The 57,671-nt window shown below is 44.4% G+C and carries 46 protein-coding genes (2 of these 46 cut by a window edge); 9 read left to right on the plus strand and 37 right to left on the minus strand.

Features of this window, described 5'->3' with window-relative positions:
- The 3 genes from J2T19_RS16425 to J2T19_RS16435 all read right to left on the minus strand — a co-directional run.
- Nucleotides 1-482, minus strand: partial view of a toxic anion resistance protein gene (locus tag J2T19_RS16425; RefSeq protein WP_145049256.1) — the start only. The gene continues 658 nt to the left of window position 1, outside the view; 482 of the gene's 1,140 nt are visible here — the first part of the coding sequence; its start codon is at nt 480-482; its stop codon lies beyond the left edge, outside the window.
- Nucleotides 483-563: 81 nt separating this feature from the next.
- Nucleotides 564-2,252 carry a vWA domain-containing protein gene (locus J2T19_RS16430; protein WP_307217568.1) on the minus strand — a complete coding sequence of 563 codons (1,689 nt, stop codon included), beginning with the start codon at nt 2,250-2,252 and terminating at the stop codon, nt 564-566.
- Nucleotides 2,253-2,264: 12 nt separating this feature from the next.
- Nucleotides 2,265-2,996, minus strand: a complete 732-nt coding sequence (locus J2T19_RS16435) for a hypothetical protein (RefSeq protein WP_307217570.1) — start codon at nt 2,994-2,996, stop codon at nt 2,265-2,267.
- Nucleotides 2,997-3,605: 609 nt separating this feature from the next.
- Between J2T19_RS16435 and J2T19_RS16440 the strand changes: the two genes are divergently transcribed.
- A complete protein-coding gene (locus tag J2T19_RS16440) occupies nt 3,606-3,815 on the plus strand; it encodes a hypothetical protein (protein WP_307217572.1) in 210 nt (69 codons plus the stop codon).
- A 208-nt stretch (nt 3,816-4,023) separates the two neighbouring features.
- Here J2T19_RS16440 and J2T19_RS16445 read toward each other — a convergent pair whose 3' ends face one another.
- On the minus strand, nt 4,024-6,348 hold the full coding sequence (locus J2T19_RS16445; protein ID WP_307217574.1) for a beta-L-arabinofuranosidase domain-containing protein: 2,325 nt from the start codon (nt 6,346-6,348) through the stop codon (nt 4,024-4,026).
- A 388-nt stretch (nt 6,349-6,736) separates the two neighbouring features.
- On the opposite strand from J2T19_RS16445, the gene J2T19_RS16450 reads away from it, so the two are divergent.
- A complete protein-coding gene (locus J2T19_RS16450; RefSeq protein WP_307217576.1) occupies nt 6,737-7,504 on the plus strand; it encodes a helix-turn-helix transcriptional regulator in 768 nt (255 codons plus the stop codon).
- A 149-nt stretch (nt 7,505-7,653) separates the two neighbouring features.
- On the opposite strand, the gene J2T19_RS16455 is transcribed toward J2T19_RS16450, so the two are convergent.
- Nucleotides 7,654-8,697 carry a 2,3-butanediol dehydrogenase gene (locus J2T19_RS16455; RefSeq protein WP_307217578.1) on the minus strand — a complete coding sequence of 348 codons (1,044 nt, stop codon included), beginning with the start codon at nt 8,695-8,697 and terminating at the stop codon, nt 7,654-7,656.
- A gap of 134 nt (nt 8,698-8,831) precedes the next feature.
- Here J2T19_RS16455 and J2T19_RS16460 point away from each other — a divergent pair, with 134 nt between their 5' ends.
- Nucleotides 8,832-9,737 (plus strand): LysR family transcriptional regulator, encoded by a 906-nt coding sequence (locus J2T19_RS16460; protein ID WP_307217580.1) that lies wholly within the window; start codon nt 8,832-8,834, stop codon nt 9,735-9,737.
- A 100-nt stretch (nt 9,738-9,837) separates the two neighbouring features.
- On the opposite strand, the gene J2T19_RS16465 is transcribed toward J2T19_RS16460, so the two are convergent.
- From J2T19_RS16465 to J2T19_RS16520, 12 genes are all read right to left on the minus strand, one after another.
- On the minus strand, nt 9,838-11,592 hold the full coding sequence (locus tag J2T19_RS16465) for a methyl-accepting chemotaxis protein (RefSeq protein ID WP_307217582.1): 1,755 nt from the start codon (nt 11,590-11,592) through the stop codon (nt 9,838-9,840).
- Nucleotides 11,593-11,876: 284 nt separating this feature from the next.
- Nucleotides 11,877-12,407, minus strand: a complete 531-nt coding sequence (locus J2T19_RS16470) for a hypothetical protein (protein ID WP_307217583.1) — start codon at nt 12,405-12,407, stop codon at nt 11,877-11,879.
- Between the two features lie 96 nt (nt 12,408-12,503).
- Nucleotides 12,504-12,980 (minus strand): hypothetical protein, encoded by a 477-nt coding sequence (locus J2T19_RS16475; protein ID WP_307217585.1) that lies wholly within the window; start codon nt 12,978-12,980, stop codon nt 12,504-12,506.
- Nucleotides 12,981-13,324: 344 nt separating this feature from the next.
- Nucleotides 13,325-13,693, minus strand: a complete 369-nt coding sequence (locus J2T19_RS16480; protein WP_145409702.1) for a VOC family protein — start codon at nt 13,691-13,693, stop codon at nt 13,325-13,327.
- Between the two features lie 270 nt (nt 13,694-13,963).
- Complete coding sequence (cdiI, locus tag J2T19_RS16485) at nt 13,964-14,332, minus strand: ribonuclease toxin immunity protein CdiI (protein ID WP_307217588.1); 369 nt, start codon at nt 14,330-14,332, stop codon at nt 13,964-13,966.
- A 111-nt stretch (nt 14,333-14,443) separates the two neighbouring features.
- Nucleotides 14,444-14,842 (minus strand): hypothetical protein, encoded by a 399-nt coding sequence (locus J2T19_RS16490; protein WP_307217591.1) that lies wholly within the window; start codon nt 14,840-14,842, stop codon nt 14,444-14,446.
- 70 nt (nt 14,843-14,912) lie between these two features.
- Nucleotides 14,913-15,395: a hypothetical protein gene (locus J2T19_RS16495; protein ID WP_307217593.1), complete on the minus strand. Its 483-nt coding sequence runs from the start codon at nt 15,393-15,395 to the stop codon at nt 14,913-14,915.
- A 209-nt stretch (nt 15,396-15,604) separates the two neighbouring features.
- Nucleotides 15,605-15,961 carry a hypothetical protein gene (locus J2T19_RS16500; protein ID WP_307217595.1) on the minus strand — a complete coding sequence of 119 codons (357 nt, stop codon included), beginning with the start codon at nt 15,959-15,961 and terminating at the stop codon, nt 15,605-15,607.
- A gap of 144 nt (nt 15,962-16,105) precedes the next feature.
- Nucleotides 16,106-16,495, minus strand: a complete 390-nt coding sequence (locus tag J2T19_RS16505) for a UCP019853 family protein (protein WP_307217597.1) — start codon at nt 16,493-16,495, stop codon at nt 16,106-16,108.
- A gap of 183 nt (nt 16,496-16,678) precedes the next feature.
- Nucleotides 16,679-18,034 carry an amino acid permease gene (locus tag J2T19_RS16510; protein WP_307217598.1) on the minus strand — a complete coding sequence of 452 codons (1,356 nt, stop codon included), beginning with the start codon at nt 18,032-18,034 and terminating at the stop codon, nt 16,679-16,681.
- A gap of 120 nt (nt 18,035-18,154) precedes the next feature.
- Nucleotides 18,155-18,427, minus strand: a complete 273-nt coding sequence (locus J2T19_RS16515) for a hypothetical protein (protein ID WP_307217600.1) — start codon at nt 18,425-18,427, stop codon at nt 18,155-18,157.
- A 283-nt stretch (nt 18,428-18,710) separates the two neighbouring features.
- Nucleotides 18,711-19,166, minus strand: coding sequence for a GNAT family N-acetyltransferase (locus J2T19_RS16520; protein WP_239290600.1), 456 nt, complete (start codon nt 19,164-19,166; stop codon nt 18,711-18,713).
- 255 nt (nt 19,167-19,421) lie between these two features.
- Between J2T19_RS16520 and J2T19_RS16525 the strand changes: the two genes are divergently transcribed.
- A complete protein-coding gene (locus tag J2T19_RS16525; RefSeq protein WP_307217603.1) occupies nt 19,422-19,985 on the plus strand; it encodes a GNAT family N-acetyltransferase in 564 nt (187 codons plus the stop codon).
- Between the two features lie 198 nt (nt 19,986-20,183).
- On the opposite strand, the gene J2T19_RS16530 is transcribed toward J2T19_RS16525, so the two are convergent.
- From J2T19_RS16530 to J2T19_RS16565, 8 genes are all read right to left on the minus strand, one after another.
- Nucleotides 20,184-21,488 carry a DUF1963 domain-containing protein gene (locus J2T19_RS16530; protein WP_307217605.1) on the minus strand — a complete coding sequence of 435 codons (1,305 nt, stop codon included), beginning with the start codon at nt 21,486-21,488 and terminating at the stop codon, nt 20,184-20,186.
- 27 nt (nt 21,489-21,515) lie between these two features.
- Nucleotides 21,516-22,694, minus strand: a complete 1,179-nt coding sequence (locus J2T19_RS16535) for an alanyl-tRNA editing protein (RefSeq protein WP_307217607.1) — start codon at nt 22,692-22,694, stop codon at nt 21,516-21,518.
- Nucleotides 22,695-22,865: 171 nt separating this feature from the next.
- Nucleotides 22,866-23,618 (minus strand): iron ABC transporter ATP-binding protein, encoded by a 753-nt coding sequence (locus J2T19_RS16540; RefSeq protein ID WP_145049220.1) that lies wholly within the window; start codon nt 23,616-23,618, stop codon nt 22,866-22,868.
- A complete protein-coding gene (locus tag J2T19_RS16545; protein WP_307217610.1) occupies nt 23,615-24,679 on the minus strand; it encodes an iron chelate uptake ABC transporter family permease subunit in 1,065 nt (354 codons plus the stop codon). The genes J2T19_RS16540 and J2T19_RS16545 overlap by 4 nt, the downstream gene beginning before the upstream one ends.
- Nucleotides 24,676-25,686, minus strand: coding sequence for an ABC transporter permease (locus J2T19_RS16550; protein WP_307217675.1), 1,011 nt, complete (start codon nt 25,684-25,686; stop codon nt 24,676-24,678). The genes J2T19_RS16545 and J2T19_RS16550 overlap by 4 nt, the downstream gene beginning before the upstream one ends.
- A 33-nt stretch (nt 25,687-25,719) precedes the next feature.
- On the minus strand, nt 25,720-26,769 hold the full coding sequence (locus J2T19_RS16555; protein WP_442418848.1) for a siderophore ABC transporter substrate-binding protein: 1,050 nt from the start codon (nt 26,767-26,769) through the stop codon (nt 25,720-25,722).
- A gap of 408 nt (nt 26,770-27,177) precedes the next feature.
- On the minus strand, nt 27,178-28,947 hold the full coding sequence (dhaK, locus tag J2T19_RS16560) for a dihydroxyacetone kinase subunit DhaK (RefSeq protein WP_307217612.1): 1,770 nt from the start codon (nt 28,945-28,947) through the stop codon (nt 27,178-27,180).
- Nucleotides 28,947-30,086 (minus strand): glycerol dehydrogenase, encoded by a 1,140-nt coding sequence (locus tag J2T19_RS16565; protein WP_307217613.1) that lies wholly within the window; start codon nt 30,084-30,086, stop codon nt 28,947-28,949. Before J2T19_RS16565 ends, dhaK begins: the two co-directional genes overlap by 1 nt.
- Nucleotides 30,087-30,637: 551 nt before the next feature.
- Here J2T19_RS16565 and J2T19_RS16570 point away from each other — a divergent pair.
- The gene (locus J2T19_RS16570; protein ID WP_307217615.1) at nt 30,638-31,669 is read left to right on the plus strand and encodes a PocR ligand-binding domain-containing protein; all 1,032 of its coding nucleotides are present in this window, start codon (nt 30,638-30,640) and stop codon (nt 31,667-31,669) included.
- Nucleotides 31,670-31,715: 46 nt separating this feature from the next.
- Here J2T19_RS16570 and J2T19_RS16575 read toward each other — a convergent pair whose 3' ends face one another.
- The 3 genes from J2T19_RS16575 to J2T19_RS16585 form a co-directional block, all read right to left on the minus strand.
- Nucleotides 31,716-31,958: an SMI1/KNR4 family protein gene (locus J2T19_RS16575; protein WP_307217617.1), complete on the minus strand. Its 243-nt coding sequence runs from the start codon at nt 31,956-31,958 to the stop codon at nt 31,716-31,718.
- Nucleotides 31,959-32,240: 282 nt separating this feature from the next.
- Nucleotides 32,241-33,338, minus strand: a complete 1,098-nt coding sequence (locus J2T19_RS16580) for a threonine aldolase family protein (RefSeq protein ID WP_307217619.1) — start codon at nt 33,336-33,338, stop codon at nt 32,241-32,243.
- A gap of 23 nt (nt 33,339-33,361) precedes the next feature.
- Entirely contained in the window at nt 33,362-34,237 is an 876-nt protein-coding gene (locus tag J2T19_RS16585) for a LysR family transcriptional regulator (RefSeq protein ID WP_307217621.1), read from the minus strand.
- Nucleotides 34,238-34,375: 138 nt separating this feature from the next.
- On the opposite strand from J2T19_RS16585, the gene J2T19_RS16590 reads away from it, so the two are divergent.
- From J2T19_RS16590 to J2T19_RS16600, 3 genes are all read left to right on the plus strand, one after another.
- Entirely contained in the window at nt 34,376-35,365 is a 990-nt protein-coding gene (locus tag J2T19_RS16590) for a quinone oxidoreductase family protein (protein WP_307217623.1), read from the plus strand.
- Between the two features lie 65 nt (nt 35,366-35,430).
- Nucleotides 35,431-35,661, plus strand: coding sequence for a bacteriocin immunity protein (locus J2T19_RS16595; RefSeq protein WP_307217625.1), 231 nt, complete (start codon nt 35,431-35,433; stop codon nt 35,659-35,661).
- A gap of 22 nt (nt 35,662-35,683) precedes the next feature.
- Complete coding sequence (locus J2T19_RS16600; RefSeq protein WP_307217627.1) at nt 35,684-36,073, plus strand: hypothetical protein; 390 nt, start codon at nt 35,684-35,686, stop codon at nt 36,071-36,073.
- Between the two features lie 118 nt (nt 36,074-36,191).
- On the opposite strand, the gene J2T19_RS16605 is transcribed toward J2T19_RS16600, so the two are convergent.
- A complete protein-coding gene (locus tag J2T19_RS16605; RefSeq protein ID WP_307217629.1) occupies nt 36,192-40,274 on the minus strand; it encodes an S-layer homology domain-containing protein in 4,083 nt (1,360 codons plus the stop codon).
- A 33-nt stretch (nt 40,275-40,307) separates the two neighbouring features.
- A complete protein-coding gene (locus J2T19_RS16610; protein WP_307217631.1) occupies nt 40,308-42,779 on the minus strand; it encodes an S-layer homology domain-containing protein in 2,472 nt (823 codons plus the stop codon).
- Nucleotides 42,780-43,099: 320 nt separating this feature from the next.
- Between J2T19_RS16610 and J2T19_RS16615 the strand changes: the two genes are divergently transcribed.
- Nucleotides 43,100-43,888 (plus strand): formate/nitrite transporter family protein, encoded by a 789-nt coding sequence (locus J2T19_RS16615; protein ID WP_056695170.1) that lies wholly within the window; start codon nt 43,100-43,102, stop codon nt 43,886-43,888.
- Between the two features lie 256 nt (nt 43,889-44,144).
- Here J2T19_RS16615 and J2T19_RS16620 read toward each other — a convergent pair whose 3' ends face one another.
- The 7 genes from J2T19_RS16620 to J2T19_RS16650 form a co-directional block, all read right to left on the minus strand.
- Complete coding sequence (locus J2T19_RS16620) at nt 44,145-44,585, minus strand: acetyltransferase (protein WP_307217635.1); 441 nt, start codon at nt 44,583-44,585, stop codon at nt 44,145-44,147.
- Nucleotides 44,586-44,696: 111 nt separating this feature from the next.
- A complete protein-coding gene (locus J2T19_RS16625) occupies nt 44,697-46,220 on the minus strand; it encodes a glycoside hydrolase family 30 protein (protein WP_307217637.1) in 1,524 nt (507 codons plus the stop codon).
- A gap of 121 nt (nt 46,221-46,341) precedes the next feature.
- Nucleotides 46,342-49,047 (minus strand): beta-glucosidase, encoded by a 2,706-nt coding sequence (locus tag J2T19_RS16630; RefSeq protein ID WP_307217639.1) that lies wholly within the window; start codon nt 49,045-49,047, stop codon nt 46,342-46,344.
- 541 nt (nt 49,048-49,588) lie between these two features.
- The gene (locus tag J2T19_RS16635) at nt 49,589-54,562 is read right to left on the minus strand and encodes a DUF4132 domain-containing protein (protein ID WP_307217641.1); all 4,974 of its coding nucleotides are present in this window, start codon (nt 54,560-54,562) and stop codon (nt 49,589-49,591) included.
- A gap of 25 nt (nt 54,563-54,587) precedes the next feature.
- Nucleotides 54,588-55,007, minus strand: coding sequence for a hypothetical protein (locus tag J2T19_RS16640; protein ID WP_307217643.1), 420 nt, complete (start codon nt 55,005-55,007; stop codon nt 54,588-54,590).
- A 279-nt stretch (nt 55,008-55,286) separates the two neighbouring features.
- A complete protein-coding gene (gene nasC / locus J2T19_RS16645) occupies nt 55,287-57,416 on the minus strand; it encodes an assimilatory nitrate reductase catalytic subunit NasC (protein ID WP_370874891.1) in 2,130 nt (709 codons plus the stop codon).
- A gap of 36 nt (nt 57,417-57,452) precedes the next feature.
- Nucleotides 57,453-57,671: the 3' end of an FAD-dependent oxidoreductase gene (locus J2T19_RS16650; protein ID WP_307217646.1), read on the minus strand. The gene runs 2,040 nt beyond the window's last position; the window shows 219 of its 2,259 coding nt (coding positions 2,041-2,259); the start codon falls outside the window, past its right edge — the gene reads right to left on this strand; it ends in the stop codon at nt 57,453-57,455.

The raw sequence follows: 57,671 nt of genomic DNA on the forward strand, positions 1-57,671 counted from the left end.
TTGTCATTGCGTAGCGTTGCTCGCCCCTTGTCCAGGGAGGTCACGATGTCTGCAATGACCGCATCTGCTTTCTGGTACTTCAAAAAATACGCGCGTAGCGGATTGAACAACTTGCCCAGAAAGCCAGTCTTAGCAAAGTCGACCACGCTCGGGTCGAGATCCTTCAGTTGCATATGCAGCTCGGTTAAGCCTTTGGCTACCTGACCGCCCTCGTCTCCCGTCTTGGACAGATGTCCAACGGAGACTTGAAGCAACGCGTTTTTCTCCGAAGAGGATCTCATCGTGTTCATGCCAAAGCCCTCAATGGATTGCAGAATCTCCTTGCGTTTCTCCAACGATTCAAGGTCAAGTGTCATGATCATCTCTACGTTGGCATTCGCCACTTGTTGCAGCTCGGCGACCTCCGCGGGCACTGGTTTCACTTCTTCCTCAATCACTTTCTGAATTTCCTTCTGACTAGGTATCTCCATGGAAAATGACATTGACGTTCCCCCTTTAAAATAACAGCTTCATCGACCTATATGCTCAATTCCAAACGGTGTACACGAACTAGGTTAAACAGATTACATCTGTACGTTGAACAGGTTCCCAATCTTGTACACAACATCGTCGGTATCCGCATTAATACTTGCGGCTTCGTTAATGCTGGAGATGCTCTCCAATGCTTTGATGTCTGCGTTGTAGCCAATGGTGTAAATCGGCACCTGATACGTCTCGACTAACTCACGAATATCCTGCAACGTATGCCCCTCATTGGTCTCACCATCACTTAAAACAAAGATCAACGGCTTCACATCGGGATTAGCGGCCTTGTAATCCTCCAACATCTTCATCGCCACAACGATTCCGTCAAAGGTCGCTGTTCCTCCACCTGCTTGCAAGCTATCTACCGTGCCTACAAACATGGATTGCTGGTTCGTATCATACTTGGCAATAGGTAAGTTGACGGTAACTCCACTGGAGTAGGATACTAAGCCGATGCTGTTATCCGTACCCAGATACTTCTGTCCTTTGTGCAAGGACTCCTTAAGCCGGTTAAGCGGTTCTCCATCCATGCTTCCAGATACATCGGTAACGAACACAGCGGCAATAGGTTTGCTGCCATTTTTCTTCTCTTTCCATACTTTCTGCGCGGACAACAGCGTACCGCCATCTACCGCTGCTACCTCTGATTTATAATCCGGGAGGCCATTAAAACCGAACTCCTCGGCTGATTTCTGGTATTTATCTTGCGTCACGAATTCCGCAAACTTCTGGATGATCTCCTGCTTGTTCTGCGGCAATTGACCGAGAGCATAGAGCGGGCTGTCATGTCTTACTCCAAATGGAGTGAACACATATCCACTCTTCAGATCGGCTGTATTCACAAATGTCTGGTATTCGAGAACAAAAGCATCCAAACGGCCTGACTTGGCAGCTTCCCGCATCTGAATTGTCGTGGACGCGGTAAACGGTACGTTCGCCTGGAATTTCTCAAAGCCTTGAATCGCCTTCTCCCCAAGCGGATTCGAGCTGTCATACGTGTTCAGCGCTGTCACGAGGAAATTTAGTCCCGTGGAGCTCGCAAATGGATCGGTATACCCCATCGCAAGTTCGTTCTTCGCAATCGCTTCAGTGACTGTCTTTACATTGACAGAGCCATACGTATCAACCAGTGCATCATATTTCGCTTTGGAAATGACGATTCCAGGCACGTTACCAACGATTCGTTCGGACACCATCTCTGTCTTCACTCCGCTTGCCTCTACCATCTCGCCCCACAGTTCATTGGAAGGTGTGAAGGCATCGGGCACATACTTGCCTGACTTGATATAGTCGGTAGCTGTTCCAGAGGCAATATTCCGAACCTTCACCGACACTGGTTTACCATCAACGCTGATATTTGCTTGGTTGAATTCTTGCGCTACTTCGGTTAACCAGCCGTCCACTCCGCTGCCCGACTTCTCCGTGGAAGAGAAAATTTCGACGTAATCATTCGTTGTATTCTCTACCGCAATCGGGAACTTGGATATGTCCGGCAGCGATTCTGCGACATCAACCGGATCCAGATCAATCTGGCCCTTAACCGGTTCGGCTGTTGCCGGCGCGATGTCAGCATACAACTTTCCTAGCTCCTTACCTGCATTCTCCGTGCTGACCTGTGAAGATGACTTACCGAAGTTTGACGTCAGTGTAATTCCTGCATAGACTAGGCCAAACACAAGCACCAACATTACAATGGATATGAAAAAAAACTTCCCCTTCTTCGCCATACGAGCAACCCCTCACTGTCTATATAATTTGGTGTGCTTAATTAATTGATCAATCTCCTGCATACAAGGCATCTGTTCGATATCTCCGGCCTCATAGCTGTCTAGGCGTGAAATCTCTAGTAGCAACTGATCCAGCTTGAGCAGAATTTCCTCATTGGTGTGGAGTGAATCTTTTACGTAGGTTAGGTAGTCGTTGTACACTTTCGTTTTTTCCTGAAAAAGCTTTTGTGGCAAGCTCGCGGATTTGGATTTCATCATATTGGCATAATCCGCTTCATCAAATACATTCAATCGATTCAACACGCTTCGAATGTTCAGGTACAACAGCTTCTCTACTTCCAGCGTGACGGAGGCAAATTTCTTGTAGCTCAGTTCTCCGGGATCAAATCGTTGATGCAGTACATTCAGGAGCGTCTCTTTCTTTTTTTTCATCCGACTAAGTTGGGATAAACCCAGCGTAATATCTTCTTCGAGCACTTTGATGCGTCTATAAAAAGATAAAGCCTCCACATAATCCTCATGTGTTTCGATATGCCTCACAGGCAGAACAACCGGTTGCCTGAACAACAAGGTATAGCTGCCATAGAACAGAGCCAATGCGCTACCAAACAGCAGCGTCACCGAAAGTGCTGTCGTGAATGCACTCTCCCCAAATTCTAGTCCGATAAAGCCCGGTGAGAATGCTAGAACATTCACCGCCACGATGCCGAGGATCAGTCCGAGAAACTTTATGTATTTGGTCATGTTCAATCATTCGACCTCCTTTCATGTTAGATATTAGACTTCATGTCGTTTTTCCCCTGTTTATCTCATTCTCATTGTACATGATGTTAACGCTCTCAGGTGGATATGATTGGATATTCTGATACTATAACTATACGTAGCTTGGGCTTATCCCATTTCATCTTTAAGGGACAACGTTGCAACGAATTGGCTAACTTGTGGTCAAACTGTAGAAGTGTGTTACCTGGAAATAGCAGATTGTGGATGATGAGAAGTTAAACGGTAATACGCGGAAAATTGCTATGCGTGTCATTTTTTATATAAATGCGTGTTCACTCGTGTGCCCCTCGGGGTGAAAGACTACCCATTCGAAATGTCTTGATACGCAAACCAGGAATATTTTAAACACACCTCATCTGAAATGTAGACTTTCAAAAAACACACCTCTTATATTTACTCTGAAACTTAATTTACAGTAATATACCCATATCATGGTAGATTTGAGGAGGAGACGATATACAAAAAAATAAGTCTCAGATTATATTTGTTTTTGTATTTGTTGTCCTAATTTTGGGAGGCTGTAGCTTCAAGTCTGATTCTAGCGCAGATACTCAAGTCGTTAGCAAGGCTATGGAGGCAGGAAAAACATATTTTAAAGAAAAATATGATCTTAACGTAGAGTTTACCCGCCACAAGTTTAATCCTCCCAGCCTCGGAGCAGATGTTGGACTATATGGACATTTAATAGAAAATACGAATACCGAAGTGTTTCTCCTTATAAACTATGAAACACTTGAAATTGTCACTGCCGCTATCCCCGAAGGACTAGTTAACAAATAACATTTACGGAATGGATTACTTTTTGTGATCCTTTCCTGTATCTAAAAAATGAAAAATACCCCGGCAAGATGCCGGAGTATCGGAATGGTCAGATCTTTAATTTAACAAGCCTCGTGAACTTACTTCTGTTAAGGATTAGCTTAACTTGAATAGCTGCTGGAGTGAAATCTCCAGTTCAGGATATAACACCGATTGAATCGCCCTCTGCTCAAATAATTAGAAATTCCGGTTTGCTTCGTGTAGTGCGAACCTCTGTGACTTTACCAGCACAACCATTGTCACCCAGCGCCTGGAACGTCACTGTAACAGCTTCCTTGCCTGACGTGATTTCCTGCGGAATATCATAGGCAACATAGAACGTCTCGCCAATCTTGTTCATATGAATCCGCTGCTCTCCGATAACGACTCCATCGACGATAATATTGAAGTGCCGATCATACCGAATACCCTCACGTTCAAAAGGAGAATGATCTCCGCCCCAATAAGCTACGCACAGATAATTAGGTGCTGCCGGCTGCACGGCCAGTCGATAGCTGAAGTGAGCATCACGAGTACCGTACGCTTCTCGCCACATGTGCAGCTTGTTGCGGCCGTCTGTAGACGAGCCGTTATACTGCGCCTCACGGCAGTTACCGTCCAGCTGGTGTCCAATCTCATCTTGCTGACCGTCCGGCTGAACTCTGTCGATGGTGATATCATTCAATACTTTCTCCAGCGCATCGCCTTCGTCATTCAACGGCCAATACACCGTATAGAACTGATGATGCACATCATAGAACGGAATGAGCTTCACAGCTTCTCCTGTGGACGTCACCTCTCCGCTCAGCTCAAATGTTAATTTATTCTGATCGAGAACTCGAATCCATTTCCGTACATCCTCTTCCTCTGTCCAGATGACAGGTACAGGCGCGGTCTTGGGATTCAGTGCAGTCTCGTCTACGATCGTATCCTCAGGAAGACCTTCATTACCAAGTGCACCGGCAAGTACAATTGGTCCATACAGGAATGCTACCTTGTGTTCATCATCCCGAGAGGTATATTTACTGAGCGTCATTGGCAGGGTGAACGTCACAACATCGCCCTCGTTCCAGTGACGCGAAAGTGTGATGTATCCCGGCTCGCTCTGGGACACGATCTGCTGCGTGTCCCCATTCACGATGACCGTCATCGGCTCTTGGAGCCACGATGGTACGCGCAGCTTCAGATTCGCCGAGGCATTGCCTCCGGTAATCGTTAGGGTTCCTTTTTCCGAATAAGGGAAATTGGTGTTCAGCTTCAATGACAGTCCTTGTGATGTCCAGTCTAGCGTAGAGGCAATGTACAGGTTCACATACAAGTTATCGTCTTCCTCGAAATAGATCGCTTCGGCATACTTGCCCGGATTCTCCATGCCTGATCCAGTGCAGCACCACCAAGCGGTGTCATGTGTTCCATAAATTTTGTAATGCCCTTGGAGCGTGGAAGCAAAGTATGTTTTGTTCCCTGTATCCGGATCTTGTGTGCCTAAAATGTGATTGTAGACAGCGTTCTCGTAATAATCCATGTATGCGCTATCTGGATTCCAAGTGAAGAGCTGTTTAGTCAATTGCATCATGTTGTGGGTACAGCAACTCTCTCCTGTTTTGATCCCTAGGCTCTCCATGCCCTTTGCCTCGTAATGCTCCGAAATGCTCGTTGCACCAAAGACGTAAGAACGGTGATGTATGGTCGTATCCCAGAAAAATTCAGCCGCTGTGCGGTAGCTCTCGTGGGAGTGATCTTGGTTATAAATCTCTGCTGCTCCGATCACTTTCGGAATTTGAGTATTGGCATGCAATCCCTGAAGCTCATCTTTCTCCTGCTCCAGTGGTGCCAAAATGGTCTGGTGGGTAAAACGTTTCGCTGTGTCCAGGTAAATCGCTTTGCCCGTGATGCCAAATAACTGTGCAAATACTTCATTCATGCCCCCGTGCTCGCACTGAAGCATTTTCTGCACCTTCTCATCCGTCATATCTTGTAGTCCCGCCACTGCCCAATCTGCAAAACGAATCACAACTTGAAGAGCCTCTTCATTCGCTGTCAGCCTATATGCATCGATAAGTCCACGATAGATCTTATGTACACTGTACCAAGGAACCCAATACTCCCCGATGTTAAAACCGCCAATGTGTTCTGCCTGAAATCCAATGATGAATGCTTGCTCAGGCAAGCCACCAATAAAACCACTACCTGTCGCCTGCTGAATACCAGCCAATTCACCGACTGCATAATCTAATCTACGCTTCAACTCCTCATTGCTCGTCGCCTGATAGGTCACAGCGAGCGCAGACATATAATGTCCTAAGGAATGCCCACTAATAGAACGCGCCTCCCAGCCGGCGTAACGTTCCTTGCGCGCAGTTAATCCATGCGCCTCATAACATGGGGCAAGGAATCGATCCATATCTAGGGATAAGAGATACTGTTCTCCCACCTGTTGTGACGTAAGGAACACACCATCCGATAGATCAACCTGTGCAGGACTCAAAAATCCTCTGTTCGTTTGTGTAATCAATTGATTTCCTCCTCATGAACTGTCTATATAAATTGAACTAAAGAATAGTTACACTTGCCACTTCGATGACAGAATAACCTTCCGATCGCTGTTATCCCCAGATTTTTCTAATTTCCTTTTCCAAAGGTAAAATCCGGGGATAAAGGCGAACGCTCCGCTTCTCCATGTTATTTCTGTCCTCTCCGTTCTCATGTAAATGTTTAGTTCAATCTATATAGCGAACTGTGATCATATATTTTCCATCTGGATAAAAAGGGTAAAATCCGTCGTCTATCTCTCACGTCGATTAGCCATAAATCTTTGGTAATCCTTGTACTTCCTCATGTTATCAAATAAAATACAAATGAATCAGACTCAGAATCCAAGAAAAGGTGGAGAAATCCGTCCTATGCCAAAGCTATTGGAACATTACCTCTGCGGGAAATTTATTTCGGAGGGTAACTGGACACATATGAAGCGCAGTATGCCCTTTCAAGAGATCATTTTGATGTTAGAGGGAGAGATGTACATTGCCGAGGAAGATCAGAAGTATATCGTGCGCCCAAATGACATGTTATTCCTTCAATCCGGGCGCCAGCATTATGGATATCAGACCAGTGACGCACCGGTAAGCTTCTACTGGGTTCATTATGACACGCAACAGCTGGAGTTTCTGTCTTATCCTACTTATTCCACAATTCAGGTACCGTCAACGGCGAATCAGTTATTCAAGCAGCTTCTGCATGTCTCTTCGTTCTCAACAGAGGAATCGGATGCGGCGTTATTCCTATTATTGAAGGAGCTAGAGCGTAATACCAAGACCGACTATCGTGCGCACAATGCCATTGTGGATCACATCTGCAAATGGATCGATCTTCATATCCATATGGATGTTACGGTAGCGAAGATAGCTGAGACGTTTAACTTCAACAAAGATTATATCTCCAAAATGGTAAAGCGAGAGAAAGGCGTAGGTCTCAAAACGTATATTCTGACTCAGCGCATCAACCGAGCCAAACAGATGCTGCTGAATACCAATGCAAGTGTGAAGGAAATCGCTGGGGTGTGTGGATTCTCAGACTACAAACTATTTCTACGAATGTTTAAGCAATACGAAGGAATTACCCCTTCGGAGTATCGCAATCATCTCTACCTCACACAATTAAATCGAAAGTAGGGCAAGTGTGCAGAGAGAATGCGGTCTTCGAGCGCATGACAAAAAAAAACCACCTCCTACTTCACTGCTGCCTATAGTTAGAACGGAGTCTAGCATATAGGAAAGCAGTTCATAGGTGGTGGCTTGTGTGCTATTTCTTCAACCTACTCTTACTCGTTAATTTCGATGAGGATTTTGGCGTGGCTCTTATCGGACATGAGCAGCTCAAGGCCTTCTTCCACGATATTATCGAGTTTGATTTTCTTCGTAATAACTTGCTTCACATCCAGTGCTCCTTCTGCGATCAAAGAAACCACTTCTGGAAAAATGTGACGATATGCCAGCGTAGAAGTTAGGTTCGCTTCCTTCACCAACAGCTCGAAGAAGTTCACTTGAAGTGGCGTTGGAATAGCCGCAATGACGACAACCTCTCCGCCTTTCTTAATCACGCTAATTGCACTGTCCATTGTTGGCTGCACACCTGCAGCTTCATAAGCGACGTCAATCCCACCGGATTTCTGGAGAATGGTATCCGTTGCATTCACTTGCGCGCTATTCACTGGAATAGCTCCCAGCTTCGCTGCAAGGTTCAGCCGCTCATCAAATACATCGACCGCATAAATCTCGGATGCCCCAGCCGCTTTCGCGGACAAGATCGTTAATAATCCAATTGGACCTGCGCCATATACGGCAACCTTCTGTCCAACTTTCAATTTACTGTGGCGGACAGCATGAAGGGCAACGGCTGTAGGCTCAACAAGCGCTCCTTCTTCAAAGGATACGTTATCTGGCAGAGCATGTACCATATAGGATTCGACCACAACATATTCTGCAAAGCCGCCGTCTCCATTCAAGCCTACAAAGCCGAATTGTGTACATTGATTGTAACGTCCTTGGATACAGTACTCGCATTTACCGCAATGATACAGCGGCTCTACAACGACACGATCTCCCACTTTGATTCCGCTTACATGATCACCCAGTTCACTAACCACTCCGGCAAACTCGTGACCTAGTGTGAGCGGTGCATTCTGTCCGGATAGCGGATGTTTATCCCCTTCTTGTATGCCAACACCATGGTGATACGCGTGCAAGTCACTGCCACAGATTCCAGCATACTGCACTTTAATCTTGACTTGTCCCGCTTGTGCTGCCTTTACCTCCCGCTCTTCAACGCGGACATCTTTTTTTCCGTACCATACTGCTGCTTTCATTGGATGCATCCCCTTTTTATCATTTATAAGATGAACACAACTTCTATTCTTAGTATAGCCCTGTTCAAACATTATTCATATTTATAGATACTAATGTTAATATTAGTTATAGTAATACAACCGGAGATGAACTTATGAATCTTGAACAGCTTGAATATGTTGTTGAAATTGCGAAAACGAAATCTTTTTCCGCAGCTTCTGCGAATCTTCATATCACTCAGTCAGCCATTAGCCAATCCATTCATCGACTTGAACATGAGCTTGGTGTGGTGTTATTTGAGCGCTCACGCAGCGGCACATTCCCTACGGTTGAGGGCAAACAGTTTATCGCCAAAGCAATGGATATTCTCCAGCGTGTGGATGATCTGAAAACGATGAATATCGAAGCTTCCGCCCTGACAGGAGAGCTTCATGTCGCTACTTTTCCCAGTGTTATGCCCTACTTGGTTCAGGCTACAGCCGAGATGAAAATCGAGCATCCCCTATTAGATATTTCCATTGAAGAGAAGGGTTCGATGGAGATTATCAAGGATATTCGCAGCAACAAGATACATCTCGGATTCATCGCCATTTATACGAAACAGTTACGCGAATTCGATGGCTTACATTTTATTCCTATGTACTCAGGTAAACTAGTTGTATGCACCCACCATCACTCCGAACTAGCGAAGCTGAACCGGGTCACGCCTGAACAACTCAAGCTCCATAAGCTCGCATTGTACCGCGATGGATTCGTTGATGATTTTATCCAAGACTTCACCTATGATCACGGCCCACTCTCTATTTTGTTCCGTACCAATAATTCCGAAGCCATTACAACAGTTCTCGGAAGTAATATGGCAGCAACCATCGGACATGACTTCTCCTTCTACCAACATCCATTGTGGAAAGAGGGCGTACTCAAACTCATTGAGATTACAGGGATAGATCAACCCAAAATGCAGATCGGATTCGTGCAGGCAGAGTCGAAGGAAATTGCTCTGGCAGCAGAGCGATTTACGTTAAAGTTCAGACAGGCTATTGAGCTAGGACATTTATAACTAAAAAACACTCTACTCTTCAGTCGATGTCTGCATGAACATACTTCGATTAAGGAGTAGCGTGTTATAATAATGTTCCACATGTTGCGTTTATTTCATTCTATACTTTGACCTTCTTCACTGCTTCGCTCATCTCATGCGTCTGTTGCTGCAGTACATTGGATGCCTCCAACACCTTCTGGAACATCGCAGATTGTTCACGGGTTAAACGATAGATATCGTCCGAATGGTCCGAAACGCCGGATGAGATCTCGGAGATCGTGTTCACGGATGCGGCTGCTTCCTCGGATCCCGCGGATATTTCTTCTGCTGCAGCAGAGACTTCCTGGATTCGCTGGGTTACGAGTCGCAATGCATCGACCACCTGTGTAAAGGCAACCTCCGCATCTGCAGTCAGAGTTACACCCTGACCTATCTCCTGTGCTGTGACATTCATCTGTGTCCCAATCTGTTCGGACTCTTGCTGAATACCCGTTAGCAAATCCGATATGGTCTGTACAGATGAACTTGAAGCTTCTGCCAGCTTTCTCACCTCATCCGCTACAATCGAAAAGCCTCTTCCATGCTCTCCAGCATGAGCAGCCTCTATCGAAGCATTGAGTGCAAGCAGCTTCGTCTGGGAGGCAAAATCCCGCAGCGTGTGCAGAGCGCCACCAATCTCTTGTGAATAGTTGCTCAGCACTTGAACCAGCGCTACCACTTCTCCTGCAACGGCGGATATATTCTCCATCTGTTTCTTCATGTCTGTCATGCTCTGCTTACCCAATTGTGCTGTAGCAAGCGTCGTATTCGCCGCGTCCGACACAGCTGTGGAGGACTCGGATATGTCCGTGATGCCTTTCGCGATCTCTTCCATCGCGTGAGCACTATCACTTGCGCCCTGCTTCTGCGTATGTGCACCCTGTCTAATTTGCTGCACTGCATGATTCACCGTTTTATTCATGACCAACATCTCTTCTGCGTTCCGATTGAATTCCTCAGTCGATTCGGCGAGAATATCTGTAGTTACAGATACACCCGCGACCATGTCACTCACGATTTTATTCAAATTCCCAGACATCTGGGTCATTGCTGTAAACGTACTGCCAATCTCATCTTGGCTGCGAAGTGGGTATGCTGTCAAAATCCGATTTGCTTCTGCCAGCTCACCTTGGGCCATTCGTTCTACACTTGCTTTTAGTGGTTGCAACGGTCGTAGACCTCTTACGATAAACCATAATACAATGGCAATTCCTGCGAGTGTAATGAACAGCAGTACACTGTAGAACGGAAGACTAGACGTCAGGATATCCGACTCGATCGTTCCGATAACTGATACAGCCGTATCGATGCCGATTACACCTACCAGACCACCGTTGTTATCCATGATCGGAGCATAGGAGGATATGTATTCGCCATATTCTTCGTTATTAATAATGGATGAACTTGCTGTGTTCCCCTGCCGCAACTCGGCCACAGCATCTGGAGGAATGTCCGTTACTTCATTAATTGCGGATGCTTTGTCTGGATCCTTGATTCCATCCACCATCATGAGAGGTGTATTCTTGTCATCTATTTTGGCAAAGTACACGTACATGGCGCCGATCCTTACACGAAAATCATCTAGTTCATCTCGTATCTTCAGAAATGTACTATTTTCTTGTGGATCTTGCACAAATTCTACATAGGGCTCCTTATCTAACTGACTTACATAACTCTGAGCTATCTGAATGTTGTAACTTGAGATTGCCTTCTGTGCAGCCAATGTTGTATTAGCTAGCTGTAGCAACATACTTCCTGCAGATAGTACCAGCATAACAAATGTAACGATGGCAACTATGCGGACAACTAAACGTTTTCTGAACACTCCGATCATTCGCTCCTCTTCCTCCCACATCCGTGTAAGCCTTTTCGACTAGCCCATACCCAATTTCACCATGCTTGAAGCACTATGTAATGTGAAAATAGTATACGAATATGTCGATTTTCGCAAGAAAATATTGGGTTGAAATAAATAAGGGAATTTTCTTCATTAAATACACAGAAAAAAGGCTTATTCCTCTGCTTTACAGTGGGAATAGGCCTTTGATTGGGAAGCGAGCAACCCTCTCACAATGTGGTTCTAGAAATACTATGTATCATTGTAGGTGAATTTGAATGCTATTTATGTATAACTTTAGATAAAACTGTACCATCAAACCTGTTACCCCAACCTCTATTTTCATTTATGGAATATTTCAGGAAGGAAACCATATCTGGCAATGGGAATCCTTGTTGCAGCATGTAATCAGCTATTCTATGCACCAGTATTAAGCTACTCTCTCCATATCCTTCAATGACAGAATACGCATGACTGATGCCCAATTCATAAATATCTCGAAGTAAGATACCAATAGATTCCTCCGTCGATTGATACAGTTGATATAAAGAAACAAATTCTTCACAGCTCAGTCTTTCAAACTCCTGCTCTTCGTATGTATCGAACTCCATTAGATTTTCCGGGATCAGTTCAACGATAATCTCATTCCAATCATCTAAATGTTGAATATTAGTAAATTGCCATAGGTAGTTCAGAACGTTTTTCCAATCATTCAGATCATATTCTAAGGTAATCAGCACGTTCTCAAAACAACAGATCCCATATGCAACTCTACCTCTAAGAGAAATCTGTTTCATCTGTTCTAAATTCATTAATAGCTACCTCCTGTACATCTAAACTGAAATCCCCATTAAATCTTTACAATCTCATTATTTTTGATTGGGTTAATCATTAAGCTACTTAGTCAATTATCCATTATATCTTGGATCTTTGTAGCACCAATTGTAATTATCCACATCCGTAGTTTTCTCTAAGTCTTCGAAAGTGTAAAACCATTCGTCCTCAACCCATAACTTGGATTTAGGATAGATCCTAAGTATTTCGCGAAAAAATCGAAGTAATAGATCTTCATTATCGTAAAAGTCATCAGATACCACCGCTTTAAAATATTCATTATTGGTATCATCCCATTCAAAACTAACCACCTGATATTCGTATGGTTCATCATAAACGCTAAAACAAAGGGTTCTTGAATAGTTCTCTCTAAATGGGACGTCACTAACATATATTCTTGTGTATATTAGTTTCCCTTCATTATTAAAAACTTTTTCATCACTATCAAAGTAAAGCTTTTCCTTTTTACATATTTTATTAATACGCATCAATAAATCAATTGCTGGAATGCTCTCTTCACGTTTAAACAATAAAAAAGATGACGTTCCCATGACCTCAACACTCCTCCTAACTCTTCTAACAGTTTCATATCTATAAACCCTTTACATATTCTCAATATAAACATACAGACATTATTAGAAAATTTCCGTCTTCATTTTATGCTCAATTGGATGTAAAGAAATGTTTCCAATCAGCTCAGAATGAAAAGTTACACTTTACTGAACCATTTACTGATAAGAAAAATCCCCTCATAGTAACAGGATCTACTATTTCACCTGTATACCATATGGGGAGTATATCACTTTTATAAAACAGCTTTGATAAGGTAATCACATAATCTGCTCAGACAGAGCGAAGTTAACATTACCCTAACTAAGCTTATGCTAATTGCGTATTAGGCTTTACTGTGAAGGGTAACTAAGTAACCATCTGGATCAGCAAATGTAAAGGTTCGCCCAAATGGTCCATCGATTGGTGCAGATGTGATCGTTACGCCTGCCGCAACAAGCTTGTCGTGGATTTCTTGCGCATCAGGGGCTTGAAGCCACAGAGCAACACCAAGTCCAGGCTGACTAACCGAGCTGAGCTCTACTCCCGGGAGTAAGTCACGAAGAGCAAATGCAATAGGCTTCGTATCAAAGACTACAGCATGAGGTGGCCCCGCCTGTGAGCGAACCAGTCCGAGATAGTTTTGATAGAATTCCGCAGAGCTTTCCAGATTGCTTACTTGAAGTGAAATAAAGTCGGGTCCAATTACTGACATAATGTTTATGTCCTCCTTAGTGTATGGGTTGATATGTTATATGTCTTGATTATATAGAGCCCCTGTTGCCAACAGTATGTCAGTAGCGATTTCCGTTTTTTTATTTTTTTCATTCTCTGATGAAATTAAATCTTCGCAAGAAAATATAGATTATAGAAAAACAGGTTAATCACGGTGTTATGCGACCATAATCGACCTGTTTAAAATTTGTAAGTTCCTCTTATTTTAATTAGATGTAACAACTTACCAAGTACACTGCCTTTTAATTATTTATATACCTAATCTATTTTTTATTGTTTCCATTAAATTATTAATCTTATTTATATCTTCTGGATGTTCGTCAAGATATTTCCCACTATAAATAACTAAATAGTTATAAAATTGATTGTACTCCATTACCGCCATTACATCTTCGTCATAAGCTGGGGGCTCTCCTATAAAGCATACTTTCCTGTCTCCAATATAGTACTCCTCATTTGGTTCATGATAAGTTGAAAGTTGTACCTCTAGTGGACCTGATCCATACCCATGTCTTTCAATATCTCCAAAATATTCTAACGCCCTTGGGAGGTCAATAATATAAAAATAAGATTTAACAAGTTTATCAATTTCATTTTGTTCTGTAAGTATTCTGTACACTTCTCTCCCCCCATTAAGCTTTTTCTATAATATTATATTCTCTCCTCACTCACGCCGCATTCAAGTATTCATTATCTGCATCAATACGTTAGATGTTTGCAAACTATAAAATTAATCCGTATTAGTTAAGTCATTTAATATTACAATTGCCTTTTCTATCCTTTGTATATCTACTTCTTTTAGATTCTCTAGGATTTCATGATATGCTTTTAAAGAATCAGAGGTATTCAAGATTGATAGTGTTGCCATAGCAAAATGTCCAATTCCGATTCCTTCTGCAAAAGTATATCGTTCACCCATATATTGAGTTAAATTTTGAAGCTTTTCGATCACTAAAGTATTATTGATTTTTAGTTCTACGATCCTAATCATCGTATTGCTGATGATATATATTTGTTTTGAATCCAGACATTCAATTAATTCTTGTACGGATAATTCATTTTGCCTAATATGGCGAACCTTATCATCGAGTTCATTTTTCCTATTTATATAAATCACTCCATGAATCACACTTTTTAATCACGTAAATACGCTCGGGTTTATATAAGTAGCATATCATGACGGAAAACTATCTTTAGATTTATAAGTTTTCTATATCGTACGATGGCTTATTTAAAAATCTCTCATACCATCCTCCTAGAGGGAAATGACTAACCCCAATTATCTCTAGTTCATTCACTCTAAATACAAACGCCCCTTTCCGTTCTAGTATTCTTAACAACGGTTCATATACATAAATATACTCAGAGTATTCCGGATGATCATCTATATAACTAGCTAATTTCAGATAAAAATTACAAAACAATTCTATACCAGAAAACTTATTCATGTATTCTATGGTTTCTTGGCTATAAATCGTTGTAATATCTACTAGCTCTTTTTCACCACCTAATAAACGAGCAATATCAGCAAATTTAGGTGAAACAGGTACTAGATTTTCTTTTTGAAAAAATGAAGCCATTCTCCTAAAAAACTCATATGCCAATCTCTCATTCTCTGGTGAGACTACCGTCCCTACTAAACTCCAATCAATATTACTACTTCGAGATACCGCTTCTCTCAAGTACATTACCTTCACCTCAACCTGGAAGCTATTCGCCTTCATGCTCCGCTCTATTTCGTAAGCCACACCATAAAAAATGCCCCCTAGAATTTCATCAGATAAACCTAGGCTTTTTCCAATGTCAATGTTAAGAGTTGCACTTCATGTAAATAGTGTTCCTTCATTTTTTTATTACTGGAGAACCCTAGTTTATAAATCACAAATATTCCCTATATTTTATAAGATTCTGATTTGATAAAGTTATCTACTAAAAATTTATCATTATCACTCAGTCTCTCAAAAAGTTCGTTAAATTTAATCTTTGCATCCTCATTTTCTAGAAGGGATAGCGTAGCTATAGCAACATGTCCGAATTGCCATGGTCCAATAAATTTATTGTCTGTTAAAAGTTCTCCAAGTTCAGATAGTCTATCTACAATGCTAATATTACAGTAATTTCTTTCAATTAACTTGAACATTGCCATAGCAACAACCCTTAAATTTCTTGCTTCTAAACATACTATTAAATCTTCGTTTTTTATCTTATCAGTTTTAATCTCTTCTGCTAATTCAGCTATTGAAGCCATAGTAAATCTTCCCTCTCCAATTTTTATTCGATTATAGGACCGTATCTATCTAATGAGATACCCCAAGAATAGGTAGCGACTACCGAAGTATTTTTATAGTCCACATTAACCTAATTAGAACCAAAATATAACAGTACCTGGAACCTACTCTCCTTCCCGCTCCGTTAGAAATTCAACGCTAATGCGATCTACTTTCATCTCAACGTATGTACCCATTAAATAAGCATAGTCTCTGAACAACTCTTCATCGGTCAGGACGATCCCCGCATCCAAAGAGTCTGCTTGTATCACACCTCGAATGTTATAGGCAAATCCTGAATCAATCCGTTCTAACTCTTTCTTAGGCTCGTGCAGCTCCTGAACAATGACATCATCTAATATTGTAATCCCAATGGATACAGGGTAAGCACATCCCACTTCAATAGGATATGGACAGATATTAGCAAACCCTGTGAATTCAGCTCCGTTCATTTCAAGAGTTACCTCTTCTTCTATGTAGGGATCTATCCTCCTAACAACAGCCCAATTCTTCATTGCGCAATCCTCCCTTCTTTCTTCTCATCTGAATCTATATATGCAAGTATACCTCCAAGTACAAAAAAACACCCCAGCATGAGCACTGGGATGTCTTCTTCTTAATTAAGCAATATTTAATTCTGCTAATTCTCAAACCCTTTTTCTCTATCCAATCTACATATGATCTCTAGATGCAATCCGTTATTTCGCCTGTTTCCCATCTGCCTTACGGAATCGAACCAAAGACCAGATGATGAGGAATGCTAGCACGGAGAGACAGACGCTAATACTGAAACGATTGCCTGCATCGAAAATAAACATCACTGCAATTACAGCCAGACATAGGGTTGTGGCACCTGTTATATAAGGAAAGCCCCACACCTTGAAGGAAGGCTGCACGGGATACTGCTTACGCAACTTCAACTGCGATGAAGAGATACAGATCCACACCAGAATTACCACAAATCCAGGAACCGCTAGTAGCACACTAAATAGCTGATCTTGTGCAAACAGCCCCAGCAATGATCCAGCTAACAGAATGACGCTGCACACAAGCAAGGTGTTAATCGGGCTGCCGTTCGCATTGGTCTTCGCTAAAGCTTTGGGAGCCTCACCGCCGACTGCCATGGAATACATCATCCGGGATGCACCATAGATCCCAGAGTTCGCAGCTGATAAGACAGCCGTAACCAGAATGAAGTTCATAATATGAGCGGCACCTGGTAGGCCAGTCGAAGCGAGCACCTGTACAAATGGGCTACTTTCTGGTCCAAGCTCATTCCACGGAATTAAGCCACAGATGATGAGAATCGGTAAGGTGAAGAATAGAATGATCCTTAACATGAAATTGCCCACCACCTTGGGCAGTACACGATCTGCATTTTCCGTTTCCGTCAACGTTAGTCCAATCAGCTCGGAACCTCCATAGGAGAACATAACAACAAGCAGAGCCGAGAAGATTGAACCCCAACCATTAGGGAAAAAGCCAACCGATTGTGTATAATTTTGCAGATAAGGTGTGTTATCACTTGGGATAATTCCGAAGATTAGCGCAGTACCTAGGAAAATAAAAGCAATAATCATCGCAATTTTGATCCCTGCTAACCAGAATTCAAATTCTCCGAACACGCCTACACTGAGAAAGTTCACGGATATAATAAACGCAGCGCATGCCAGACTCATGAGCCATAATGGCACGTCTGGGAACCAGTATTGCAAGAAACTCCCCGCTGCGATCACTTCAATGACACATACAGACAACCACAGGAAGCAATACATCCATCCCATGACAAATGACACTCTGCTGCCAAACGCTTCTTGCACAAAGTCTTTCATATTCCGATTCTTATAGACGGTGGCCATCTCTGCCATAGCTGCCATGACAACGAGCAGCAACAATCCGGCGAAAATATAGGTCACAATGACCCCAGGCCCTGCTAATCCAATTGTTTCGGCACTGCCTTTGAAAATTCCAGTTCCAATGACACCACCCATCGCCATCAGGCTAATGTGTCTTGGTTTGAGTTTCTTCTGTAATGTTCCTTCTGTCTGAGCCAATTCCAGTCCTCCTGATGTAAAACGTCTGTGATTCTTTAGTTCAAGTCTACCTAAATACATAATTTTCAGTATACCCTATAGTCCATACCTCAGAACAGAACATCTACATGGGAATTTCATTCAATTCTTGATAAAGTTCAATCCTTTATACATCAGTAGTGTGATTAAGCTATATCCAACACCATCCACCATCCCTATGCCTACATTAGCCCACAGAGTTGCCCAATCACTCGCAATGAACAGCAAAGGCAGTACAAATGAAACGCCCATCCCCATCATAATTTTAAACCGCCTTCTATAAAAGCAAACCACACCAAGCATTAGTGCAATGATCGGACTCAGTATAAAAACTGCAAATAACGGATTCAGATCACCAAATATCCAATAGATCACGTTGGATCTCCTCTCTGTGGAACGTTAGTCACGTGTGTATGCAGTCATTTTAATCTAGTTTGCGATCGAACTATGTGTCTTTTGATACAATCTAACTATGACTGGCATTGCAGCACATTCTCATCCTTCCACTGTATAGAAGGTGCCATATATACATCAAAGAACAGCATCCCTTGTAACTCAGAATGCTGTTCTTCAAGTGTTTTTTATTTATTAATAGAGTGTACTAAATGCTCTTAATACTTTTAATACTATGAACGTTTGAACATTCTCAAAACGTGTACTACAGTTCCTTCGTCATAAATGTACTATTCGGATCCAGAATATAATCTGCAAAAGGCTCACAATACGTGAAGCCGAAATCTTCATACAGCTTGCGAGCTGGGATGAATGAATCCATGGAGCCAGTCTCTAGACTGATCCGTTTATATCCACGACTTATCGCAACTTCAATAATATGAGCAAGGATCTTTCTTGCCACACCTTTGCGTAAATGATTCTTAGCAGTTCGCATCGATTTGAGTTCTGCGTGCTCTTTGTCCAGTTCCTTGATTGCCCCACAGCCGAGAAGCTCCTGATCTTCCCATGCACACCAAAAAGTAATCTCCGGCTTCTTCAAGCCGTCTAGATTAAGGGCATGAATGCTTTCTGGTGGAGAGTCCTCCGCCATTCCTTGTAAATGTTCTGCAATTAGTCCAATCACTTGTGCCCCGCTCAAATCATCTACACGAATTTCCACTATAACCACTCCTACGTTAATGTTAAGTATGATCTACACTTGTTAACCTTCTGTATTTCATATTACTCCCGTGGCAGGTTTCCTGACAAGGATATTATGCATGTTCTCTAGATCGAGTGTTGTATCACCCTGAAATTTTCATTATGATGATCCTATCTGATGTCTAAAGGAGCGAGGCATATTGCGTACAATACATATGGCTAACGGTTGTTCTGAGGTGAAGCGAACTTAAATTTGGATCTGAAGGAGATTAACATGACACTATCAACAGAAAATCTATTTTACAGCCAGCGTTTAAAAATGACCCCTCCCCGCACAGAAGACGTGCAGACGATGCTATTGTGGAACGAAGATCCTGAATATCTGCGTAACGTGGATACGGATATTGCGATTCCCTACTCGGAGAAACAGCTTGAGGACGAAGGCGAAACGAAAGATAAGGAAGTATATTTTCGGCTACGCACCCAAGAGGATGAACAACTGATCGGCTTTGTCGTTATTCATAGTATTGAATGGAATAACCGCTGCGGGCAGCTTGCGATCGGTATTGGACTTGCTGAACATCGAAACAAAGGGTATGGTACAGAAGCGTTGAAGCTGATTCTTCGATATGCATTCCATGAATTAAATCTGGATCGAGTAGGTCTTGATGTCATCTCCTACAACTCCCGAGGCATTCGCGCTTATGAAAAGGTAGGCTTTCAACTGGAGGGTCGCATCCGCTCAGCAGTTTATCGGGATGGCAAGCGATATGATCGTCTAATGATGGGCATTCTGAGATCCGAGTGGGAAGCCCTCTCAGCAGAGCTCTCACCTTAATTACTGATCCATATCAATACACAACAGATACCAAAAAACGTTCAGGGCTCAATGCCTGAACGTTTTTTACGATTTAATTCTGTTGCTCATACAACCTTCATCCATGCGTTCCGTACCCGACTTCGTATCCTATATCCCAATCATCATTACCCCAGACCATGACGATGATCTAGATTCATATCGGTGCAAACGGGCACTCTAGCTCTGCTGATACGTTACCGCAGTCATCTGACACGGCTCACATAGCAGCATATAATACATGCCTTCTCCATACTCCGCTAGTTCCTCACCATTCACCTGCCCAACCGCCTTCATCCGGGTAGAACAGAACGGACAAGTTGCATACTCTGCATCCTGAACCCATCCCGGATGTCCGCCTATTTGCGACAGTGACGGTTCGTTCGCCCACTCGCTGCCGTGGTAAGGGTTACGCGGTTTGGTCGCGATATGATAATGAGGAGCTGTATCCATTGTAAACGCATCGTGATCTTCTAGATCAATCTCATCCACGCCCATAGGCATTACGTTATGCGTACTCCAGACGGGTTCGCCTTCAGCGCTCAGCTCCATGTAAACTACCCCATAACAGCTGCAACTCATACAGGTCTGGACTTGAAGTTTCTCGGCCTTCCATGATACCTCACGTAGTGCCGGATGATGAGCCTCTAAACTTACCAGTATGGTTAGTTCTCGACTGCACCAAGGACAATAATCCGAGCTGTTAACTAACATGGAGATCGGCTCTCCGCCTGAAGCAGTGGCAGAAGACTCTTCTTCATTGACGACAAATAAGGAGTAACTCGGTGTTGTGGACAACATTCTTCGCTTACCTTCTGTTGTCAGTTCCCAACCAGCCTCTATCGCATACTGCTCGGGAGCTACATACAGTTGATCCGCCCAAGGCGGGGGAGATTGCTTCCATTGCTGAAACTGCTGTACAACGATATCATCCCCAATATACGCAAGCATCAGCAACAACAAATTACGATTCTCATCATCTGTATTCACCTGCTGTAGCAATTGATTTCGCACTTCCGGGCTCGCACTCTTATACAAAATGACGGGATAATAGATCTCATGAGCCAACAGCTCTGGAATCTGTTCGGTTATCGAAATCCCATGATAACAGACAAGCGATACCAGAATATCTTTGCCTGTATCCACATCTTCTGTACGAATGAGATCCATTGCGTACTCTACCATCACAGCTTGTTGCTCTGCTGACAAAGACAGGAACACTTTCTCTTTGGACTGCCCATATGGAACATAGCGTATTAACGGATCGTGCACATGTGGAGTATGCATGATCTTCAGAATCTCTACAGGATCAGTCACACCTTCATACAAGTTCACATCACGTCGATTCGCTTCAATATATTTGCGATGCTCCTCACGCTCGATCTCTTGTTTACATGGCATGCAGATACCACCTGTTTTGGTTGCAGTTGCGGGCAAAATGGTGTTACTACATGCCTCTCGACGACAAGGAATACGTTCTGTCATATAACCTCTCCCCAATCTAAGCTCCGATTAGTGATGACCCAGTTGCTCCTTCGTGAATTCATAAAATGCAAGCGCATCTTCACTAGTGGCGAAGCCTGCCTGAGCCATTTTATCACTGCCCCCACCTTTGCCTTGATACGCACCAAGATTGCCTTTGAAGAACGGGCCTGCGGACCATTCTGGTGGTTGTCCATTCTGTGCCAGCACGACCTTGGCTTCCGAGATACTGGCAAAGAGCACTAAGCCTTCATGTTCTGCTGTAAGCTTGGTCGCAAGGCTCTGCATATCCTTGAGCGGTTTGTCCTCAAATACTTGAGCGATAACCAGCCCTTCTCGTGCTGCAAGCAGCTCCTGTGCATAGTAGTCATCATTCGTTGCTTTTACCGCATTCAGCTCGCTTTGCAGCAACTTCTGCTCCTGTTCCATTTTCTCAATGCGCTCCAGCAGCTCGTCTCTGCTCGTCTTCAATTTCGTCGTTAAGCCGGTCAGTACTTGCTGTGTCGCGGTGAATTCATTCAATGCTCTAGATCCACATTTAAAATAAATCCGGGTACCACCTTTCACCTTCTCGGTTTTCAGCAGCTTAATTAATCCAATCTCCCCCGTTGCCGACACATGTGTGCCACCACAAGCGTTATATTCCACACCCGCAATCTCAACGATCCGAATATCTTCAGTTACACTCGGCTGCTTCACCAAGGGTAGACGTGCTGCCTCTTCTGCCGTTACCCAGGATGTATGGATTGGAGCGTTACGATAAATCTGCTGATTCACCTCGTGCTCGATAGCTGCAAGCTGCTCTGCACGGAGTGACTCTGCCGCCACATCAATCGTGGCATAATCCGTTCCCAGATGGAAGCTGAGTGTCATCGCATCAGCAAGCTTCAGCGTGATTGCTGACAGTAAATGTTGTCCGGTGTGATGCTGCATATGATCGAATCGACGCTGCCAGTCCAACGCACAGTCCACGTCCACTTGTTCAGGTGAGCGCTCTAGCTTATGCCACACCTCTCCATCTTCAAGATTGACATCAAGAACAGCAATGCCGCCGATCTGTCCTAGATCACACGGTTGTCCACCGCCATGCGGATAAAAAGCGGTCTCTGCTAATGTGACGTAGGTACCGTCCTCCTTGTCTGCTCTATTTGTAATCTGTGTATGCCATTCATGTGTATATGCTGAGTTGTAATAAAGTTTATCTGTCATTGTATAGTTCCGTTCCCTTCTCGTTCAAAGTGGGTTATCTGTTCTCCAGATTACACTATTTGGCATAAGCAAGCCAAATTTCACCCTCTTTATACAAAAAAGTAGAGTGAAATAATCACTCTACTTTCGAAAGAACCCTTTTAATTTAACAGCCTTTAATACATCCTGCACTTAATAAATCGCTATTGGCCCATATGGACCCTCGATAATTTCGATTTTGGTCTCAAAAATATCGGTTAAAATTTCGGGATCCATAACCTCGTCCACTGTTCCAAACGCAGCAATCTGCCCATGCTTCATCGCACAGATTCGATCCGAATATTTGGCGGCAAAATTGATATCATGCATAACCGTTAGAATGGTTCGTCCAAATTCATTAGCTGCATATCTCAGATGCTCCATCATTCGAACAGAGCGAGCCACATCCAGATTGTTCAACGGCTCGTCCAAGAGCACGTATTCTGTCTCCTGACACAAAACCATAGCTACATATGCTCTCTGTCGTTGACCACCAGAAAGCTCGTCTAAATATCTATTTTCCAGATCAGTTAAGTCTAGAAAATCAATATATTTCGAAATAATCGCTTCATCTTCATCTGTTAATCTTCCCTTGGAATGAGGAAAACGCCCAAATCCGGCAAGCTGTCTTACCGTCAGTCTTGTGACAAAATGATTTTCTTGCCGTAGCACCGTTACAATTTTGGCCAAGTCTTTGGACTTAGATTTGGAAACATCCATATTGGCGATCTTAATCTGTCCTTCATCCAAATTCAGAAGCCTACCGATCATCAGAAGCGTTGTTGACTTTCCCGCTCCGTTGGGTCCGATTAGTGAAGTAAGACCGGCTTTGGGGATGCTTATATTCAAAGGACCAATTTCTACCTCGGCTGCATAGGACTTTTTGACATTATCGATCTGTATCATAACGAACCCTTCCTTAAAATAACAATTAAGAATGTTAGTCCACCAATCAATTCAATAAGAATGGAGACAACACCTTGCGCATGGAAAATATGATTCATAATAAAGTACGCACTCGTTAAGATTACAAAGCCTATAGCAAGAGCCATCGGGAACACGTATCTGTGATCATAGGTCTGCGCTGCTTGATAACTCAACGTAGCAACTAAAAATCCATAGAATGTAAGTGGGCCAACCAAAGCGGTTGATACAGCCATCAAAATGGAAATGAGAACAAGTGTATAAATGACACTTACTTGATGTTTAGAGCCCAGAACCGTTGAGACATCCTTACCCAGCGACAATACATTGAGCCGCTTGGCATTCGCAAGCAAAAGGATCGCTACAATGATAACAATGGGTATGGCAATTGGGAAATAGGCAGCATCAGCATTATTGACGGAAGCAAACATTCTTGCTTGCAAAATATCAAATTCAGAGGGTGACAGAAGTCTTCTCATAAAAGAAGATACAGACCTTAGCCCCGTTCCAATAATAATACCGACCAAAAGCAGGAGTTGTAAATTGCCGTACTTCCCAGAGAGCAACCATCCATAGAGGATTAGACACATCAAGACCATAGCAGCAATCTGATATAAAAAGGCATCTACACCACTAAAATTCACAAACGCCGCAGCACCAAGGAAAAAAATCGTGCTTGTATGAATGGTGGAGTAAATCGCTTCAAAACCTAAGAGTGACGGAGTGATAATTCGGTTATTCGTAATCGACTGAAAAGCAACCGTCGCTAAGCTTTGACAGATTACAGCCATAAGCATGGCAACAAGGGCTACTACCCTTCTTGTAACAACAGGTATGAATGAGGGGGAGGTTACCGGAACCGGATTGTTATACACCAGTAGTCCGAACGATGATAAAAGGCCCACAACAATCAATGTTATCAGCAAAATCCAATAACGCTTTTCTTCCTTCTTGGTACGAAAGGCTCTAGCTGATCTTTTTTTGGGAGGTCGGCTAGAGTCGATGTCGACATTTAGTGGATTACTACTTGTTAATTCGCTCATCTTAGCCTCCTTTTTGACCTCCTTTGTCTTAGCAAAATAGCAATAAATACAACGGCACCCACCGTTCCAAGGATCATAGAAACAGGTATTTCAAAAGGCATAATGATGATGCGAGACAGGATATCACATACAATGATGGTAGCCATCCCTAACACGCACACCCATGGCAGATTACTCCTGAGGTCATCCCCTCTAAACATGGAAACGATATTGGGGACAATTAGTCCTAGGAATGGTAAGTTTCCAATAACAGCTGCAACAACGCCAACAGCTAGAGAAATGAGACCCGTGCCAATAAGAATAATTCTGTTATAGTTTACGCCGAGACTGGTAGCGACATCTTCCCCAAGTCCAGCCAGAGTCAACCGGTCAGCAAATATAAAAATAAGTATAGTGACCAAAATAATAATCCATAGATACTCATACCGACCAATCTGAACAGGTGAAAAAGAGCCTACAAACCAGCTCTCAATATTTTGCGTCACTTGGAAAACAAGTCCGATAAACGTTGAAAATGCCGAGATCACTGCTCCCAGCATCATCCCGATAATAGGTACAACTAGAGACGAACGAAGTTTAACTTTTCTTAGAAAAACAAAAAAAATCATTGTTCCTACAAAAGAAAAAATGATTGCGCCTGTCATTCTGAGCACTAGCGTTGGAGCAGGAAATAACAGATAAACAAATAGAAGTCCGAGACCTGACCATTCCATGGTTCCAGTGGTGGTAGGTTCTACTAAACGGTTCTGTGTAATCAGCTGCATGACCAGTCCTGCCATGGCCATTGCGGCTCCAGTGAGCATCAGGGCAATGGTTCTAGGTACACGCGTGATGAAGAACATCTCCATACCATCCGCTTGTCCTCTGATGTCATAAACGCCAGTAAGCAGTGATAGGATTGCTAGAAGAGCCGTCACAGTAATGGCGATGATAAAAGGGATCGTCCAAAGCTTCTTTCGGTTATGACGCTGGGGTTGAGTATTCTCAACCCCAGCTAGTTTTGGTATAAAATTTTTCAGCACTGCGTCATACTCCTTTGACTACTTCGCTAAAGTTTCTGATAAGCTGTTGAAGATTTTAATGAACGTTTCAATGGATTCATTGGTATATGTGTCGTTTGGTGCATACAAAATCTGACCTTTAGTAATCGCTGTTGTGTTTTTAAGAGCAGGTGCATTATCAATAACATCTTGTGCAGGCACAGAAGCTTCATCGGAAGAAATAGCTGCATCACGATCCAGTACGAAAATCCAATCTGGATTGCTCTGAGCAATAGCTTCAACGGAAATATCATCCCCTTGATGATCAGCAGAAGACTTGTCAACTTCTAGCGCTGGCACCCAATTGAAGATTTCATACAATGGTCCCCATACACGACCGTAATGAGGAGCTGAGAAACCAATATCCCCTGCAGAAACAATTACACTCATCACTGTATCTTTGCCATTGTAAGCTGCTTTTGCTGCCTCAATAGATTTATCGAGTTCAGCATTCAGTTGGCTAGCTTCGTCTTCTTTACCAAAAATTTTGCCCAAATTCGTTGTTGCATCTTTAAATCCATTAATCAAGTTTTCTCCAGGTGTTCCGGCTTCTGCTGAAACATCAAAAGTAAGGTCAATAACTGCTGCATTAGGCACTAATTTTTTGATATCTTCATAGAATCCCGAGAATCTTTGACCAACAATAACAAGGTCAGGTTGAATCGATGCCAATAGCTCAAGATTTGGCTCGCGATGATCTCCGATATCTTGTACCGCTTCATCATTTACATAAGGAGCATTTGGAGGCATTACACCCTTAGGCACAGCCGCTAATTTAACGTCCCAGTTCGCTAGTGTCTCAAACGTTCTATTATCAAGAGCAACGACATTCGTTGGATTAACAGGAACCGTTACCGTTCCGTGTGCATCTGTAATTTCAACTGTCGTAGGGGCAGCAGGATTAGCTGCACTCGTAGAAGCGCTAGTGTCCGTCGCATTGGTACTCGGTGCATTCGAATTCGAAGCTTCATTACTGGAACATGCCGCGAGCACCAAAGCCAAAGCTGCCACCATCATAAACAACAATTTTCTAGAAATAGATTTTCTCATTTGTATCCCCCTAGTTTAGATATGTATGACCCATAGGTAGAGTCTTTTAGATGAAATCATTATCATGCCAAAATCAACAAATGATAGTGATTATCAATATCAATAAAATTCATTATACCAACTTAGCGAGCATTTTCAACACCTATCACCTGTAAATTATGTCGAAATTATGAACCCATTTACTTTCATACCTATTTCACATATCTGTTCCGATCTTGCTGTATCTAGCATTGCAAGGTATTTTCAAGGTACATCACCCTCCAAATTCTCCACCAAATGTATTTCGAAATCATCCTCGAAAAAAATTTACGAATCACAAAAAGAGGAGTATGACTATGTCATACTCCTTGTGGTAGAACGTTTCATCACAATAGATTTCTCATTGTAACGTCCTGACTTATCATAGATTTATTTCATTGCCTCAGACAATTCAGTGAAAATAACACCCAATGCATACGCACCAGCATCAGGGTATCCTAGACTACGGTCACCAACCGTACCTGCACGACCCATACGAGCTACGATGTCTTCCGTTTTCTTGGCACCTTCCACTGCTGCTGCTGCACCTTTGGCAAATGCCGTTTTGAAGTCGTCTCCCGACTCAGCGCTTTGTGTCCAAGAATCAGCACAAGGTACAAGCGCATCAATCAAGGTTTTGTCACCGACAACTGCACCACGTCCGAAGGAGCGTTCGCCAGTGGACTGAATGCCTTGAACTGCAGCTTGCATCATCTCAGCGAATTCAGCCACACTCAATTGCTGCTTGTCGCCTACAGCTTTGCCAGCCGCACGGAATGCCGAACCCCAGATCGGGCCGGATGCTCCGCCGCAATATTCCATGATAACCAATGAACATGCATCAAGGAATGAACCGATGTCCTTTTTCTCTTCGTTAATGATATGATTCCATTCACGTTTCAACTGGCGGAAGCCTTTGGCCACACTCATCCCGAAGTCGCCATCGCCCGCATGAGAATCCAGCTCACAGAACGGCACTTCATTCTTGATGATGATCTCACCCATTTTGTCGATCAGGTATACGACATTATCGAGGGAGAACTGATTATTGTTGATTACCGCAGACGTCGCAGGTGTCTCCACCTCAAAGGATACTGGAGCATCCTCACTTACAACTGCTTCAAGTGCTTCAGAATATGCTACTTGGGCAACTGGTTCACCGGAGACCTTGAATGCAGGCGTATCACTTTCTTGGAACAACAACGTTTTCAGTTCATCATCCAATTTCAGAATAGTTACCGAGGCACCAGCCATATCGATACTAGTCATATAGTTGCCTACAAACGTTGTAGCAACCTTCAGACCTGTTTGTCCTGAAAGTTCACGTTGAACGGAGTTGTTCAGCAAGTACAATTCTTGTAGCGGTGTAGCGCCAAATCCGTTCACAAGCACAGCAATCTCCGCAGAAGCGTCATGGTCCAGCTTCATATCTGCCAGCAATGCTTCAACCATGCGTCCTGCGAGTTCATCCGCAGACACAATTTTCTCCCGACGAATCCCTGGCTCACCGTGGATTCCCACGCCGAACTCCATTTCATCTTCCGCGATCTCAAATGTTGGAGTTCCTTTCGCTGGTACAGTACATGAAGTGAAGCCAAACCCGATACTACGTACGTTCTGCGCTGCCTTCTCAGCAACCTGTTTCACTTCATCCAGACTGCGGCCTTCTTCTGCCGCTGCTCCGGCAATCTTGTGAACCAGTACAGTACCAGCAACACCACGGCGTCCTACCGTGTACAAGCTATCCTGTACTGCGATATCATCCTCAACGCGTACATATTGTACGTTAATGCCGTCTTCCTCTGCCAGATGAGCTGCATTCTTGAAGTTCATCATGTCGCCACTGTAGTTTTTGATAATCAGCAGTGTACCTTTGTTGCTCGCTGTAGCTTTGATCGCCTGGTATACCTGGATCTGTGAAGGAGATGCGAATACATCTCCGCACACCGCTGCATCCAGCATACCTTTACCTACATAACCTGCATGAGCCGGTTCGTGTCCGCTTCCCCCACCACTAATCAGGCTAACTTTATCCGCATTAATCTCTCTGCGTTTGATGACTTTATATTTCTTCAGGAATTCAAGCTCCGGGTGCGCAAGCGCAATCCCATTGCACATTTCCATTACAACATTCTCGGCCTGGTTAATAATTTTTTTCATTATTTTTCCTCCTGGCGAGCTTTGTACTCCCGTCCGATTCGGTCAGCTGCTGCGATGGCAGCTGCCACTTCAGGAACTGTGATTGGGAATGGCATTGCGTGAATGGATTCTTCCGGAATACAAGCAATCTCTGCTACTTGGATCAGTTCTTCTTGTGTAATTGTTTCTACACCGATATCTGCCAGGCTTACAGGCAGTCCAACAGCAAGGCAGAAGTCCATCACTTCATGCAGCTCTTCGGTTGGTGCATTCTCAAGCACAAGCTGAGCAATGGTACCGAAGGATACTTTTTCTCCATGGAAGTAGTGGTGCGTGCCTTCAAGAACAGTCAGACCGTTGTGGATTGCATGTGCCGCAGCCAAACCACCGCTCTCAAATCCAAGACCAGACAATAGAATATTCGTCTCCACGATGTTCTCCAGCGCTTGAGTCACCACATTGCTGTCACTAGCTACTTTAGCTTTTGCACCGTCAGTAAGAAGCATCTCATAACATAGCTTCGCCAGTGCAAGTGCCGCATTCGTCCCTACAGCAGAAGGTGTATGTCCTTCGCGAGATCCCATTGGTAGGCTTGCGTTCACACGAGAATAGGATTTAGCTGTTGCTCTTGCTTCGAAATACGTAGATAGTGCATCTCCCATACCGGATACGAGGAAACGTGTGGGTGCATTTGCAATAACTGTTGTATCTACAAGCACAACACTTGGGCTTTGTTTGAAGTATGCATAATCATCGAATGCGCCTTCTGGTGTGTACAATACAGCTGAGTGACTTGTTGGTGCGTCCGTTGCCGCAATCGTTGGGCAGATGATCAAGGCTTCGCCTTCAGCTACACATTTGGCCGCATCAATCGCTTTACCACCACCAAGACCGATCGTAGAGTCACATCCTTTTTCCTTTGCGATCTCTTGCAGACGAGCAACCTCCTCACGGGAACATTCGCCTTTAAAACCGCTTTCAACAAACGTAATATTGAATTTCTCAGCTGTTGCATCCAGCTTTGCTTTTACACGTTGTACATCATCTGGGTGAGCGATCAAGAGCGCGGAGTCTCCGAACGATTTCACAAAATACCCCAGGTTAAGTAGTTCGTCTTCACCTTGTACATATTTCGTTGGGCTGATAAATGCTTTTCTCATACTAGAAAACCTCCTATAAATATTTAATGGATTAACCATTCAATTCAACATATAAAATTTTAAATGACCCACAATAATATAAATATATATCAGTAATGTGAGGTTTACAGTGGATTTTGATAACAAATTATTATAATTTGCAATCGTAATTTTTTGCTTTTTGCTGCAATCATGGTATCTTATTGTTATGGGCTTTTTATACATTACCCACAGGCATCACATTTTAATATGTACAAATTCCTAACTTTTAGAGATTGTTCAATAAGTCCGTTTTTAATTCACAGCATGAATATAAGTTCAACTAAAGAATGTTTACACCTGCCACTCCGATGACAGAATAACCTTCCGATCGCTGTTATCCCCAGATTTTTTTGCATTCCCTTCTTCAAAGGGAAAATCCGGTGATAAAGGCGCACGCTTCGCTTCTTCAAGTTATTTCTGTCCTCTCCGTTCTCGTGTAAAAAGTATAGTTAACTTATATAACGGATTCAAACAAGAACACACGTAGGACGACATACTGTCTTGATCCAGACTGCTATGGAGGTTTCACCATGATTAAGGAATACTTGCATATTAATAAAATTCTTGACCTGACCAAATGGAAGCGTCTGCAGGACTCACTTGCGACTGTAACGAAGCTAGCTATCCTGACCGTAGATTACAAAGGGATTCCCATAACCAGTCACAGCAGTTGTCAGGCGTTCTGCCAGAGTGTACGCAAAGATCCCGAGCTACTTCCCTATTGCCAAAAATGTGACTCACGCGGCGGTCTGGAAGCTGTTCGATTGAATGAACCATATGTATATCTATGTCATTTCAACATAGTAGATATAGCCATTCCCATCACAATTGACGGAAAATATATCGGGGCTGTTATGGCAGGACAAGTTAAGCTGGCTGACCCGGAGAAAGGTACCGATCTGGAACAGATCGTGACCTCCAAGAATGTACCGATGCATGCTGAGAAGCTGAAAGAGTTACAAGAGGAGTATGACCAGTTACCCGTCATGACCTATGAAGAGGTTGTGAAAATTTCGAATATGCTCTCCCTGCTCTGCAACTATATTGTAGAGGAGGCACTAAACAAAAATCTGCTGGTGGAAATGTTCGAGAAGGCCTCCGGCAATCAGCAATCACTGAACCTCGCGACCATCCTGCCGGGGTATTCCATTCGTAATATTGAATCTATCAAAAAAGAAATGACCAATGCGATTGCGGATGCTTATCTGAAAACCAGTCCTAATGAAGCCGAGACTGGCAATCCGGTGTTACAGCCCGCCTTTGAATACATCCATAGTCACAAAAGCGAGCAGGTTTCGTTGAAGCATATGGCTGAGCTCTGTCACCTGAGTCCAAGTTATTTCAGTCGATTATTCGCCAAGGAAACGGGTGAGAACTTCACGACTTATCTCGCTAAACTCAAGATAAAATGGGCCAAGCAATTACTTGAGATTACCGATATGCCTGTCTCTCAGATTAGTGATGAATTAGGATTCAATGAATCAGGTTATTTTATTAAAATCTTCAAGAAGTTTGAGGAAATTACCCCTGCCCTTTATCGTAAATACATCCAAAAACAATGAACCCTAGGCTCGAATAAATTGAAACAGGAAAGAGGTGATGCTTCCATCACCTCAACTTACACCAGTCCGTACTTCCACCGGAATCCATCACTTCTCTCCCGCTCGCAGGATCACCGAAGTTGCATGCACCGAATTCGAGTAAAAGCGCCCGATAAGCTGCGGGAATGTTCACGTTATGCTTTTGCTCAAAAGCTCGCATGTCCTGTTCTGTATCAGGCTTGCATCCCTTGCCCATGGTTGTACCATAAGCCTTCTTTAAAAGATCACGAATCGGTTCCCATTCTATCAACGTCACATGAACTCCCCTTTTAATAATTGATGAGGCACATTCGTCTAACTTTCGTTATTTGTCCATCTTTTCCTGCAAAAAGCGGCTAAATCAGAACTTTCGCCACTGATTAGCCGCTATGTGTTTAGATCAACGCATACTAGAAAGTAGTTTTCATAGGCAGTATGAAGATGTGTATAAGCACACAAAAACACCCTATCCAGCATGTGGACAAGGCGGCTAACATCATTTTATTGTTTTCATACTATATCGTTTCGTTCTTTCAATTTTCCCTCACACTTTTTATCTCACCTGCTTCTGCATCTCTTCGTTCAACCATGTCAGAGCTGCTCGCAGCTTATCCTGTGGTATGTGCTCATAACGATCACCCATAGAGAGTTCGAACGCACAGCTGTTTCCACTTGTTTTGTTCAAATACGACGTAATGCCTATCCCGTAATGCTGCGTCATATGTACAAGCAGAGGTTCTACCTCCGAAGTTGCAAGTGCAATGTGAACATGAAACATATTTGATACCGGAACTTCAAGTAGTGTACGTATGCCATGACATGCGTTCAATAAGGCAGCCAGCTCTTTAGCCTGCTCGTAATATAGCTGCATTTTGCCAATCCGTTCATTGTAGTAGTATTGTGAGCTTAGAATATATGGATATAGGCCGATTAGATCTCCACCGTGACGTCGTTTCCACACCTTGGACTCCTCCATCACATCCGTATCCCCAGCAAGGATCGCCCCCGCGATGCCACCAACCCCCTTATAAAAGGATATGTATACACTATCAAACAGACTGCATATCTCAGCAGGTGTCTTCTGATAATAAGGTGTAATCTCAAACAGACGCGCTCCATCGAGATGTAGCTTAATTCCACGTTCACGACAATACGCTGAGATAGACTCCAGTTCTTCGTAACTTGGCAATTGCCCACCAATCTCCCGCTGCGGCAGCTCAAGTAAGAGGCAAGCAATCTCCTGATCCAATCTTTGTACATCTTCTAAACGAATGAGCCGATCCTTATCTGCCAGTAAAATGGTTTCTATCTGATGTAGCTCCTTCAACCCATCTTCTTCATGAATCTCCAGATGAGCCAGCGGGTGATACGCAACTCGTTTCAGCCCTTGGCGATCACACCAGATCCGCAATGCAATCTGCTGTGCCATCGTTCCACTTGGGAAAAATACAGCTGCTTCCTTACCTAGCACATCAGCCATCTGCTGTTGAAAACTATCGATGATTGCACCGTTGCCGTAGTGGTCACTCGCCAGCTCTCCATCCACATGCATGAACGCTTCTTGGAGAACTTTAATCTTTCTGCTACCATGACCGCCGATAATATAATCCGCATTCTGAAATGCTTCTGCTAACGTTAGAGATGATTCCATTCGTTATTCACTCCTTCTATTTACTAACTGCCCTTCTCGTCTGTCTTCAACAATGATAACCAGGCACGCATGGCTCCTGACAAATGCTCACTGTGGGGATAGATGAAGCCCACTTCCAGTCTACGGTAAGGCTCAGGCAATGAATAGATATGCACCTCACCTCTAGATTGCGCTTGAACCACAGTGGAACGTGGCAGAAGAGATACACCCAGCCCAGCAGAGACGCCATGTATGATATTGTCTAACGTCCCATACTCGGTAACCTGTATGGTTGGCACCCCTTGATCCCTGAGTAATGCCTCTGCCTGCTCTCGATGTGTACAGCCTACTTCAAAGAACAACATCGGTTTGCTTAACCATTCTTGGAGTTCATATGATTCCTGTGTTCTAGGCTCTGCGATCAGTACCAATTCTTCTTCGAGTACCTTCATATAGTTCAGATCGGGAATATTCTGTGGTCCATAGATGAATGCGCCATGCACCTCATGCCGAATGACCTTTTGCATGAGCTCATGGGTTCCCCCTGTCGCCAGTGCGAGTTGCACATCCGGATAGCGTGAACGATACTCTGCCAATAACGGAGTTAGCAACTTCGATGCGGCTGTCTCAATTGACCCCAGACGAAGTGAACCTACAGGTTTATCTCCTATTAATACCGCTTGCTCTGCTTCATAGATTAGACTGACGATTTTGTCTGCGTACAAGAGCAAATTCTCGCCCGCCGGTGTAAGAGACATTCCCCGATTAGAACGTCGAAATAGAGGTGCTTGTAGCTGTTCTTCGAGCTGTCTGATCCGTGTTGTCACATTGGACTGCACATAATTCAGTGCTATTGCAGCTTTGCTGATACTGCCTTCGCGGGCAACCGCCTGAAATATCTTTAAATCTCCTGCATCCATGCCCTAATCACCTGCTTATTGTCTATCATCATTTTTGATATTCACCTTCATTTTTGTTCATTTTACGTGAATCTCTCCCATCTGTACAATGAGGATCAATACGCAACCTTATACCATACACAGGGAGGAAAAACAGAGATGAAAGCTATGATCCATGCTCAGCATATCGGACGCCAAGGTCTTCAATTCTCAACAACAACAGCCCAAGCACCGGGGGAGGGCGAGGTACAAATACAATTGAAATCCGCTGGAATTAACCACCGTGATCTGTTTATTATGGCAGCACGTACCGCTCAGGACGAGCCACTCATTCTTGGATCGGATGGGGCAGGAATCATTGTCGAGATCGGAACAGGTGTGCATGGTTTATCTGTAGGGGACGCAGTTGTAATCCATCCAACCCTTCATTGGGAGCATGCTGTTGATGTGCCTACCGTACCCGATATAGTAGGTGGCCCTACCCATGGAACTCTCGCACAATATATTACGCTACCTGCTAGAAATGCCTTGCCCAAACCTTCTCATCTATCATGGGAGGAAGCAGGTGTGTTATCTCTTTCAGCCTTGACCGCGTACCGGGCCTTATTTACTCGTGGTGCGCTTCAGCCGGGCGAACATATTCTAATTCCGGGGATCGGCGGAGGTGTAGCAACGTATGCCCTGCTCATGGCTGTTGCCGCAGGTGCCAAAGTAACGGTTACTTCAAGAAGCGAGGCTAAGAGAAAACAGGCTCTTCACTTGGGTGCCTCCCAAGCATTAGATAGTCATGAAGATTGGCATCTCAAAGGCGATCTTGAACCGGTTGACATGATTTTGGATAGCATCGGACAAGCGATGTTCCCGAAATATTTTGATATAATTAGACCAGGTGGACGCATCGTCATGTACGGTGCAAGCTCAGGAGATGATCTGACGGTGCCAATCCGTTCAATCTTTTTCCCACAAGTTAGCCTGATCGGAACCTCTATGGGTAGCCGTGAAGAGTTTGTACAGATGCTGCAATGGCTGGAGGAACATGACATTCATCCAGTGATCGATCGGATCTATTCGTTACAGGATACTGTTGAAGCGTTCGAACGTATGGCTAATGGAGAGCAGTTTGGCAATCTCGCCATCCTTGTGGAGTGACAGTTGAGTTAGATAGAGCCTCATTCGTAGATGACAATAACAGAAAAATTTTTGGGGGTGCACATATGACTAATGTTGCTCGTGTAGAGCTAATCGAATGGGTTCGTAAGCTAATGAACGCGGAAGGAACAGAGGCTGAGTTAGATGATATGTTAAATGAGCTACAGCAACAGTTGCCTTATGCAGAGATCAGCAATCTCATTTACTGGGATGATCGAGACCTGTCTCCTGAGCAGATCGTAGAAGAAGCACTCGCTGCCCGCCCTATCCAGCTTCCGCCCCCGTCCCAATCTTAAGGATAAGGAGGCAACGCCTACAATGACGGATGTACCCGATAACAGTAACCATGAACGAGACGATCATAATGAACTTGGCGAGCACTCAACCCGCCCGATTCACCTTACCCAAGGGGAGATCAACGCACTGGAGAAAGCCATTATGTATCTCAAGTTTGAATGCAACGAGACCGATTCCCTCCTTTACGCTGGTAGCCCCTTACTGAACAGCGTATTGGAAAAGGCGCGTGATGCAAGTAGATTCGGAGAGTTCGCGAAAGACCTTCACTCTCGCCCTAATGAATATGCAGAGACATTCATGCGTGACAAGTTAGAACGCTCCTACGCAGAAGAATTAGCACCGCGGGAGCGATCCACAGTACAGAAGGATGAAATTCTGCGAGCATGTATGTTTCCATATCCGGTGAAATAAAAAAATCTCTATACTCGTAGTTTGAGTATAGAGATTTCTTCTTCATGTTTAGATTAAGGAGACGTTTGATTCAATTCATTAGAACGACTGGTCACTATCCCTTGTGATTGATCACAACTTAGGGATTATGATAGCCGATATACTGTATAGTTCCTTTCGGAAACTCGTTCCATTCACCTGTTAACGAGAATTGCTGTGAACCTGTATAGATGCCACCTTTGCGAACAATGGTTCCGCCAGCAGGCATAAATCTATCATGTGAATCGGGGTCACCTAATACATCCACAACTCGTCCATCCTTTTTGAGAACCAATGCAACGACATTATACTCATTCGGATTTAAAGGATTATATAATGACAGGAAATCATTAACATATCCAAAGTGAGTTTCATCCATAAAATCGTAATATGTCTCATTAACATATACCCCAGGTACATTAGCATAAATATCAAATAAATTCTTTGTAACTATTCTCTTTGTGGAGGTTTGGTTCATCCATTGATGCACTTCCAATTGATACCCTGACGCTTTGAGGGACGGGTCGCCTCCTCCTGTGTAATGCACTTGCACAACAACTTTCTCAGCTCCTGCATCCACATATTGCGAGAAGAATAGCTCTGGCGTTCCTTGAGCTGTCGAATTCACCTGAACCACTACAGCTCGGCCATCATTACCGATAATCCAGAATAATAGCGGAGATACGGTTAAGGGAATTTGAGAAGAAGTAATAATATCTGGCCCTGTAAAGGTCGAGTATGCCGTACCGCTGTAGAGTTGGAAGCTCGATTGACCAGGAAACCAATTGGACGCTGCAAAGGTCAGCGGATCTCTTACACCTGACTTGGTGCTAATCTGTATCACACCACCGTTCACCAGAGTAGCGGTACGAACATTAAAGGTGTAATCCACCGTCCCACCTTTTCCATCATTCGCAGTCACCGTTAAGGGAGCAACCGTGTTCCCTGTTCCTGGTTTCAGCGTCAGAAGACCACCATTGATACTAGCATCCACCGCTTCGTTCGAACTGTTGCTAATGGTGAATTGTAACGGATCTCCGTCGGGATCACTAAACAACTGGCTCAGGTCAAATGTACGGTCGTTCGTTACATTCGGCGTTAAGACCTGTTCGTGAATGGCACTTACAACCTCAGGTACCGTGTTAGAGCCAGCATGTTCCCCTTGTACAACCAATCCTACGAGTGCTTGTTGACTTCGCCCGCTTTGATCATGCAGCATGAATAATATCTTCGTATTCCCCTCCGCAACAGGGGTGATCTTCACCTGTAAACCGTCAGTAGATACGGTAGCTATGTTTTCATTTAGTGTTATAGCATTGACTGACAATGTATTTGCATCAAAGCCCGATAGATATGGAGCAAGATCCATATCCAGAGTAGTCCAAGGCCATGTGATGGTTTGATCTGGAATAGTAGCAATCGTTCCATCTTCGACCACCACTATGTCTATATATCCTACGGCCTCTTTTCCTTGAGGATCACTTGCAACAATTTTAATTTTCGTTGTACCAGCCTGAATTGCACGTAGAGTCAACATATTGCTCGTTACGCTTGGTTCCAGCATCGATACATCATCGGGATTGTCCAAGGATGCAACGTAGTTCAATGCTTCGCCCTCTGGATCTATGAAATAGTTAGACAAGTCAATGATCTGATCGCTTTTTCCAAGAACAACGAACTGCTTGGGTGGGCTATCTGTCAGAATGGGAGGCTGATTCGGTATGGACAACACCTCTACCTCGAATGATCCATTCACGATTCCTCCATTACCATCACTCACGGTGTATGAAACGGTGTAGGTTCCAAGTTGGAGTGCAGATAAGTTCAATACCCCCGCAATCTCTTCAACAGCAAGGCCATCTGGGTTGGAAGAGGATGCCTTATACGTTAAAGGATCACCATCTGGGTCTGTATAATGCTCATTTAAGTTTGTCCCAGGGATTACATCCCCTAGGTATACATTAACTTTTGTCGGAATTGCGCCTACAGGTTCACGGTTAATATGTGGTAGAACAACAATTCTAAGATCCACTTCTGTAACACCCGTACTGCCGTCATCGGCAACCTGCTGATCATTCACCTTAACTTTTAGTACAGTCTCTCCTACCTTTTTGGGTGTTAATTTCAGTATCGTGCCGTTCACTTCTGTACCAACGATGTCTGTGTCCATATTGGTTACACTGTACAGCAGCTCTGATTCATATTTTTCATCATCCATGAAATAAACACTAAGATCCACGTTCTTGCTGTCTGATTCCGCATGAAGTTCTTGATCTGGAATAGGTGATGCAAATGGTGATGCGTTTACGTTAACCTCAAATGTGGATCTTAATCTTTTGCCTCGACCATCATTCGATGCAATCGTAATTGTAGCCATACCGTGCTCTAATGGAATAATATTTAATTGACTTCCCGTAAGCGCAACCTTGGCAACGGACGATTTGGACGAACTAACAGTATACGATATCACATCACCATCCGGGTCGGTCACATATTCGTTAAGGTTTAATGTTGCCGCCTGCCCATTGCCCGTCAATTTGCGATTTTCGAATGGCTTGATTAGTTCAGGCGAACGATTCGCCACAACGGGAGGTGATTCACTACCACCACCACTGCTACTGCCAGTGCCTGCTCCACTTGTTCCTCCAGAAGAAGACGATGTTAGTGTTGTAGTTGTGGTTGTTCCTGTATTGCCACTTACTGCTGAAGAGGTTACTCCCGCAGCCAATGAAATATCAGACACCTTTACATTGCCAGCTACATTAATCCGGGAAGCAGGATTGTTAACTTGAAGCTGTTGGACGGTACCTGCAGCATTCAAGCTTATTGCACCCGTCCCCTCTACTTTAAGTTGCTGGATCGCAACGTTACCATTCAGTTGCAAAGGCTTCGTTGAATCCAGAACAACCGTATTGATAGCTCCTTGTAGCTCTACTTGGCTTGCCCCTTCAACAATTGTTAACAGCGGAAGAGTTGCGGTCGCTGCGATATCAATCGTGCTATTGGATTCCACACTCACCTCTTGAGCACTGGTATTGCCCGTAAGCGCAACATGCACATCGGTTTTGTTAATACCTACAGTGTTCAGAACGGAGTTATCAAATACAACCGTATTGGGATCACCACCATGAACCAACACGGACTGTTCTACTTTAATATTCTGGGCGTAAAAATCATGCTCCATCTCAGGGGCAATTGTCAGCTTGCCTTTCACTGTAAGTCCCTGCACAGAAGTGAAATCTGCCTTAATCGTCAAATCTCCATTCAATACGGCTCCGTTACCATTCAATAACAGATTATTACTGAATTCTGGTTTACCTTCGGCCGCTTCTAAGCCACCCGTTCTAATCTCCAGTTCATTAATTTCAGTAATGGTTCGTTTATAATTCATGAATTTTATTCCAGCTTGGTTCAATATCGCCTTATTGCCTTCATTCAGAAGACTAGCCACTTGCTCAGAGGCTTGATAGGTGACTCCATTAATCTGCATCTGCTTACCATGAATGGATTGGATTGTAGATAGACGTTTTTCTGGAAACATAGCCGACAACAACATTCCGACAGCTTCGCTTCGAACAAGTCCTTGTTTAACTTTAAGATCTCCTTGATACTCGCTTAGAAGATTCGCCTTCTCCGCCGTCTGAATATACGGAATCGCCCATGAACTTGCCCCTTTCCAATCCGAGGAAAGAGGCTTCTTCTGAGCCTCCTCTTTGGCAAAAGAAGTTGCTCTTACCAGAACCGTCATAAGCTCTTGTCCCGTAATCGACGCTGTAGGGTGGTAACTCCCTTTAGCATCTCCCTGTAACAGTCCAGCCTGCTTAACCGCTTGAATATACGGTGCTGACCAGCTATTCGATGGGACATCGGCAAAAGGTGCTGATGCTTGTTTATTTATCGTTAACCCAAGCGATTGAACCAATATAACCGCTAATTCTTGGCGAGTAATCCGATCGTTCGCCCGAACATCTCCATTAGGGTCACCTTTAATGATTCCCATTGATACTGCCCTACTCATTGCACTGCTCAACTTCATGTTGGTGGAATCTTGCGCAACCGTTGATACGCCGGACGCAGACATAGCCTGCGCCCCTGACTTATCATATTGTGCAGATACGGGTACAGCGTTGGAAAGTAGTAATGCGATCAAGGTGAGCTGTACAGTTCTGATTATTCTAGACATAGAGGTGCTCCTTCAAAATGTAGTCATTCCGTATTAGGGCGTAGGATTGGTGGATGTATAGTTGCCTAGACCCCCATATTGGTTAGCACCTTGTTCAACCCATTGGGTTGCATCATAGGATGTGTCTCCATGCACAACGCCGGTTGTTCGTGTAATCGATTGAGCCGGTTTCATCATGGCAGTATCCAGCGGGTTGTCCTGACCATTTTGATAGAGTTGTAAGATAAACTCTTGAGGACTCTGCTTGTCTACGTTAAAGGAAATAAAGTATTGATCATCCTCATCTAACGGAAAGAGTGTAGAATTATCGGCAATGACCAACGTTTTATTAGGTCCAATTGTTGTACCAATATCAAACGTAATCAGCTCCCTACCATCACCACGTGTAATAGAGTAACTGGATAGCTCGATTGTTTTGGATGTCGGATTATATAGTTCAATTGCTTGAGTTTCCTCATCTCCCCATATAACCTCCGAAATAAACAGTCCCTTGCCTGCATCCGGATCTGCCACATTAACCGTAAATGTAGTCTGAGTGCTTAGAAAAGTAGGGTCAGTAGCTTTCACTGTAATCGTTGCTGAACCAGCTTTATCCTTGAAATTTAACGTCAACGTATCTGCTTGCACACTCGTCTCTACTACTGACGGGTCAGAAGAAACTGCCGTATACGTGAGGGCATCTCCGTTTATATCACCAAACACACCTGTCAATTGAACCGGTTTACTCACTGTACCCAAATCAACATTCACCGTATCCAGTGTCTTTAACACATGAGGTGGGAAGTTAGGGAATGGAGGTATAATGATGGGTGGGAACGTTGGAAATGGCGGGAATGTTGGAATCGGCGGCATTGGTGGTAAGAGAACCGGCGTAACCACGTAACTGAAAGAAGCCGTTACACTACCTCCTTTGCCATCAGTAGCTTTTACCTTAACCGTTGTAGTCCCCTCTGATATAGGTAAAATCCCTAACGTTGAACCCTGGATACTTGCATTAGCGATGCCCTGATTGATCTCCGTAATTTCATAACTCAATTCATCCTCATCCGGATCGGAAAATACAGTCGTAAGATCGATCTGTTGGACAAGACTTCCCACAACCACCGTTCTATCCGTAATAGCGGCTTTGACAACAGGCGATTGATTTTCCGGAGTCGGGGGTACAACAACAGGTGGTTCCGGTTCCGGTTGCGGCTCTGGCTGCGGTTCTGGTTCTGGTTGTGGCTGCGGTTGTGGTACCGGCGTTGGTGATGGAGATGGCGCTGGCGAACCGCTTGATGAACCTGATGAACCTCCACTTGAAGTGCTCATTCCCTGATTACTGGATGGAGCACTCGCAGAAGGCGTATTACGAATGATCTGTGAGGCTACTCCGCCTTGTGGAAGCGTAACTTTGTCCGTTTTTACACTCGTAGGCAGTTGAATGATGGACTTTACATCTTTCAGCACAATTTCTTTCCACGTACCGGTTCCGAGAACAGTCACTTTGTCTGTTGTATCTACCGTCACAGCATTGATATCACAATCAATCGTGATTGAAACTACACCTGGTTTCAAAATAACCTGGGACAATGTATCGGCTTTCAAGGTAACATGATCTGCTGACACGGAAACGGTTCCTTGATAGGAGCTCCCTTTCAGATCTAAGATGATGGAATCTTTAGCCGTGCCTGCCTGGGTAACCTGAATCTCGGACACCGAAGATAGATTACGTGTGCGTGCGTCATACGTGATGACAGCGTTCTGTAATGCTGCTTGGCTTTTCTCATTCAAAATACTCTTCAATTCCTTACTAATGACGAAAGGACGTCCGTCTACGTAGGCAACATCGCCGTCTAATTTCGTTAACGAGGCTGTCCGCTCTCCCGTCTGGAATACGTCTACCAAAACTTTGGCAATATCTTGCCGTTCCACATAGGCTTTGGATTCGAACTTACCTTCACTTGACTCCAACAAGCCCAGCTTCAACGCTGTATGTACCTGTTCTTTGGCCCAACCACTCACTGTAGCTTCGTCCGAAAGCGTCTGTTCTTGGCCGCCCTTGACACCTTGTGTTTCTGTGATTCTTACCAAAATTGATGCAAGCTCTTCCCGGCGAATTGGATCATTAGCACGGAAGTTCCCGGATTTATCTCCAGTCATCCATCCTGCTTTTTGGATGGCTTCAATATAAGGCGCAGCCCAATCTGAATTTTTGACCCCAGTATTCAATGTTTCTTGAATAGTTAACTGTGATGCTTTGGCTAACAATACAGCCATCTCTCTGCGAGTCAAATGCTGGCGTGGATGGAATGACCCATCCGGATAGCCTGAAATCAATCCTTGATTAACCGCTTCCTGCACCGCTTGCAGAGAAGTGGAACGAATCTCCGTTTGATCGGTAAAAATTGACGTTGCTTGGCTCTGTGCTCCTCCTGATAAGTCTGCTGCATTAGCGAGTTGAGTACTCGACAGCACGCCCACTAAAACCGAAGTCAGCAATACTTTTTTCCAATCCTGATTCATGTACGTTTCCTCCCAAAGAAACTTCATTTTCGGCACATAGCTTATCAGGATGTTCTGAACAAATTCTGAACAGAAATGCTAACAGTAGTTCCAATTTAAAGGAGCTTCTTCAACATGATTTTCTGAAGTTTCATTTAACATTGAAGATGGATGCAGGGTTTATTTTTTTTATTAATAATGGGTCTGAAATAAATTCAAATTTAGAAAATATTCTTTTTTTGAAATAACGTGCCTCTATCTAAAAATCCGTTATAATGGTAAGAACTTGGCGAGATTGGTAAGTTTATGTATTCATACAACTTAGTCATTGGAGGACGATTATGGAAACGGAAGGTTTGCGGAATGTCGAGAGTTTAGCCTTGAAGAAACATAAGATTTTCAAACAGAGCTTGATGCGCTACATCGCACGCTCGATGCTGGCGAGTATGTTCATCGGGTTTGGGGTAATCGTTGCATTTAAGACAGGGAACTTCTTCTATATGGAACAATCCCCGTTTACATACCCAATGGCGGCAATCACGTTTGGAGCAGCCATCATTCTGATTGCCTACGGTGGTGGTGACCTATTTACAGGCAATACGTTCTATTATACGTATGCTGCACTACGCAAGAAGCTACGCTGGCTTGAAGTGGTGAAGCTATGGATTGCAAGCTACAGTGGGAATCTCATGGGTGCGGCAGTATTTGCCCTATTAATCTATCTCACCGGTTTGTTTGATTCAGCTCAAGTTAATGGCTTCCTGCTCAGTGTGGTTGAACATAAAATGGAGGCTCCCACGATGCAGCTGTTCTTCCGAGGCATTCTATGTAACTGGCTGGTATGTCTAGCGTTCTTCGTACCGATGTTTATGAAAGAGAACGGCGCCAAAATGTTCGCCATGATGCTCTTTGTTTTCTGTTTCTTCATCTCGGGATATGAACATAGCATAGCTAACATGTGTACTTTTGCGATTGCTCTGGTGCTGAATCATCCGGGGACAATTTCGTTCGGAGGCGTGCTCCACAATCTGGTTCCGGTCACACTGGGCAATCTGGTCGGCGGTGTATTCTTAATGGGCTTTATGTATTACACCGTGAACAAACCATTTTTAGATGAGGAGACACATTAACACCATGACCTAACAATGTAACACAGACATAGGTTGCTTCATCGTGTAAGCCAGGCAAATGTCCCAAGGACGTGTAAGATCGTTAAGGCATTTGAAATAATAAAAACAGCAAAAAACCATCTCAGTCACGATTTGAGATGGTTTTTAGTTTCTCGCGTTTTTGTAATATTCACTCACCCCACCCGCCCAATTCTACTCCAGAATGTCTTTACCCTCATAAACCATTTTCTCTTTCTTGGTTGATGTGTCGGCTTGTTTATGAAATCTCCAGATGCAGCAGCGGGAATGGGTTACCAGATCCATCGCGTTCGGAGCGACCGATCTGTACAAACCCCATTTTCTTATAGAATTGAGCTGCTCCAGCATTCTGTTCATTCACATCCACCTTGAGGTGATGCCCTTTGAGTTGGATGGTGTGCTCGATCAGAAGACGTCCTACGCCCTGTCCATGCTGACTTGGATCGACGAATAACATCTCAATAAAGTTGTTTTGTAAACCGATAAAGCCGACAGGTTGTTGCTCCGTATTTAGAGCTTCCCATACCTCAACTTGTCGTTGCTCCAGTATTTCACCTACCATGTCTCGATAGAACTGAATGTGATGCTCTTCCAAAAACGTATGCGTTGCTCGAACAGCGCTCTCCCAGATCCGAACCAACTGCTCATGATCTTGTTCACGATATGAAACGATAACCATCCTTGAATACACCCCAATACGACTAAACTATTGTTTGTGTATTATTGTAACATTCTCAGCATACATCCAGTACCTGAGTAATCCAATCTTAATGCAGCTTTCCACTCGCGGTTATGTCTTCCAGCGGAATGTTACGGCCGATTTCGCAGGCAAGTTGTAGTGAAATTCCGTTCCATCCACCACCACTTTGAACGAGGCATCTTCCTCCCCCGTATTAGCTGCAACCAGTACCATCGTTCCATCCGGATTGCGAAAAGCAACATTCTCAAGCTTGCCTTGCTCCTGATTGGAATCCACTCTTACCGCTCCAGGACGAACAAACTTACTGATATGCCCCAATGCATAATACTCCACATTTTTATCTACCTTTCCACTCTCTGGATCAATGGTTACGACGCCGCGGCAGTTCTTACAACCGCCATTGGTTGGTCCTCCTTGTGGATCTAATGCGATGTTCCAGAGCAACACACTTTGTGCCCAGTTTCGCGGTGCACCAATCATAAGGTTGGACATTTGCCAGCTCAGGTTTTCGGCAAAATCAGGGCTCCAGTCTCCACCACTACATTCCGTAAAATAAATGGACTTGTCCGGAAAACGATCATGCACCTCCGACATGGCAGAAGGATCACCGGTGTAACAATGAAAAGCCGAGCCATCCATATAGGTGGCAGCCTGCTTATCCCCAAGAACCTGACTGGTGTACTTTACACCTTCATCCCAATTGTGATCATACGTAATGATTCGGGTGTCTAGCTCTGCCTTTTTCAGTGCCGGACCGAGGTAATCACGTATAAAATGTGCCTGTTCTTCAGCCCCCATACTCATACTGGGATAATTCGGAGAGGTGAATCCAGGTTCATTCTGGAGTGTAATCCCGTAGATGGGCAGCCCTTTGTCTTGGTAGGCTTGAATATATCTCACAAAATATTGCGCATAGGCTTCATATACTTGCGGATCTTCATAATTCAAGTACCAGCCATGTAAGGTCTTCTCGCCATATTTCATCCATGCTGGTGCTGTCCAGGGTGTACCCATGATTTTGATATGTGGCTTCAATCGGGTCACCTGTTGCAGCATATCTACCACTTCCTGATCCTGATCAATCGAGAAATGTTCCATGGTATAATCTGTTCCTGATTCCACATCATCATAGGTGTAGCTTGCAGGGGCACCGGACGCATCTACCGAATAATCGGAAGCTCCGATGGTATGCCTGACCATATCTAGATTTAGTCCCTCAGAGGTAAACAAATCATGAAGCAACTGTTCCCGCTGTTCTTGTGGGAGTTGGTTCATGAGATGTGTGGACGATCCTGTCATGGCTGCCCCGAACCCATCCATGGTTTGATATGTTTTCTCGGGATTAATCGTGATTGTGGCTTCCAGTGGGGATAAGCTAGTTCTTTCACTTTGAACTAACGGAATCGGCTGCTGCGGGGCAAGCAAGTGTTGCTGATCTCCTGTAGTTAACCAAGCTTCCACCTCGGCATGCGTCTGTTCTGCAGGTGGAGGGACGGGTTCTTCTCTGAAGCTACGTAATACAAGCCACAGCAACAGTAATATAATGCATATGGCAAATACGATAACAAACTTCATTCGAACGCTAAGCTTGTTCCGTAGGAGCACTCTTTTCATCTTATTCACACTCCTTATCCTATCTACTCGAAATTCTTCACTCGTATTGCAGCTAGGATCGTAGATCTTATTGTAGAAAAAGCCGCGGCCCTAAGGCCACGACTAATATATCAATTACCTTCTATTTACCGGAAGGACTTCCGATATTCACACTACCTGTCAGACGGACATCATCCGAAGCGCTGCCGACATAGATAGATACTTTACCCTTAGGCATGATCCATTCATTGGACTTCTCATCCCAATAAGACAAGGCACTGCGATCCAGCTTAATGTTTACACGCTGTTGTTTACCCGCTTTGAGATCTACCTTAGCCCAACCAGCAAGCTGTTTGGCTGGTGTCTCCACTTTTGTTGGCAGATTACCTACGTATACTTGAACCACTTCGGCACCCGAACGTTTGCCTGTATTGCGTAAGTTGAGAGCCACTTCTACCGTTGTGTCGTCTCCCTTGCCACTATTCTTCACATGCAGATTGCGGTAATCAAAGCTTGTATATGACAAACCATGACCAAACGCAAACGCTGGTGATAGGCCTTGCTTTTCATATCCTTTGTATCCTACAAAGATTCCCTCCGAATAGTTACCTACTCCGTTGACACCAGGGAACTGCTCTGCAGTTGATACTGGCGTTTGTTGGTCATCGGCAGGGAACGTTACAGGTAGCTTACCTGAAGGATTCACATCCCCGAACAATACCCTAGCAACAGCATTTCCTTGTTCCTGACCAGCATACCAAGCTTGTACAATGGATGGCACTTCTTTTTGCCAAGAATCCATCTCGACAGCTCGTCCACTCATCTGTACTACAATCGTCTTCGGATTAGCTGCCGCAACCTTGCGGATCAACTGCTCCTGATTGTTAGGCAGTTCCAGATCGGAACGGTCTACGTAACCTTCACTGTCATACGTACGTGTCACGACAACCGCTACGTCAGATTTTTTAGCCAGTTCAACGGCCTTTTCCATTTTGGCATCCACTGCGTCTTCCGGTGCTTCCCAGCCAAAACGAACCTGTGCTCCCATATCATGATTCGACTGTACTGGGAAATCCGTGCGATATTCAATACGAATATTATGGGATTCTCCTTCTTGCAAGGTAATACCCTTCTTCGTTGTACTTAGAGTTGCACCCTGATTGTCCACAAGAAGCTGATCATCCACATACAATTTAGCAGAGCCTAGGCTCGTTAGAGATAGCTGATATTCTCCTGTTTTTGGTGCTGTGATAGCACCTGTCCAGCGAGCAGACATTTTGCTGTTAAACTTGGTCGGTGTCACTGGAAGTTTAGAAGACTGTGCATTGAAGCCTTCATAGTTGTAAAATCCAAGATTCATGTTGACCTGATTGTCTGTGCGAACAAGTTCAGGTTCACCTTCCATATCTTTATTCGTCCAATATTCAGCATGCAGGCCGAATTCTGCTTGGTCTGTTCCGTAGTTCTGCTCACTCTTCTGAGCATTAGCTGGAGACAAAATGGCAGACGGTACCGCAGATGGACCGTTAAATGCATCCCCTGCTGAGACAGGATCCGTCCCTGCTGCATAATTCACATCAACGCCTTTTCCGGCACGTTTACGAATGCCTTCCAATGGACTCACGGTATACGTTGGGTTAACCAGACTACTTCCGCCTCCAGCTGCAGATGCTGTATCTGCATCCGGACCGATTACAGCAATGGAGTTCAGCTTGTTATCGGAGAGTGGCAGCATATTATCATTATTTTGCAGCAGAACCATACTCTCTTCTGCAAACTGACGAGCTTTTGCTCCATCTGCTTTCGCATTAATTGTTGTATTCGTTACAGGTTTATCGAACAGCCCTTTATCGAACATTTGAAGCAAGATACGTCTAACCTTTTCATCAATGGTTTGTTCGCTGACCTCGCCTTTGTTCACGGCCTCCAGCAGCTTACTTCCCCATTTACCGTACGGCTCACCTGGTGTTTCCAGATCGAGTCCGGCATTAGCGGATTCTACCGTACTGAAGTTGGCACCATAATCACTCATTACGAAGCCTTTGAAACCAATCTGATCCTTCAGTATGTTCATCAGCAGCTCTTGGTTCTCACAAGCATATGTACCATTCACCTGGTTAAATGAACACATCGCTGATCCTAGATCGGCTTGTTCTACCACAGCCTTGAACGGTCGTGCATACACCTCTTGAATCGCACGCTCACTTGCTGTTGCGTTGGTGGTAAAGCGCTCCGTCTCCTGATTGTTCAGAAGGTAATGTTTCGCTGTCGCAATCACGGGATTACTCTGAATTCCGTTTACATACGCTGCTCCCATACCAGAAGCCAGCAACGGATCCTCACCCAGCGATTCGAAGTTACGAGAGCCCCATGGTGTACGTGCAATATCAAGCCCAGGCCCAAGCACTACATTGTGTGTAGTATCATGAGCTTCTTGTCCGATCAGATCACCGTATTGCTTAGCTAGATCTGTATCCCAAGATGCTGCCAGAGCAATCGGCGCAGGCAATGCCGTGGACTTTTTATCCTGAACATCCGGGTTCGCTACCCTCACACCTGCTGGCCCATCAGCCATCTGTAGTGCAGGAATGCCTAGACGCTCCAGCCCATCATTATAGAAACCATAATAGTTATTGACTTTACCTGTCACAAAACCAACCTTCTCTTCTAGCGTCATCGCTTGAAGTAGCAGTTCGGTACGTTCCTCCGCAGATAAGGATGTGTTCATCCATGGGCGGTCTGCCCCAGATTCTGCGGCGAAGGCGTGTAACGGCATAGCCGCAACCGCCACGATGATTAACACCATAAACCATCGTTTGAGGAAAATTAGATTGAATCTTCTGTTCATGTTGCGCTCTCCTTCTCTCTTGATCATTTGTCTCGTCCACATGATTGCATACATGTATACAAGGGAATGCAAGCTGACGTGTTCCCAGCTCTTCAAGCATTCAGGTAAGCCTTGCATCTTACGCTCAGAAACCATCGCTTACAAGCAAGCGAGCGATTTCGCTTTCTTACGATAGCTGACCCACGACGAGATTGCATCCCCTTAAATATGGAAACAGGCTGGATAAATGGCTCCTAGTTCTTATGCATCATATAATTTTAAATACACTTAACAACAAAAGAAAGCGAATTAATTACATTTCCGTAACAACTTTTGTACAAAATATTCACTTTTAAAAACAGTCTTATAGGCCCACTTTAATCCTCCTAGTTTATACAATTAATTATCAATATCAGGAAGGAGTTCTGGTGCCCCTGGGTCGAAAGTCATTTTGAAACCGAATACACCATATAAACTTCATGAATAAGAACATAGAGAAGTAGCCGAAGTCCCTTTTAAGAGGTACTTCGGCTATGTTTATGGCTTATACCAAGATATCATTCTAATTCTGCAATTGGGCAAGGATCTGAGGGTCCTTGATTTTCTTATCTTCGGCCAGCAGCATAATCTTGGATAAAATCTCTGCAGTTCTTGGATCTTCATCCAAGAATGGCAGGAAAATTCGTCCACGGTGCTGACTATGCACAGGTACAATGTGAAGCGCACCTGTCGCTTGCTTGAACACATTACCACTACCTAGGTGAACAGCATATTCTCCCAGCTCACCATCAATACGTGCATAATTCCCGTCCAAACGTACATTGTCTATTTTCAGCAAACGCAGAGATTCATTGACGATTACATGACGCATCTCAATTGTTGTCAAGCTTGCTTCTGGATCTACTCCGCCCACGTGTGCAATACTCACAACCAGATCAATATCACGCATAACCTCAGAGAAGAAGATCGGTGGCACATCTTGTAATGCTACAGGCTTATACGTCTTGCGATCATAGAATTGAACCGTCTCCAGCGTAGGTGACTCCGTATCAGCCGGGGAGAACCAGTCTGCCATCGCATACAGATTGGCAATCAGATTATGCTCATAACTCACCTTCTGTAGACCTTCTTCATAACTTACTGTCCACTGGCGTCCTTTGAGCAGAGCCACGGTCTTTTGGGTTTGAATCTGATATCCAGCATAGCGCCGGGATACAGTACCATTCGCCAGTTCATCCTCATTAGGCAGATACAACTCTCGGAATACCTGCTTGAATGGCTGCCGCTCCTGACGGGTGAATAGATCACGTTGGAACGTACTCCATTGACCACTGTTGTACAGATGTAACGCATGTGCAATCAACAGCTCATCTTGATCGTTAAGCGGGTGAATCGAGCCTTCCTGATCCACGCTAATCAGGCCACCTGTCGATGCATCGAACCGACCTACAACTTCACTAGTCTTGAATACAAGGTTGCTCACTAAAGGTCGAAGAACTGGATTCTGGAACAGACTCGAAATCTCTTCACGGGTAAAAGCAGTCTCTGATGTCATAGAGCGTTCAAGCTCCTGTCTAGCTCTGCGATACTGCTGTACCAGATCTGATTTTAGCTCCTTCAATTCAGTGATATATCCATTTTTCTTAAATCTTGCAGGCACAGACTTAAGTGTCTTCCCTTTACTGATCAAGACGAGATCAGGCTGTCCTTCCTCATCAATAACCAATTGCGCTGTCGTTGTCTCATCCAGCTCATGGGGCTCGAAATAAGATTTCATCTCATCCAGCTTGCGGGCTTCCATATCCCAGATCAGACGTGTGATATCGGCGTAGCCTGCATTTCGAGCCAGATTACCCAACGCAATCTGGGATGCAGCTCCCTCGCTAGCACGTCGCTGTGCTCCAAATTGTTTACTCTGCATTAGAAACTTCTGAATGAAGTCATACCGTTCACGTAGGTCTTGCTCCCGCTCTTCAGCAAATGGAATTAGACTGTATGTCAACAAATGATCCTTGTTACGCTTATCTTCAACAGACTTCCGCATATCCTCGAGGCGCAATTTCCCTAGAGCAGCATCTGCAAACAATTGTGATCTGCGGTGATTAGCTCCGCCTGATATATACTTGGCACAATCATATAACAGATTGAAACGTTCCTCACCTACAGTTGCGTACGCTTCTTCAAACCAAGCAATATCAAAAGCGCCTTCGTTGAACTCTTGTGGGGAAATTGGAGAATAATGCGCCACAATCGTTTCTTTCTCCGCCGTAAAGCTCTCGTTAATGTGAGCATGGAAGTACCATGCTGCGCTACGCAGCCCTTCCCAACCTAGATATTTCGCGGCAATTTCCATCCACTGCGGCGCGTACATCGCTGCCTCAAGCAATTTCTTCTCCTGAATTGGATACTGTTTCAGTAGCTCGCGTAAAAGCTCCTCATTCTCTCCATCTTTTGGATGACATTTCTGAATTAGATAGCTGAATGTTTCTTTGCGTGTTGTGTTATTCCCATAACCGTAAATATAACCACGAACGAAAGTGTCTTGATCCATTGCAGAGACAAGATGCACCCAATGCTCCATGCCTTCAATTCGATCAAGCTTCATCGCAAGTGTGCTAACTTCTGTAGAGAGCTCACCCCGCGTTAATTCAATCTCAACAATACGATTAACAACGGTATCCCGTATACGAACCAGATCTGGATCATCCGCAACACCCTCGGTACGGCTATACGTTAAATCTCGAATGAAGCCATGGCGATCTGCACCCGTCAACAATTGTTGATAGATCTCCTGATCATCAATTAAATCTAGTTTGTAAGCACGTAAAAAGTCTTCCAGCGATAACAAGTTTAACGGATGTGTATCCTTAACCAGATTCTTCAATTGATAGGCTGTCTGGAAATAACGCTTAAAGCTATAGTCATCATAAATTCTGCCGTGTACAAGGTAATTCCATGGACCGGTTAAGATATGAAGCATACCCGTTTCCTTCTCCAGCTGATCCTTCGGCATACTCGCTATAATAAATGCCCACGCCTTCTCAGCAATCTCGAATGTATCCGCCTTGTCACTATCCTCAAAAGCAGCTGTAACGATCGCTTCCACTTGCTCGGAATACGTCAATTTCTTAAACAGTTCCTTCAACTGCTCAATATAAGATAGAGGGTAGATCTGCTCCGCAAACTCCTTACGCCAACCCTCCAGCAGCGGAATCTTCCGCAGCTCATCATATTCATATGCCTGACTATAATAGCTGTAGTGGTCGTCCAGATTTTTATTCAGATCGTGGAATCGCATGCTGAAAACGAGCTGTATCAATTCTTGGTGATCCAGACCATTATGCTTAATGAATTCCTCCCACACCTCATGTATTGGGAATTGCTCCATTAAAGGCATTTCATTACGTTGTGTATAAGGAACTGTCGAGCGCAGGTTAGCTCCAACCAGAAGTGTTTCTTTGTAGCCCGCGTAATACTCTACTTCATATTCCACATCTCTATGCTCATGCACCAACGCATCAAGCGCACCAAGGAATTGTTCCGCCTTTTCCAAGGAAAGGGTGAACATCTCCTTCACATAAAAACTACCAAAATCACGTTGCTCTTCAAGCAGAGACTGCTCGCGTGAAGGGTCGAACAAACCAAATCCATTTGCAGCGCTGTACTGACTATTCTGCTCGTTCAACTTATCCAGCAACTTCTGCTCCTTAGCTGTCGGCGCTGTGATCAACTCTGCTAATGGCTGTAATTGGTTTTGTTGTGATGTTCGCTCCGGATCGGATGCAATCTCGGTTAACAATTCAAGTGCACCTAACCGCTGCAATTCACTTTTGGCGGTCAGAAGCCGTTGCAACGCACTCTCAAGCTCATCTACAGGTTGAAGCAGAAGCACCTGTATGACCTTCTGGCGTAGTGAACCAGTCTTCAGTTTGAGCAGAGCCTCAAGTTGCTTCATTTCCTCTGTCGTTAAGGTAAGCTTCTTCAGTTTAAGAAGCGCACTTTCACGGTTCGTCATACTTTTATCCGATAAACTAACGAGAATAAACTGTCGCTGTACCTCCTGTTGAGGATCTTGTAAAAATAGAGACAGAAGCTCCCCTCTCAGATCGGCGCTGAGCTTGTCTTTTAACGCAACCACTTCGCTAATCCATTCCGGATCCATATCGTAGGCTGCTAAATAGAGCATCTTCTTCACGACATCATCCACATCAATACGATACTGAACAAATTCAAGAACGCCTGACGGCCCTCCCGCTCCTGCCTGAGGAATGACTTCTAACATCTGCTTGAATAGGTCAAAATCCCGTCGCCGTACAGCTTTATCTGAAAATACAGGTAGAGGCCAGACATGCACTCTGCGCTGTTGATCTCCATCGTCAAACCGACCCCAGTCATAGGTGTACATCGCGTCGTAATTTCGGACAATCCAGTGCATTAACTCCATGTCATGTCCACCAAGATACTGACGCGCCAGACTTAATCGCAGCTCTCGGTTCTGGCTGTTCGCAAGCACATATTGAGCCACGATCTGTTGATATAATTGGCCTTGATCCATGATCTGGATCACCTTATCTCCCAATTCGCTCTCTTCAATTACTGCCGTAGCCCAGAGACTAATAAACAGTTTGTTTGCGTTATCGTCCAGTTGCCATGCTGCGCGTAACTCAGGATCCACTAGAGCCTCGTGAGCCTGCGATATAAGCTGGGTCGCAACTCGTTGATTTGCCGCTTCAATGCCAATACCTGTCCAGACAGCAAGCGCACGCACCACCGAGCTGAACCGGATCAGATTGTTGTCGATGATAATTTTTAATATGTATACATACGCCTCAATCGTACCTTCATCCATACGCTCTACGATACTCTGCCGCAGTCCCTCCTGCAGTCTTGCAGCAACCAGTAGTTCACCCACCATCTGATACGCTTCGGCCTGGTTACTCAGTACAATGCCTTTGATCATCTCACCGCTTAACAGTGCATTCTGGTTGTCTCCATAGATGATGTCATGCAATGCCTGCTTCATCTCGCCATTATCATGATCCAGCTCATAGGCGATACAATCAGGGAGCACCCATCGGATTTCATATTGGTAATCGAACTTGTATTCACGAAGTGACACATACTCGGTCAGAGAGAATGCACGAATCTCCATACGGAACAATCCGACTAGCTTGCGTAATACTTGACCCATGTGCAGTGCGGGGTCAGATGTACGGAACGGCCTGCGTTCATAGTTACTGCTGTATGGATACTTCGGTGCTTGCTCTGCAATATAACGGAACCTGGCACACAGTTGCTCACTTGCCACATGTTCCAGTATGTCTAGAACAGGCTGGAATAGTGGGCGACCAGTAGCTCCCGCAAGTTGTAATAAGGTATGTCTCATATTTAAATAGAGCTTTTCGTCTTCACGCAAATAACCTAATCCAGCTAGTTCTACTACATAAGTAGCCAGCTCATGCTGTTCCTCAGGCAATAATGCTGCCTTTTCCCGCAACTCGTTCAGATATCCCTGTTCCTGCTCTTGCTGATTCATCTAATTCTCCTCCTTTAGATATGTCCTACCACAAACGACCTGCAAGCATGGTGAACCGGATAAATACTAGCTCATCACCCTCACGCAGTGTTAAAGGCCCATCCAATTGATGTACTTCTTCTTCATTAACAAACACTTTATATAAACCATCTTCGTGTGCTAACACGGCCGTTTCGATCGCCTGCTGCAACTCAAGAGTCCCTTCATTATTAACCGCCCCAAAGCCCACTTTTCCCGTAGCTCCCTGGGACTCAATCTCTTCAGGCATGAGGTATGCAAGCCATTCTACCTGGCTTTTCTTGTCCTCTAGCGCCTGCACTTGCAGTGTAACCATATTACTAATAAGTTGTCTCAGCGTGCCCGTTGTTTCCGGAAGTTCGGTAGCTTGTTTGGCGAGAGCAGGCTTTCGTTTGCCCAAGCTCTTAACGGTGACCCATACATTCACTCCGTCTCCCCCTTCCTATCTATTAAATATATCCATTATCTCATTGATCTGTCCTTGAGTGCCAATTACAGTGCTAGATTACGAGACTCCCTTACCAAAATGAAAATAATACGTACATATGTGCCCCTATTTAGTATGATAACCAAATCCTTCTTCACATACATGAGTCATTTCTCACCTTTTATATGAAACCTATGAACTACCCCACATCCATAGCAAAAATAAAGAAGGTTCCCTCTTCTCAAGGAAACCTTCTGTTCATTTACACAAAAATGTATATCATACCAAACGTAAAGGACGGATCGTAACCGCTGCCGTCTTGAAGCCGGGCATACGGCAATACGGATCCAATTCAGGTCTTGTAGCTCTATTCACATTCTGGATGCCGCCCCAGTGCATCGGTACGAACAACGTATCTTCACGAATATGCTCCTTCACCCTACTTCGAACCGTGAAGCTACCATACACAGATTGAACCTCTACCCATTCACCATCCCGAATACGATGACGGGCAGCCGTAGTTGGATGAAGCTCAACAAAGTTCTCCAACTCACGAGCTTCAAGCGTCGGACTTCGATGCGTCTGTACGCCGGTAAGATAATGCGGAAGCACACGCCCATTCGTGAGAATTAGTGGGAATTCTCGGGATACTTCATTCCAACCTGGACTCGCCTCTGCAGTAAAGGAGGCTCTGCCGTCGGCGTGAGCAAAGCGTTCAGCAAATATTAATCCTTCTCCCGTGGTCTCCACTGACGGGCAAGGCCAATAGATTCCTTTTTCATGACGTAGTCGTTCATACGTGATTCCATAATAATCAGCAACGCCTCCCCGGCTGGCTTCTCGCAGTTCATTGAAGATCTCCTCGGCAGACTGGAATTGAAAATACGAAACCTTGCCCATCTCCGCAGCGATGCGACATAAGATGTCCCAATCATGAAGCGCCTCACCTGGTGCTGGTATGCCTTGTTCACGAAGAAGAACACGACCTTCCAGATTCGTTAATGTCCCCTCGTTCTCCAGATACGCTGTAACGGGTAGCACCACATCTGCCATCCGCGCAGTATCGGAGAGAAACATATCAGCCACGACTAGAAAATCCAGCTTACGCAGACCTTCTTCCACCAAGCGCACATTCGGATTCGACACCACTGGATTGGAGCCCATCACGAATAGACCACGAATCTTCTGATCATGAACGAGTTCCATCATTTCATAAGCAGAGACCCCTTTTCCCGGCAAACTCGCTGGATCCACACCCCACACGGATGCAACATAGGCACGATCTTGCTCATTTTCAATCGAGCGATAGCCTGGCAACTGATCGGCTTTCTGACCATGCTCACGACCACCCTGACCGTTACCCTGACCTGTAATTGCGCCGTAGCCACAACCAGGTTTACCAATATTGCCTGTCGCGAGCACCAGATTCAGAAAATGCCGAACCGCCATATGTCCATCGGTCTGTTGTTCAACCCCGCGAGCAGTCATAACCATAGCTGTATCTGCCTGACCATAAGCAAGTGCAGCCTGACGAATCTGTTCAAGTTCAATGCCACACTTGGCGGCAGCCTGCTCCAGATCCATCTCCGCCAGTTCCTGCTGTAACTGTTCAAAGCCATGAGTTCGATCCCCAATAAACTGATGATCTACATCACCTGCATCTATAATTAGTTTCATCATGATATCTGCCAACAACGCATCCATTCCCGGTTTAACCTGTAAATGGAGGTCGGCGATCCCTGCAGTTGCCGTCTTGCGTGGATCAATCACAATAATAAATGCTCCATTTTCTTTTGCCTGATTAAAGTAAGGAAGGAGTGTAGGCTGACATTCAGCAATATTCGTACCGGCCAGCACAATGCAACGTGCGAGAGGAATATCCGATAAACGAAACGTTAGTCCCCGATCCATGCCAAACACCTTACTGCCAGCCGAAGCCGCTGCCGACATACAGAACCGTCCGTTATAGTCGATGTACTTCGTTCCTAAACCAATCCTTGCGAATTTGCCGAGTAAATAAGCCGTCTCATTGGTAAGAGAGCCTCCACCATACACGCCAAGTGTGTCTGCTCCATAACTCTCTTGCAGATGGCTGAACCGTTCCGAAATGAACTCTATTACCTCGCTCCATGAACTGATTACAAGTTCACCATCCCGACGGATTAGTGGATGCAGCAAACGTTCTTTGCTGAGCGCATGTTGATGTGCATTCATGCCTTTGACGCACAACCGGCCCTGTGAAGCCTTATTCGGAACCCCTTCTACGATGTATTCCGCTCGACGTTCACCTGTAATAGACCCAGCTACTTCGCTCACCGTCATCTTACATTGCACACTGCAATAGGGACACTGCGTTTCCTGTACCCGAAGCATTGAAGCTGTCTTCTCTGCATTGATAGATGGTGTCATCCTCATCCCGCCATTCCACTAAAATGATCATTCACATCATTTCTGACCTTGCACAGTCGTCCTGCCATATGATGAAACTGTTTCCCGAGCATCCGATGTACTCGCCATCTCGGCGTTCTGTCTAATCACCAGCTCACCCTGCAACTGATAATCCAGCAGTGTCTCTCGAATCGACATGAATCCTAGTCGCTCCGACCATGACCACATCGGTTCGTCAAATCGCGCTGTCTGGCGATACCACTGGAGACACGCTGA

The sequence above is a fragment of the Paenibacillus tundrae genome, assembly GCF_030812775.1.
GTDB lineage: Bacteria > Bacillota > Bacilli > Paenibacillales > Paenibacillaceae > Paenibacillus > Paenibacillus tundrae_A.

Coding starts and splice junctions, on each gene's coding strand:
- J2T19_RS16430 (WP_307217568.1), bottom strand. CDS start 2,252: ATGGCGAAGAAGGGGAAGTTTTTTTTCATATCCATTGTAATGTTGGTG.
- J2T19_RS16435 (WP_307217570.1), bottom strand. CDS start 2,996: ATGACCAAATACATAAAGTTTCTCGGACTGATCCTCGGCATCGTGGCG.
- J2T19_RS16440 (WP_307217572.1), top strand. CDS start 3,606: ATGGAGGCAGGAAAAACATATTTTAAAGAAAAATATGATCTTAACGTA.
- J2T19_RS16450 (WP_307217576.1), top strand. CDS start 6,737: ATGCCAAAGCTATTGGAACATTACCTCTGCGGGAAATTTATTTCGGAG.
- J2T19_RS16455 (WP_307217578.1), bottom strand. CDS start 8,697: ATGAAAGCAGCAGTATGGTACGGAAAAAAAGATGTCCGCGTTGAAGAG.
- J2T19_RS16460 (WP_307217580.1), top strand. CDS start 8,832: ATGAATCTTGAACAGCTTGAATATGTTGTTGAAATTGCGAAAACGAAA.
- J2T19_RS16465 (WP_307217582.1), bottom strand. CDS start 11,592: ATGATCGGAGTGTTCAGAAAACGTTTAGTTGTCCGCATAGTTGCCATC.
- J2T19_RS16470 (WP_307217583.1), bottom strand. CDS start 12,407: ATGAATTTAGAACAGATGAAACAGATTTCTCTTAGAGGTAGAGTTGCA.
- J2T19_RS16475 (WP_307217585.1), bottom strand. CDS start 12,980: ATGGGAACGTCATCTTTTTTATTGTTTAAACGTGAAGAGAGCATTCCA.
- J2T19_RS16480 (WP_145409702.1), bottom strand. CDS start 13,693: ATGTCAGTAATTGGACCCGACTTTATTTCACTTCAAGTAAGCAATCTG.
- J2T19_RS16500 (WP_307217595.1), bottom strand. CDS start 15,961: ATGGCTTCAATAGCTGAATTAGCAGAAGAGATTAAAACTGATAAGATA.
- J2T19_RS16505 (WP_307217597.1), bottom strand. CDS start 16,495: ATGAAGAATTGGGCTGTTGTTAGGAGGATAGATCCCTACATAGAAGAA.
- J2T19_RS16525 (WP_307217603.1), top strand. CDS start 19,422: ATGACACTATCAACAGAAAATCTATTTTACAGCCAGCGTTTAAAAATG.
- J2T19_RS16530 (WP_307217605.1), bottom strand. CDS start 21,488: ATGACAGAACGTATTCCTTGTCGTCGAGAGGCATGTAGTAACACCATT.
- J2T19_RS16535 (WP_307217607.1), bottom strand. CDS start 22,694: ATGACAGATAAACTTTATTACAACTCAGCATATACACATGAATGGCAT.
- J2T19_RS16540 (WP_145049220.1), bottom strand. CDS start 23,618: ATGATACAGATCGATAATGTCAAAAAGTCCTATGCAGCCGAGGTAGAA.
- J2T19_RS16545 (WP_307217610.1), bottom strand. CDS start 24,679: ATGAGCGAATTAACAAGTAGTAATCCACTAAATGTCGACATCGACTCT.
- J2T19_RS16555 (WP_442418848.1), bottom strand. CDS start 26,769: ATGAGAAAATCTATTTCTAGAAAATTGTTGTTTATGATGGTGGCAGCT.
- dhaK (WP_307217612.1), bottom strand. CDS start 28,947: ATGAAAAAAATTATTAACCAGGCCGAGAATGTTGTAATGGAAATGTGC.
- J2T19_RS16565 (WP_307217613.1), bottom strand. CDS start 30,086: ATGAGAAAAGCATTTATCAGCCCAACGAAATATGTACAAGGTGAAGAC.
- J2T19_RS16570 (WP_307217615.1), top strand. CDS start 30,638: ATGATTAAGGAATACTTGCATATTAATAAAATTCTTGACCTGACCAAA.
- J2T19_RS16580 (WP_307217619.1), bottom strand. CDS start 33,338: ATGGAATCATCTCTAACGTTAGCAGAAGCATTTCAGAATGCGGATTAT.
- J2T19_RS16585 (WP_307217621.1), bottom strand. CDS start 34,237: ATGGATGCAGGAGATTTAAAGATATTTCAGGCGGTTGCCCGCGAAGGC.
- J2T19_RS16590 (WP_307217623.1), top strand. CDS start 34,376: ATGAAAGCTATGATCCATGCTCAGCATATCGGACGCCAAGGTCTTCAA.
- J2T19_RS16595 (WP_307217625.1), top strand. CDS start 35,431: ATGACTAATGTTGCTCGTGTAGAGCTAATCGAATGGGTTCGTAAGCTA.
- J2T19_RS16600 (WP_307217627.1), top strand. CDS start 35,684: ATGACGGATGTACCCGATAACAGTAACCATGAACGAGACGATCATAAT.
- J2T19_RS16605 (WP_307217629.1), bottom strand. CDS start 40,274: ATGTCTAGAATAATCAGAACTGTACAGCTCACCTTGATCGCATTACTA.
- J2T19_RS16610 (WP_307217631.1), bottom strand. CDS start 42,779: ATGAATCAGGATTGGAAAAAAGTATTGCTGACTTCGGTTTTAGTGGGC.
- J2T19_RS16615 (WP_056695170.1), top strand. CDS start 43,100: ATGGAAACGGAAGGTTTGCGGAATGTCGAGAGTTTAGCCTTGAAGAAA.
- J2T19_RS16620 (WP_307217635.1), bottom strand. CDS start 44,585: ATGGTTATCGTTTCATATCGTGAACAAGATCATGAGCAGTTGGTTCGG.
- J2T19_RS16625 (WP_307217637.1), bottom strand. CDS start 46,220: ATGAAAAGAGTGCTCCTACGGAACAAGCTTAGCGTTCGAATGAAGTTT.
- J2T19_RS16630 (WP_307217639.1), bottom strand. CDS start 49,047: ATGAACAGAAGATTCAATCTAATTTTCCTCAAACGATGGTTTATGGTG.
- J2T19_RS16635 (WP_307217641.1), bottom strand. CDS start 54,562: ATGAATCAGCAAGAGCAGGAACAGGGATATCTGAACGAGTTGCGGGAA.
- nasC (WP_370874891.1), bottom strand. CDS start 57,416: ATGACACCATCTATCAATGCAGAGAAGACAGCTTCAATGCTTCGGGTA.